This window comes from Nakamurella deserti, from assembly GCF_003260015.1.
Taxonomy (GTDB): domain Bacteria; phylum Actinomycetota; class Actinomycetes; order Mycobacteriales; family Nakamurellaceae; genus Nakamurella; species Nakamurella deserti.
On record NZ_QCXS01000002.1, the window covers coordinates 1,439,470 to 1,497,140 of the forward strand.

Annotated in this window: 47 protein-coding genes and 2 tRNA genes (2 of these 49 only partly in view); 27 read left to right on the forward strand and 22 right to left on the reverse strand. The window is 70.2% G+C overall.

The window, feature by feature from the left end; genetic code table 11:
• The 3 genes in view from DB033_RS06555 to DB033_RS06565 are tightly spaced (at most 10 nt apart) and all read left to right on the forward strand, a layout consistent with a single transcriptional unit that may run on beyond the window.
• Window positions 1-907: the 3' portion of a glycosyltransferase family 2 protein gene (locus tag DB033_RS06555; RefSeq protein WP_111765976.1), read on the forward strand. Its footprint begins 695 nt before the window's first position; only the last 907 of its 1,602 coding nucleotides appear in the window; the start codon falls outside the window, past its left edge; it ends in the stop codon at window positions 905-907.
• On the forward strand, window positions 904-2,466 hold the full coding sequence (locus tag DB033_RS06560) for an ArnT family glycosyltransferase (protein ID WP_111765977.1): 1,563 nt from the start codon (window positions 904-906) through the stop codon (window positions 2,464-2,466). Before DB033_RS06555 ends, DB033_RS06560 begins: the two co-directional genes overlap by 4 nt.
• 10 nt (window positions 2,467-2,476) lie before the next feature.
• Window positions 2,477-3,475 carry a glycoside hydrolase family 26 protein gene (locus DB033_RS06565; protein WP_157970549.1) on the forward strand — a complete coding sequence of 333 codons (999 nt, stop codon included), beginning with the start codon at window positions 2,477-2,479 and terminating at the stop codon, window positions 3,473-3,475.
• Between the two features lie 89 nt (window positions 3,476-3,564).
• Here DB033_RS06565 and DB033_RS20600 read toward each other — a convergent pair whose 3' ends face one another.
• A complete protein-coding gene (locus tag DB033_RS20600; protein WP_170315483.1) occupies window positions 3,565-5,343 on the reverse strand; it encodes a carbohydrate-binding domain-containing protein in 1,779 nt (592 codons plus the stop codon).
• Window positions 5,344-5,974: 631 nt separating this feature from the next.
• On the opposite strand from DB033_RS20600, the gene DB033_RS06585 reads away from it, so the two are divergent.
• Window positions 5,975-8,977: a helix-turn-helix transcriptional regulator gene (locus tag DB033_RS06585; RefSeq protein ID WP_170315484.1), complete on the forward strand. Its 3,003-nt coding sequence runs from the start codon at window positions 5,975-5,977 to the stop codon at window positions 8,975-8,977.
• A gap of 149 nt (window positions 8,978-9,126) precedes the next feature.
• Window positions 9,127-11,595 carry a PEP/pyruvate-binding domain-containing protein gene (locus DB033_RS06590; protein WP_111765980.1) on the forward strand — a complete coding sequence of 823 codons (2,469 nt, stop codon included), beginning with the start codon at window positions 9,127-9,129 and terminating at the stop codon, window positions 11,593-11,595.
• Window positions 11,596-11,929: 334 nt separating this feature from the next.
• Here DB033_RS06590 and DB033_RS06595 read toward each other — a convergent pair whose 3' ends face one another.
• The 6 genes from DB033_RS06595 to DB033_RS06620 form a co-directional block, all read right to left on the reverse strand.
• Window positions 11,930-13,225 carry a DUF2254 domain-containing protein gene (locus DB033_RS06595; RefSeq protein ID WP_157970551.1) on the reverse strand — a complete coding sequence of 432 codons (1,296 nt, stop codon included), beginning with the start codon at window positions 13,223-13,225 and terminating at the stop codon, window positions 11,930-11,932.
• 142 nt (window positions 13,226-13,367) lie between these two features.
• A complete protein-coding gene (locus DB033_RS06600) occupies window positions 13,368-14,561 on the reverse strand; it encodes a zinc-dependent alcohol dehydrogenase (protein ID WP_111765982.1) in 1,194 nt (397 codons plus the stop codon).
• Window positions 14,558-15,049 (reverse strand): hypothetical protein, encoded by a 492-nt coding sequence (locus DB033_RS06605; RefSeq protein WP_111765983.1) that lies wholly within the window; start codon window positions 15,047-15,049, stop codon window positions 14,558-14,560. Before DB033_RS06605 ends, DB033_RS06600 begins: the two co-directional genes overlap by 4 nt.
• Complete coding sequence (locus tag DB033_RS06610; RefSeq protein ID WP_111765984.1) at window positions 15,046-15,615, reverse strand: type 1 glutamine amidotransferase domain-containing protein; 570 nt, start codon at window positions 15,613-15,615, stop codon at window positions 15,046-15,048. The genes DB033_RS06605 and DB033_RS06610 overlap by 4 nt, the downstream gene beginning before the upstream one ends.
• Before the next feature lie 151 nt (window positions 15,616-15,766).
• Window positions 15,767-16,921 (reverse strand): glutathione-independent formaldehyde dehydrogenase, encoded by a 1,155-nt coding sequence (locus tag DB033_RS06615; RefSeq protein WP_111765985.1) that lies wholly within the window; start codon window positions 16,919-16,921, stop codon window positions 15,767-15,769.
• 551 nt (window positions 16,922-17,472) lie between these two features.
• Window positions 17,473-17,937, reverse strand: coding sequence for a tRNA (cytidine(34)-2'-O)-methyltransferase (locus DB033_RS06620; protein WP_111765986.1), 465 nt, complete (start codon window positions 17,935-17,937; stop codon window positions 17,473-17,475).
• A 114-nt stretch (window positions 17,938-18,051) separates the two neighbouring features.
• On the opposite strand from DB033_RS06620, the gene DB033_RS21085 reads away from it, so the two are divergent.
• The 3 genes from DB033_RS21085 (at window position 18,052) to DB033_RS06635 (ending at window position 21,409) form a co-directional block, all read left to right on the forward strand.
• Complete coding sequence (locus DB033_RS21085; RefSeq protein WP_205843685.1) at window positions 18,052-18,954, forward strand: mechanosensitive ion channel domain-containing protein; 903 nt, start codon at window positions 18,052-18,054, stop codon at window positions 18,952-18,954.
• Between the two features lie 139 nt (window positions 18,955-19,093).
• Entirely contained in the window at window positions 19,094-19,915 is an 822-nt protein-coding gene (locus DB033_RS06630) for a transglutaminase-like domain-containing protein (protein WP_240615772.1), read from the forward strand.
• A gap of 39 nt (window positions 19,916-19,954) precedes the next feature.
• Window positions 19,955-21,409: a flavin-containing monooxygenase gene (locus DB033_RS06635; protein ID WP_111765987.1), complete on the forward strand. Its 1,455-nt coding sequence runs from the start codon at window positions 19,955-19,957 to the stop codon at window positions 21,407-21,409.
• Between the two features lie 5 nt (window positions 21,410-21,414).
• Here DB033_RS06635 and DB033_RS06640 read toward each other — a convergent pair whose 3' ends face one another.
• Window positions 21,415-21,879: a hypothetical protein gene (locus DB033_RS06640; RefSeq protein ID WP_111765988.1), complete on the reverse strand. Its 465-nt coding sequence runs from the start codon at window positions 21,877-21,879 to the stop codon at window positions 21,415-21,417.
• A 68-nt stretch (window positions 21,880-21,947) separates the two neighbouring features.
• Between DB033_RS06640 and DB033_RS06645 the strand changes: the two genes are divergently transcribed.
• Window positions 21,948-22,994 (forward strand): adenosine deaminase, encoded by a 1,047-nt coding sequence (locus tag DB033_RS06645; RefSeq protein WP_111765989.1) that lies wholly within the window; start codon window positions 21,948-21,950, stop codon window positions 22,992-22,994.
• A 7-nt stretch (window positions 22,995-23,001) separates the two neighbouring features.
• Here the strand turns inward: DB033_RS06645 and DB033_RS06650 are convergent, their stop codons facing one another.
• Complete coding sequence (locus DB033_RS06650; protein WP_111765990.1) at window positions 23,002-24,249, reverse strand: FAD-dependent oxidoreductase; 1,248 nt, start codon at window positions 24,247-24,249, stop codon at window positions 23,002-23,004.
• A gap of 133 nt (window positions 24,250-24,382) precedes the next feature.
• Between DB033_RS06650 and DB033_RS06655 the strand changes: the two genes are divergently transcribed.
• Complete coding sequence (locus DB033_RS06655) at window positions 24,383-25,060, forward strand: EcsC family protein (RefSeq protein ID WP_157970552.1); 678 nt, start codon at window positions 24,383-24,385, stop codon at window positions 25,058-25,060.
• A 463-nt stretch (window positions 25,061-25,523) separates the two neighbouring features.
• On the opposite strand, the gene DB033_RS06665 is transcribed toward DB033_RS06655, so the two are convergent.
• Window positions 25,524-25,599: transfer RNA gene (locus DB033_RS06665), tRNA-Lys, on the reverse strand.
• Window positions 25,600-25,690: 91 nt separating this feature from the next.
• The gene (locus tag DB033_RS06670; protein ID WP_111765993.1) at window positions 25,691-26,785 is read right to left on the reverse strand and encodes a carboxylate-amine ligase; all 1,095 of its coding nucleotides are present in this window, start codon (window positions 26,783-26,785) and stop codon (window positions 25,691-25,693) included.
• Between the two features lie 140 nt (window positions 26,786-26,925).
• Here DB033_RS06670 and DB033_RS06675 point away from each other — a divergent pair, with 140 nt between their 5' ends.
• Together DB033_RS06675 and DB033_RS06680 are read left to right on the forward strand one after the other, a co-directional pair.
• Window positions 26,926-27,585, forward strand: coding sequence for a hypothetical protein (locus DB033_RS06675; RefSeq protein WP_111765994.1), 660 nt, complete (start codon window positions 26,926-26,928; stop codon window positions 27,583-27,585).
• The gene (locus DB033_RS06680) at window positions 27,582-28,019 is read left to right on the forward strand and encodes a cupin domain-containing protein (RefSeq protein WP_111765995.1); all 438 of its coding nucleotides are present in this window, start codon (window positions 27,582-27,584) and stop codon (window positions 28,017-28,019) included. Before DB033_RS06675 ends, DB033_RS06680 begins: the two co-directional genes overlap by 4 nt.
• 28 nt (window positions 28,020-28,047) lie before the next feature.
• Here the strand turns inward: DB033_RS06680 and DB033_RS06685 are convergent, their stop codons facing one another.
• From DB033_RS06685 to DB033_RS06695, 3 genes are all read right to left on the reverse strand, one after another.
• The gene (locus DB033_RS06685; protein ID WP_111765996.1) at window positions 28,048-29,349 is read right to left on the reverse strand and encodes an amidohydrolase; all 1,302 of its coding nucleotides are present in this window, start codon (window positions 29,347-29,349) and stop codon (window positions 28,048-28,050) included.
• Between the two features lie 7 nt (window positions 29,350-29,356).
• Entirely contained in the window at window positions 29,357-30,652 is a 1,296-nt protein-coding gene (locus tag DB033_RS06690; protein ID WP_111765997.1) for a L,D-transpeptidase, read from the reverse strand.
• A gap of 219 nt (window positions 30,653-30,871) precedes the next feature.
• Window positions 30,872-31,093, reverse strand: a complete 222-nt coding sequence (locus tag DB033_RS06695) for a DUF3618 domain-containing protein (protein WP_111765998.1) — start codon at window positions 31,091-31,093, stop codon at window positions 30,872-30,874.
• Between the two features lie 87 nt (window positions 31,094-31,180).
• On the opposite strand from DB033_RS06695, the gene bcp reads away from it, so the two are divergent.
• Both bcp and DB033_RS06705 read left to right on the forward strand, forming a co-directional pair.
• The gene (gene bcp / locus DB033_RS06700) at window positions 31,181-31,657 is read left to right on the forward strand and encodes a thioredoxin-dependent thiol peroxidase (RefSeq protein ID WP_111765999.1); all 477 of its coding nucleotides are present in this window, start codon (window positions 31,181-31,183) and stop codon (window positions 31,655-31,657) included.
• A 70-nt stretch (window positions 31,658-31,727) separates the two neighbouring features.
• Window positions 31,728-31,801: transfer RNA gene (locus DB033_RS06705), tRNA-Leu, on the forward strand.
• 914 nt (window positions 31,802-32,715) lie between these two features.
• Here the strand turns inward: DB033_RS06705 and DB033_RS06710 are convergent.
• Complete coding sequence (locus tag DB033_RS06710; RefSeq protein ID WP_157970553.1) at window positions 32,716-33,459, reverse strand: 4'-phosphopantetheinyl transferase family protein; 744 nt, start codon at window positions 33,457-33,459, stop codon at window positions 32,716-32,718.
• Between the two features lie 143 nt (window positions 33,460-33,602).
• Between DB033_RS06710 and DB033_RS06715 the strand changes: the two genes are divergently transcribed.
• Window positions 33,603-35,297, forward strand: a complete 1,695-nt coding sequence (locus tag DB033_RS06715; protein ID WP_111766001.1) for a fatty acyl-AMP ligase — start codon at window positions 33,603-33,605, stop codon at window positions 35,295-35,297.
• The gene (locus DB033_RS06720) at window positions 35,294-37,057 is read left to right on the forward strand and encodes a thioester reductase domain-containing protein (protein ID WP_111766002.1); all 1,764 of its coding nucleotides are present in this window, start codon (window positions 35,294-35,296) and stop codon (window positions 37,055-37,057) included. The genes DB033_RS06715 and DB033_RS06720 overlap by 4 nt, the downstream gene beginning before the upstream one ends.
• 277 nt (window positions 37,058-37,334) lie before the next feature.
• Here DB033_RS06720 and DB033_RS06725 read toward each other — a convergent pair whose 3' ends face one another.
• The 6 genes from DB033_RS06725 to DB033_RS06750 form a co-directional block, all read right to left on the reverse strand.
• Entirely contained in the window at window positions 37,335-38,783 is a 1,449-nt protein-coding gene (locus tag DB033_RS06725; RefSeq protein ID WP_205843686.1) for an NAD-dependent succinate-semialdehyde dehydrogenase, read from the reverse strand.
• A 91-nt stretch (window positions 38,784-38,874) separates the two neighbouring features.
• Window positions 38,875-39,375, reverse strand: a complete 501-nt coding sequence (locus tag DB033_RS06730) for a cupin domain-containing protein (RefSeq protein ID WP_111766003.1) — start codon at window positions 39,373-39,375, stop codon at window positions 38,875-38,877.
• A complete protein-coding gene (locus DB033_RS06735; RefSeq protein ID WP_205843687.1) occupies window positions 39,372-39,713 on the reverse strand; it encodes a putative quinol monooxygenase in 342 nt (113 codons plus the stop codon). The genes DB033_RS06730 and DB033_RS06735 overlap by 4 nt, the downstream gene beginning before the upstream one ends.
• Window positions 39,714-39,740: 27 nt before the next feature.
• Window positions 39,741-40,214: a ribonuclease E activity regulator RraA gene (gene rraA / locus DB033_RS06740; protein ID WP_111766004.1), complete on the reverse strand. Its 474-nt coding sequence runs from the start codon at window positions 40,212-40,214 to the stop codon at window positions 39,741-39,743.
• The gene (locus DB033_RS06745; RefSeq protein WP_205843688.1) at window positions 40,211-41,395 is read right to left on the reverse strand and encodes an MFS transporter; all 1,185 of its coding nucleotides are present in this window, start codon (window positions 41,393-41,395) and stop codon (window positions 40,211-40,213) included. Before DB033_RS06745 ends, rraA begins: the two co-directional genes overlap by 4 nt.
• 44 nt (window positions 41,396-41,439) lie before the next feature.
• Window positions 41,440-42,129, reverse strand: coding sequence for a GntR family transcriptional regulator (locus DB033_RS06750; RefSeq protein ID WP_111766006.1), 690 nt, complete (start codon window positions 42,127-42,129; stop codon window positions 41,440-41,442).
• Between the two features lie 301 nt (window positions 42,130-42,430).
• On the opposite strand from DB033_RS06750, the gene DB033_RS06755 reads away from it, so the two are divergent.
• From DB033_RS06755 to DB033_RS06805, 11 genes are all read left to right on the forward strand, one after another.
• Entirely contained in the window at window positions 42,431-43,615 is a 1,185-nt protein-coding gene (locus DB033_RS06755; RefSeq protein WP_205843689.1) for an ABC transporter substrate-binding protein, read from the forward strand.
• Between the two features lie 28 nt (window positions 43,616-43,643).
• Window positions 43,644-45,404 carry an ABC transporter permease gene (locus DB033_RS06760; RefSeq protein ID WP_111766007.1) on the forward strand — a complete coding sequence of 587 codons (1,761 nt, stop codon included), beginning with the start codon at window positions 43,644-43,646 and terminating at the stop codon, window positions 45,402-45,404.
• A complete protein-coding gene (locus DB033_RS06765) occupies window positions 45,397-46,521 on the forward strand; it encodes an ABC transporter ATP-binding protein (protein ID WP_111766008.1) in 1,125 nt (374 codons plus the stop codon). The genes DB033_RS06760 and DB033_RS06765 overlap by 8 nt, the downstream gene beginning before the upstream one ends.
• Before the next feature lie 93 nt (window positions 46,522-46,614).
• On the forward strand, window positions 46,615-47,706 hold the full coding sequence (locus tag DB033_RS06770; protein ID WP_111766009.1) for an isocitrate/isopropylmalate dehydrogenase family protein: 1,092 nt from the start codon (window positions 46,615-46,617) through the stop codon (window positions 47,704-47,706).
• Between the two features lie 75 nt (window positions 47,707-47,781).
• Entirely contained in the window at window positions 47,782-48,504 is a 723-nt protein-coding gene (locus DB033_RS06775; RefSeq protein ID WP_111766010.1) for an aspartate/glutamate racemase family protein, read from the forward strand.
• Window positions 48,501-49,775 (forward strand): 3-oxo-tetronate kinase, encoded by a 1,275-nt coding sequence (gene otnK / locus DB033_RS06780; RefSeq protein ID WP_205843691.1) that lies wholly within the window; start codon window positions 48,501-48,503, stop codon window positions 49,773-49,775. Before DB033_RS06775 ends, otnK begins: the two co-directional genes overlap by 4 nt.
• Window positions 49,772-50,401 carry a 3-oxo-tetronate 4-phosphate decarboxylase gene (gene otnC / locus DB033_RS06785; protein ID WP_111766011.1) on the forward strand — a complete coding sequence of 210 codons (630 nt, stop codon included), beginning with the start codon at window positions 49,772-49,774 and terminating at the stop codon, window positions 50,399-50,401. Before otnK ends, otnC begins: the two co-directional genes overlap by 4 nt.
• Complete coding sequence (locus DB033_RS06790; RefSeq protein ID WP_111766012.1) at window positions 50,398-51,477, forward strand: Ldh family oxidoreductase; 1,080 nt, start codon at window positions 50,398-50,400, stop codon at window positions 51,475-51,477. Before otnC ends, DB033_RS06790 begins: the two co-directional genes overlap by 4 nt.
• The gene (locus DB033_RS06795) at window positions 51,477-51,803 is read left to right on the forward strand and encodes a putative quinol monooxygenase (RefSeq protein ID WP_111766013.1); all 327 of its coding nucleotides are present in this window, start codon (window positions 51,477-51,479) and stop codon (window positions 51,801-51,803) included. The genes DB033_RS06790 and DB033_RS06795 overlap by 1 nt, the downstream gene beginning before the upstream one ends.
• Window positions 51,800-54,622 carry an aconitate hydratase gene (gene acnA / locus DB033_RS06800; protein ID WP_111766014.1) on the forward strand — a complete coding sequence of 941 codons (2,823 nt, stop codon included), beginning with the start codon at window positions 51,800-51,802 and terminating at the stop codon, window positions 54,620-54,622. The genes DB033_RS06795 and acnA overlap by 4 nt, the downstream gene beginning before the upstream one ends.
• Before the next feature lie 473 nt (window positions 54,623-55,095).
• Complete coding sequence (locus tag DB033_RS06805) at window positions 55,096-55,947, forward strand: hypothetical protein (RefSeq protein WP_157970554.1); 852 nt, start codon at window positions 55,096-55,098, stop codon at window positions 55,945-55,947.
• Window positions 55,948-55,969: 22 nt separating this feature from the next.
• Here the strand turns inward: DB033_RS06805 and DB033_RS06810 are convergent, their stop codons facing one another.
• On the reverse strand, window positions 55,970-57,671 hold the 3' portion of the coding sequence (locus tag DB033_RS06810) for a glycoside hydrolase family 13 protein (RefSeq protein WP_205843692.1). It continues 143 nt past the right edge of the window; 1,702 of the gene's 1,845 nt are visible here — the last part of the coding sequence; its start codon lies off the right edge, out of view — the gene reads right to left on this strand; it ends in the stop codon at window positions 55,970-55,972.

Sequence of the window (57,671 nt, forward strand, 5' to 3'; positions counted from 1 at the left end):
GACCCGCGGGGCGGGAGCGACGCAGGAGATGTTCTACCGCTTCATCCAGCCGAGCCGGGACGCGGTGCGTGCCGCCATCTGTTGTGGCACCAGCGCGGTCTACCGCCGGCGGGCGCTGGACGCCATCGGAGGGTTCCCGCGGATCGCTCATTCCGAGGACGTGTTCACCGGGATGGCGATGGAGGAGAAGGGCTTTCGGCTGCAGTACGTGCCGCTCAACCTCTCGCAGGGACTGAGCCCGGACAGTGTGAACAGTTTCATCACCCAGCAGTACCGCTGGTGCGAGGGTTCCATGGCGATGGCCGCCGGGAGTGATTTTCACGTGTCCGCACTGTCGCGCCCGCAACGGCTGTCGTACTGGTCGGGATTCAGCTACTACCTGACGACGGCGATGAACGTGTTCCTGGCACCGATCCCCACGCTGCTGATGGTGTGGCTGTTCCCGGAGTACGTCAAGGCAGGCAACTTCCTGCCGCTGGTCGGATTGTTGGTGCTCTGGCTCGGGGTGTACCCGGTGGTGATGAAAGGACGGTGGCGGCTCGAGACCCTGCGGGTGCAGGTCATCTACGGATTCGCCCACGCCGCCTCGATCTGGGACGTCTTCTTCGGGCAGACCCAGGAGTGGGTTCCGACCGGGGGCGGCTCCGCGCCGACGCCGGTAGCGACCCGGGTGAAGCGGATGATCGTCTGGTACCTGTCCATCACCATGGCCGCCGCGAGTATCGGGCTGGTGTACCGGCTCTGGAGCGGGTACCCCCTGTCGGACTGGTGGGCCGCGTTGGTCTTCTTCGGTGTCAACCTGTACATCTTCGTGCCCGTCGTGGCGGCCTGTACGGCACAGGAGTCCGCTCCCCGCCGTCGTCGGCTGTTCACCCGGCGGCCGTCCGTGATCGAGGTGTCCGCTTGACGACCACGCTGTCCGCGCCCGACGCCACCACCCCGCCGACGCCGACCTGGCAGCTCGCGGTCGGCAGTTTCCTGCCCCCGGAGAAGCGGTCCGCAGCCCAGCGCTGGATCCGGCGGGTGCCGCTGACGGTGGTCCTGCTGATCCAGCTGGGGATGTCGCTGCGCCTGAGCAACAGTGCCTACCGGGACGAGGCCCTGTACATCTGGACCGGGCACCGGATGTTCCAGCACTGGTTCGACGGCGCCGTGTTGTACGACAACCCGAGCCAGTACTTCTCGGGATCGCCGTCTGTCTACCCGGCCCTGGCGGCACTGTTGGACAGCGCCGGCGGACTGGAGACGGTGCGGGCGCTCAGCGTTGTGTGCATGCTGTCGGCCACCTTCTCGATCTACTGCTTCACCCATCGCTTCTGGGGCCACCGGGCAGGTCTGGCCGCTGCGCTGGCGTTCGCGCTCGCCGGTCCCACCCACCACCTCGGCCGGTTCGCCACCTTCGATGCGATGGCACTCGCGCTGTTGGCCGGCGCGTGTGCGCTGGGCGTCCGGTCAGCCCAGAACCGTTCTCTGCGGTGGGCGCCGCTGGTCGGCGCGATGCTGGCCCTGGCGGTGATGACCAAATACGCCGCGTTGATGTTCGTACCCGTTGTTCTCGCTGTCACTTTTCTGTCCGTCACCTGGCGCGGGACCGCGCGGCGGCTGCACGCCAAGAACGTCGCCCTCGTCGCCCTGGCCACCACGGCGGGCCTGCTGGCCCTGTTCGTCGCCACCGTCGGGGCCGAGGACTACGCCGGCTTCCGCAGCACCACCTCCGGCCGTAGCGGCACCTCGATCGTGCTCCCGGACTCTCCCTGGGGGATCGTGGTCCGAGCGGCGGGGTTCGCCGGTCCGTGGTTCGTGTTGGCGTTCGTCGGTGCGGTGGTGGCGATCGTCCGGTTCCGCCGTTACGGTCTGGCCGTCGTGCTGCTGGCCGCGGCCGTCGCGCCGGTCGCCTATCAGGCTCTGATCGGCGAGGCGGTGTCGATCGAGAAACACATCGACTTCGGGCTGGTCTTCGCGGCACCTCTCATCGGGGTGCTGGCCATGCGCACGGCTCAGCCCTGGCGGAAGTTCGTGATGCTGGGTGCCGTGGTCACGCTGCTCATCTCCGGTGCGGCCACCAGTGCCCGAATCTACGACGGCTGGTCCAACACGAGAGCTCTGACCGACACTCTCGAGTACAAGTTCCGGGCGGCTCCGTACATCCGGACGCTCGGAGAACCGTTCGAACCGGTGCGATACGCCTTCAACGCTTCGACGGAGTATTGGCAGTGGGCCACCACCGACCCGGTTCAGGCGCTGTACTACGAGCCCGCGGAAGGCCCGGCCCTCCGTGGGCTGGACGCCGCACGAGCCGGCCTCTCCGACGGCTACTGGCAGGTCGTCTACTTCAACGGGTCCACCGGTGCCAGCCAGGAGCTCGAGCCACTGCTCGCCGGTTTCGGCTACACCCTGACCGACACGGTGCCTCTGATCAGCAAGGACAAGGTCGACGTCTACCGGATCTGGCAGAGATTCCAGTAACCTGCCCACGGTGAGCCTGGACGTCCGCGCGGACAACATCGGACGTCACGCCGCGCCCGGTGGCAGCACGCCGCTGGGGCCGGAGACGACGCTGTCGCGACGACAGGTGCTCGTCGGCGGGGCCGCAGTCGCGGTCGGTCAGATCCTCTCCCGTGAACGGACGCCGGTGCCGCTGCCAGATCTGGTCACCCGCTGTCGGTTCGGCGCGTACGCGGACAACGAACCCTTCCCCGTGGATGCGCACTTCGCATTGGAGGACGCGCTCGGCGGTACCCGGTTGTCGGTGTGCTCATGGTTCATCGCGTTCGGATCCCCGTGGCCGGCGGCGGAGGCGGCGAAGGTCGCCGCGCGTGGGGGCTACGACATCCTCGTGGCCTGGGAGGCGCACGGCGTCTCCTTCGCAGACCTCGTCGACGGCAGGCACGACCAGTACATCTGGGACTTCGTGAACGCCGCGGCCTCGTTCCCCGGCGATGTGGTGCTCCGGCCGTTCCATGAGTCCAACGGGGATTGGTACGACTGGGCGCCGGCGTCCGGGCGGGGTTTCGTCGACGGGCCCGACCAGTGGATCGCCGGATGGCGACACCTGGTGGAGGTGGCGCGCCGAGCAGGCGCGTCCAACATCCGTTTCCTGTGGTGCGTCAACAACACCGATGCGTCCTCCACCACGCTCGAGGCCCTGTGGCCGGGGGCCGACCATGTGGACCACATCGGTGCCGACGCCTACAACTGGTCGGCCGGGCCGACCTTCGACAGCATCGTGGGCGACGTCTACGACCGCGTGGTGGCCCTCGGCCCTGGTCGGTCGTTCTGGGTGGGCGAGACCGGACTCGACGGGCAGGACGTCGGGGCCGCCGACTTCTACGCATCGGTCTACGGATCCCGGCGGTTCCCGCAGATGGCGGTGGTCTGCTGGTTCAGCACCGACGCGTTCCTCCTGACCGGCGACGCCGCCGCGGTCGCGGTGCACCGGGCCCAGCTCCCGCGGGCACCGCAGCGGATGCGCTGACGGCGGCCGGCCGCGCACCGGCCCGCCGCAGCCGACCCGCGAGGATGGGGTCGGTTGCCGCGGGGCACGGAGCACCGGACGCGGGTCGTTCACCAGCCGGTCAGTGCCCTCCGGGCGGCGTCGACGACGCCGGTCGAGCTGGTGATCCGCCAGTCGGGGTACCCGCCGATGTCGAACCAGTCGACGCCGGTGACCTGGGTCGTCCGCAGGTAGTCGAACAGCTGCGCGGTCCAGGCGGCCTTGTCCCCGCCGCCCACCGCACTGGCGGTCTCGGCGATGTAGACCGGCTTGCCGGGGGCGACGACGGCGAGCTGCGCGAGGGTCTCGCCGAACACCGAGGACGGCGACTTCCAGCCGCCCATCCCCGGGTTGTCGGTCCCGCCGTTGTAGCCGTCGACGCCGATGGAGTCGACGTAGGCCGCACCCGGGTAGACGCTCTGCAGGGCGACGGGCATGCCCTGCACGATGTTGACGCTCCAGGACCACTGCACGTTGGTCGCGCCGGCGGCGACGAAACGGTCGTGCACGTGGCGGTACGCGGCAACGTAGGCGGCCCCGGAGTTGCCGTTCGCGGCCGCTCCCCAGGGGTACCAGCCGGCGTTCATCTCGTGCGCGAACCGCATCTTCAACGGACCGCCGAAGGCCGCAGCCCCCCGGGCCCAGCTGTCGATGTAGCTGTCGAAGCGCCCGTCGATGATGTTCTGCAACCGGTAGGTGGGCTGGGTGGCGCCGGCGGCCGGGTCCCACGGCTCCCAGGTGATCGACGGCAGTGCGCCCGCTCTGGCCGTTGCCGTGACGATGTCGAGCGGGAAGCCATCCCGGTAGTGCCAGGCCATGAAGATGTTGAACTCGTCGAGTTTCTGACCGAGGGTCCGGGCGGTGGCGAGGGCGTTGTCCAGGCCACGGTTGGGACCGTCGTCGTGGGACAGGCCGAAGCTGCGATCGAAGGGAGGACTGGGAGTGCTCGAGGTCCGGAACGCGACCTGGTCCACGCGCAGGTTGCGGTCGCACGTGATGGGGGCCGTCGTCGCCGAGCCGAGGACCTGTACGTGGAAGTCGTTGGTGAACCTGACCGCGACGCTGTGCCTTCCCGCAGTGAAGGTCCCCGGCAGCGTGTAGTCCGTCCAGACGGTGGCGGTGACCGGAACCTTCGCCACCGATCGGCCGTCGACGAGGAGTTCCATGACCGGAGCCCCCTGACACTGGTCTCCGCGGGCCCGGACCGTCACTCCGGTCGAGGTGGCGTCCGCTGAGAGTGACCCGTTCAGTGAGGCGCCGGACCACAGCAGAACAGATCGGCCCCCCACTGCCGCCCCGTCGGGGTAGACCATGCCGGTGCCCGCCGGGTATGACATCGACTCGGCCTGGGTGGCGGTCGCCGCCGGTGCGGCGGCGAGGACGAACGACGCTGTGTCGAGCAGCAGGTTTCGGTCGCAACCTGCCGCCGTCAGGTCGTTGTCGAAGGTCACGGCGACCGCATGCCGGCCCGCCGGCCATCTGCCGCTGAACGTGTGGTCGGACCATTCGGCTGCACCCACAGGGCGGGTGCCGATGGTGATGCCGTCGACCGCAACGGTCATCGTCGGTGCGCCCTGACACTGGTCACCGCGAACCCGCAGGACGAGACGCTCGGCGGTACCGGTCGTGGAGATCGCACCGGTGGCGGTGGCGTTGGCCCACATCAGCAACGCCCGGCCCGCCGAGGCGCCCGGCTCCGGGGACACGGCGCCTGATCCCGCAGGCAACGCGAAGGACTCCGCTTCCACTGTCACGGCGTCCGCGGAAGCCGACGGGGGCGCGGCGAAGACGCCGAGGACCGGAAGGACGGCAGCGGCCGCGACGGCTGCGACGACTCGACGTACGTTCATACACCGAACGTAACGATTAGTAACGTTGCGTGATATGCCCCGTGCGGTTGTTTCTACCGGTACGCAGAGTGACCTCGTCCTGACAAGGTGGCCGACACTCTGCGCTGGCGTGCACGGAGCCGACATGCTCGACGCCGAGTCGTCGGCCTCGGTTTTCGACACGGTCAGCTCGGCGTCCTCGCTGTGCCAAGGTCCGGCTGGGTGCGTCGGAGGACGACGCGAGATCACCGCAGCAGAGATCACCTCCCGGTCGGGACGGACCTGGGGACAGCTGGACCCCGAGCGGTCCGGTCCTCCCCCCGGATGGGTCTCGACCGCCACCGGAGGAACTGCCGCGGACACGCGAATGCCGATACCCGGTGCCGCCGGTGCGCTGTCCGGCCGGGACGGCGCTCCTCGGCTGCCACATCCAGCAACCGGGTCCCGCGACCCCGAGGTGGTCGCCTCGGCGCTGGACCGTCCGCCGGGTATCGGGTGACGTGACCACGAGGTCCGGTCCCTCGGTCGGGAACAGCACGGGCGGATGTCACACCCTCCGGCGACGTGGGTGATCATGGGGCGGGCCGCCCCCGGTACCAGGTGCGGTACACCGACCCGGCGTGGCCGACGGTGCGAGAGCGGGAGGGATCGAATGGCAGCCGCGCGTGTGCGCCGAGCCGATGGCGGCCGCGGTCCCGGCACCCGCCGGGTGCAGCGGATCCGTCTGGGGGCGGCGATCGACCAGGCGTCCACCTCCCGCGGCACCACCGTCGTCATCGCCGGCGATGTCGGCGCCGGCAAGTCCAGACTGGCGACCGAGACGTCGGAAGCGGCGCAGGCGCGGGGCTTCCGGGTGTTGACGGGCACCGCGGCGCAGATGCACGAGGACGTGACGTTCGCCGTGTTCCTGCACCTGCTCGGACCCGCGCTGGCGGCGGCGGACGCCGCTGAACGCCGGAGACTCACCGGCGGCCTGCCGGACCTCGCGCGGTTGTTCGTCGAGCTGCCCGGGGACCGGTTGCCGCCGATCGCCGACCCGGGCCTGGAGAGGCTGCGCCTGCTGGAGTCGGTGCTCGTGCTGGTGCGGCGGCTGTCGGTGGCGCAGCCGTTGGTGATGGTCCTCGACGATGTCCAGTGGGCCGACCGCGCCTCCGTCGACCTCCTGATGCACCTGACCCGGGGCATATCGGCGGAGCCGGTGCTGCTGATCGTCTGCGTCCGCACCGACGACGGCCGGCACCCGGAACACCTGTCGGAGATGCTCGACCACGCCCGGCGGTCGGGCACCGTCGACGAGATCGTGCTGCCCGCGTTGGAACCCGACGAGGTGAGTCGGATCTGCACCGCGGTGCTGGACGGGCCGGCGCCGGCGGAACTGCTCGATGCGCTCACCGCCGCCGGCGTCGACACACCGCTGTTCGTCCGTGAAGTGCTGACCACGTCGATCGGGAACGGCGCACTGGCCCAGCGGGGCGGGCACTGGGTCGTCGTCGGCGAGATCCCTACCGGGTCCAGCCGGACGATCGACGAGCTGATGGCGGGCCGTCTGAGGACGCTGTCGGAGAGCGCGCGGACGGCGTTGAACTGGGTCGTCGTCGCCGGCGAATCGGCCGTCGCCGTGGCCGGACACCTGGCCGAGCAGCACCTGCAAGCCGACTGGGCCGAGCTGACCGACCTCGGCTGGTTGACCGCCGGCGACCGCACGGGACCACTGCGGGTGTCGCACCCGTTGCTGGCCGAGGTCTGCTACCGCTCCATTCCGCCCGGCGTCCGTCGGCGGATGCATCGCGAGGTGGCACGGGCCCTGCTGGATGGCGCGGTCACCGGTCCCGACACCGACCGCGCCGTCCCCGGCGACCGGCTGGGACTGATCGCGCACCACGTCCGGCTCGCCGGCCACGAATGGCCCGCCGGCTCGGCGCTGGACTGGATGACGGCGGCGGCGACGCTCGCGGACCGGGTCTCGGCCCAGCAGAGCTCCCTGGAGATGTGGTCCGGCGCCGAGCAGCTGGCTCGGCGGCTCCGGCCGTCGAAACTCCCGGAGATCCTGGAGCACCTGGGCCGGGCCCGGTCGCGGGTGGGACAGATCCCGGCAGCCCTGACGTCCTGGCACGAGGCCGTCCGCCTGCGGGCCGTCGCGGGCGACGGGGTCGCAGAAGCCCGCCTCCGGGGCGAGATGAGCATGGTCGTCTGCGATCAGGGCGACCCGGCGCAGGCCCGCTCGATGCTGGACGCGGCGAGCGAGGCCCTCCAGCGGTCACGCCGACGAGCCGACGGCGTCGTCACCGCTGCGGCGGTGGACGCGGAGGCGACGCTGCGGGCCGAGGCCACGCTGTGGGGGTTGCGCGTCTGGATCGCCGGACGCCACGACTCCCTGCCGCAACTGGTCACCCTGTCGACCGCACTGGAGGGTTTCTGCGCCCGTCACCCCGGCTCCGGGGCCGAACCGTCGCTGTACCTGCTGCGGTACGACATCGCCTGCCGCGAGGGCGATCTGCTCGCGGCGGAAGACCACGCCCGGCAGGCCTTGTCGTCGGCGACCGAGGCCGGCGACACCGTGGCCGCCGGGCACGCCCGCCGGCAGCTCTTCGTGAGCGCGCTGGGCCGGGGCGACCTCGCCACCGCGGACCGGGTCGCGCTGCCCCGGAGTGCCGGCCGCCCGGACGACCGTCGGGAGTTCGTGGCGAGCCCGCTCACCTCCGGAGCCCTGCGGGCCTTCGTCACCGACGACTGGGTGAGCGCCGATCGATCGGCCCGCTCGACCATCGAGTTCGGGCTGCGTATCGGTTCGCCGCGGGTCGTGGTCCCGATCATGGGTTATCTCGCCGTCATCGCCGTCCAGCAGGGCCGGGTACCGGACGCCGAGTCACTCCTGGCCGAAGCGACGGAGACGCTCGGGTCCGGGGCCGGACGGGACCAGCACGTCGTCGGGGTGATGTACCAGGCCCGGGCCCTGGTGGATCTCGCCCAGGGCCGGGCGGCGGCGGCGGTTGCCGCCGCGCAGCAGGCAGCCGCCATCCGCGGGCTCCTGCCGGCGATGACGTTCGTTGCCTGGGTGCAGGGTCTTCTCGACCTGGGCGACGTCGACCGCGCACGGGAGGTGGCGAGGGATCTCGCGTCGATCGGGCCGGGCCCGTGGCCGACGGCGGTGTCGTCGTGGCTGTCGGGCCGCGTCGCACTGGTGGACGGCGAACCGCAGCGGGCGGTCGCGCTGCTCACCGCGTCACGACAGGAGCTCGAAGGCCTGCACATGCCCTACCAGGCCGCGCGGTCCGGCCTGGACGAGGCCCGCGCGCTGGCGGCGGTCGGACGTCCCGAGGACGCGGCCACCCGGGCCCTCGCGTCGGCATCGGTCTTCGCCACGTACCAGGCGCGACCGTTGGCCGACGAGACCCGGCAGTTCCTGTCGACCCTCGGTCACCGGATCGGCAACGGGCGGACCAGGGGACCGGCCTCGTCGCTGTCCGAGCGGGAGTGGGACGTGGTCGGACTGGTCGCCCAGGGCCTGTCCAACGCCGAGGTCGGGCGGCGTCTGTTCATCAGCCCCCGCACGGTGACCACCCATCTGCAGCACGTCTACAGCAAGACCGGGGTGACGTCGCGGACCGCCCTCGTGCGATGGGCGGTGGACGCAGCGCAACCCTCCACTCCGTGATGTCGGTGAGGTGGACCGCATACGTAGGGCGGCGGATGGTGGAGTGCCGGCCGACTGTGCAGCATCACTGTCGGACCCCGCCGGAACGGGCCGGCTGACGTGCCCGGCCGACGCGGGACCCGCTGCGCCACCGGAGGAGAGGCCCACCCGTGAATGATCGAGCCGATGCGGCGATCGGTGCCCCGCTGCACCTGACCGACATCTCCACGGAGGACACGGACCGGGTCGGAGCGAAGGCGGCCCGGCTCGGGCACCTCACGCGGGCCGGCTACCCGGTGCCGGCCGGATGCGTGTTCCCCGTCGGATTCCCGGCCGACCGACTCCCCGATCTCGACTGGCCGGCCCTGCTGTCCCGGGTCGGGCCCGGTCCCTACGCGGTGCGCTCGTCCGGCGTCAGCGAGGACGGCGCCGAGCGCTCGTTCGCCGGCATGTTCACCACCGGTCTCGATGTCGCGGCCGCGGACCTCCCCGCCGCGGTCGTCGCCTGCCTGCAGTCCGCCGACTCACCGCGGGTGCTGGCCTACGACACGGCGTCATCAGCCGCCGGCGCCACCGTCGCGGTCATCGTCCAGCAGATGGTCGACGCGACGGCCGCGGGTGTCGCCTTCACCGCGCATCCGGTCTCCGGAGACCGGGACATCGTGCTCGTCAGCGCCGTCCGTGGTCTCGGCGACCGGTTGGCCGACGGTCAGGTGACACCCCAGGAGTGGGCGGTCGACGACGACAGGGCGACCCTGCTGACCGACGACGGTTCGGCGGCGCTGACCGGGATCGACGCGGTCCGTGTCGCCGGCCTCGCGAAGCGGGTCGAAGCCGACCAGGGGATGCCGCAGGACATCGAGTGGGCGCTCGCCGACGGGGTGGTGCACCTGCTGCAGGCACGACCCATCACCGCCCTGGCGGCACCCCGGTGGGAGGCGGTCCCGGTCCCCGTCGACGTCCCACCGGGGTACTGGGAGCGCGACGCCACCCATTCACCGACCCCGTGGTCGCCGATGACCGGGTCCGTCTTCTTCGACGCCCGCAACGAGGGCATGCGGTCGATGTGCCAGCGGTTCGGGCTGCTCACCGAGACGATGGAGTTCCGGCAGATCGGCGGCTGGGACTACCTGCGCGTGGTCCCGCTGGGTGGCCGCGACCGGGCCGCGCCACCGACGATGCTGTTGCCGCTGCTGATCCGGCTCGTCCCCGCGATGCGGGCCCGCCACCGGGTCGCCACGGCCGCCCGGGACACCGACCTCGCCGGACAGCTGATCGAGAAGTGGTACATGACAGACCGTCCCGCGCTCGAGGCCGCGGCGGCGGCATTACTGGCGGTCGACCTGCCGACGCTGGGCGACCGGCGACTCGCGGCCCATCTGCGGGCCGCCGCGCAGCTGTTCGGGGACGGCACCCGGTTGCACTTCCTCCTGACCGGGCCGATCAACCTGGCCATGGCCGATCTGGCGTTCACCTGCCGGGAGCTGCTCGGCTGGTCGGACCTGCAGGTGTTCGCGTTGGTCAGCGGCCTGTCGGTGCGTTCCACCGGTCCGGCACACGCGCTGGCCGAGGTCGCCGCACTGGCGGGCACGCGACCCGACGTGGGTGTGGCGATCCGGAGCGGCGCGAGCATGGCGGAGCTGGCCGACCTCGACCCGGAGTTCGGGGACGCCCTGGGCCGGTACCAGTCGACGTACGGCGCGCGGGCCCTGCGCTACGAGCTGGAGCACCCGACCATGGCAGAGGTCCCCGAGATCACCCTGCGGGCGCTGGCCGCGCAGCTCGACCTCGGATACGACCCCCGTACCGAGGTCGACGCGCTGTCCCGGACGCGGCAGGAAACCGCCACCGACGCCCGCCGGCGACTCACCGGCGCGGCCCGGGAGCGGTTCGAGACGGCACTGGCCCGGGCATCCCGGGCCTACCCGGTGCGCGAGGACAACGAGACCCACACCACCAGCGTGCCGCTGGCCGTCCTGCGGTACGGGCTGCTGGAGCTCGCCCGCCGGTTGCTGCTGCGCTCGGCGATCGGTGAACCGTCGGACATCTTCTTCCTCACGCTGACCGAGGCGCTCGACGCGTTGCACGGGACGGACGACGGTGGTACCCGGGCCGCCACGATCAGCCGACGGCGGGCCGAGAGGCGTTGGATCCTCGACCATCCCGGGCCGGCCAGCTACGGCGTGAAGCCTCCGCCGCCACCGGATTTCACCGGACTTCCCGGGGCGTCCCGGTTCCACAACACGGCGATGGTCTGGGCGGTCGACCAGATCTTCGCGGCGAGCGCCGCGGCCGAGAACAGCGCCCGCCCGTCCGGGGACGTCCTGACCGGCACCGCCGCCTCCGCGGGCCGCGCCACCGGGCCGGTCCGGATCATCCACGACGAGAGCCAGTTCGCCCTGATCCGTCCCGGGGACGTGCTGGTCTGCCCGGTGACCTCGCCGGTGTGGTCGGTCCTCTTCCCGTCCATCTGCGCCCTGGTCACCGACACCGGCGGCATCCTGTCGCACCCGGCGATCATCGCCCGGGAGTACCGGTTGCCCGCTGTCGTCGCCACCGGCAACGCCACCTCGGTGTTGGCCCAGGGGCAGTTGGTCACGGTGGACGGAACCACCGGTCTTGTCCATCCGCACCCCTGACCGGCAGCTCCCGCCGGGCGGTTCCACGACACGGCGTCCATGTCGCGATACGTAGTGCGACGGATGGTGCCGCCTGATCCGGCACGGCAGCATCTCCCTGCGAGGTCACCCCGACGGCCTCGCTGCGTTCGGGCTGGTGCTGGTCGCCGGGGGGGCGATCAGCGCCGGCGCCGGGCAGTGGTCCGGCAGGTCGGGCGGACACGCGACCGACCGCGCGGTGCGGTGTCGCGTTTGTCTCGGTGGGGGCCGGGCGTCCCCCGCCGCCCGTCGTCGGTGGACGTGCACGGGCCGTGAGGCACACACCCGGTTGAGAGGCCCGGCCTCCTGACATCCGTCAGCGTCGGACGCCGCGGACGTCGTGCACCAGGTCCGAGCCGGAGCCGAGACCCTGCTGATCGGGGACGAGAGCAGCGGCGGCGTCGCGGTCGTCCTCGAAGCCCCGCTGCACGCCGGCGGTCAGCTGCTCGAGCTGACGGTCCAGTTCGGGTCGGCGCGACGCCGGGGCCACGGACCTCAGGTCCTCCAGGGCCGCCCGCAGTCGCCGCGCGACCTGCGGGGACCTGGCGCCGACGATGTGGAGCTCGTCGAAGGCGAGGCGGACATAGCCCGTCCAGTCCAGAGCGGGGACGACCAGCCGCAGCACCCCGGACCGGTCGTGGTGCGCACCGGTGGGGATGGTGCGGTTCGCCAGCTGGCGGAGCGCATCGTGCAGCCGGTCGACGGCCTGCACCGTCGTGGTGGGGTCGCCGAAGGGGTCGGACACCCCGCGTTCGGCGATGTCGACGAGCTGGCGGAACCCGTACGCCGGGTCCTCCGGGTAGGAGCGCTCGTTCCCCAGCGCCACCAGGTCGGCGACGTGGGGCCGGTCCAGTCGGGAGCCGTCGCCGGCGTCGACCAGCAGCAGCGGCGCCCCGGCGCAGACGAAGTCGCCCATCGCCGGGACCATCCGCAGGGTGCAGTCGGCGGCCGTGGCCGCTGCGACCAGCCCCGGGATGTCGATGCGGACGACGACACCCGGTTCCGGGGCCGGGATCACCCGCGGGTCGGGGTCGGGTCGGGCGGCGGGACCGGCGGGGTACGCGCGGTTCAACTCCTCGTGCAGGTGATCCCCGACGAGGTCGATGAGCCCGGCCACCCGCAGCGTCTGACCGGCATGGTGGACGTAGAGCACGAGGGCGATCACGCTGCCCAGCATGAGCAGATAGGCGAGCAGCATGGTCAGCCCGGGAACGTAGCCTTCGCCTCCGTCGGCCGAATCGTCCACCCGCGGGAGGGCGAGCAAGGCGTAGACCAGGGTGGCCGCGAACAGGCCGTGGGTGTACTGGCTCGTGCGGTCGTGCAGCAGCGCTCCCACGATCCGGGGCGAGAACTGTCCCATCGCGAGTTGCACCGCCACCGTGATGACGGTCAGCACCAGCGTGATCAGCGTGACCAGCGAGGTGACGATGGTGCTGAGCACCGTCTGCGCCGCGCTGGGTGAGCCGGTCACCCAGCGGGGCACCAGGTCGTTCCCGGTGGCCCGGTCGATCGCGGCGGCGGCGACGCAGGAACCGACCCCGGCGGCCAGGCACAGCAGCGGAACCAGCCACAGGCTGTTGCGCACCGCGAGCAGCAGCTTCTGGCTGGTCACCGCGGTCGGGCCGGGCCGCCGGCACCGCGGGCCGCCTGCACACCCTTCCGTGGTGTGCACCCGGAGGTGGCATCCCTCCGGAGGAACGGCAGGTCGGGGCGCCCGACCCGCCGGTGCACCGGCGCGCCGAGGCCCTGGCCGGTCATGCCGGAGAGCCCGTCACGCCGTGGGGCTGGAAGACCGCACGGACGCAACCATCCTGCTTGTCCTTGAACATCCGGTAGCCCTGGGGCCCCTGGTCCAGCGGCATCACGTGGGTGGCGAGGTGCTCGGTGTTCAGCTCGCCGTCGGCGATGTGCTGCAGGATCCGGGGGATGTAGCGGTGCCCGTGCTGCTGGGCGCCCCGCACCGTCATGCCTTTGTTCATGATGGCGCCGAAGGGGAACTTGTCGACCACTCCGCCGAACACACCGAGCGCGAACAGGCTGCCCCCCTTACGGCAGGCGTAGATCGCCTCGCGCAGCGCGGTGGGCCGGTCGGACTGCAGCCGCAACTGTTGCTTGAGCTGGTCGTACAGGTACTGGGGACCCGTACCGTGCGCCTCCATCCCGACGGCCTCGATGCACACGTCGGGGCCGCGGCCGCCGGTGCGTTCCTTCAGCTCCGCGAGGACGTCGTCCTTGGCGTAGTCGAGGGTTTCGGCGCCGATGTACCGACTCACCTGCTGCAGGCGTTCGGGTAGCCGGTCGATGACGATGACCTGTTCGGCACCCATGAGCATCGCGCCGCGGGCCGCCATCTGCCCGACCCCACCGGCACCCCAGACCGCGACGGTGTCCCCGGGTGTGATGCCGGCGAGGTTCGCTCCGGTCCAGCCGGTGGGGGCCGCGTCGGAGGCGAACAGTGCCGCCAGGTCCGACACCCCGTCCGGGACGGCGAACGCGCCCTGGTCGGCGTAGGGCACGCGCACGTACTCGGCGTGGCTGCCGGCGAACCCGCCGAGGGCGTGGCTGTAGGCGAAGCAGCCACCGATCGAGCTGCCCCACATCCCCTCGGTCAGGCCCGGGTTGGGGTTGCCGTTGTCGCACAGCGAGAACAGCTCCCGTGAGCAGTACCAGCACTGCCCGCAGGCGATGAACGAGCAGACGGTGACCCGGTCGCCCACCTTGTGGTTGCGAACGGCCTTGCCGACCTCGGCGACCTCGCCCATGAACTCGTGGCCGAGGACGTCCCCGGCCCGCATCGTCGGGATGTAGCCGCCGAGCAGATGCAGGTCGGACCCGCAGGTCGTGGTCAACCGCACCTTGAGGATGATGTCGCGGTCGTTGAGGATCGTGGGGTCGTCGACCGTCTCGACGGCGGTCTCGTTGACCCCGGTCCAGCACAGCGCCTTCACAGCACTCCCTCCCCACCGGCGCGCCTGGTCGCCGCGTCCACGACGGCTCCGGTCGGGGTGAGCTTCCGCCGGCCGTGCGGCGCAGGATCCACACGCAACACCTCCCCGACCTCGATCAGTTGCTTGGCTTCGCGGAGTGCGGCGCGGACCTGCTGACGAGGGTCGTCGCCCGACAGCCGGGCGGCCGCGGATGCCGCTCCACGGGGTTCCGGGCCGCGGAGCCGGGCACGCAGCTCGCTGCCCTTGTCGCCCGGTGCGGGGCGCACCTGGACCTCGACGAGGTCGCCGAGCGCGGCCAGCGGGGCGGGTACGCGGTTGTCGGGCATGACGTCCTGCGGGCTCCGGTTGACCGTGACGGCCCGCCACCGCGAGCGGGATTCACCGGCCGCACCGGCAGGTCCGGCCACCCGCCGCTGGATCCGCCGGACCAGGGCCGCGGCGCCCGCTCCGACGGCCAGGACCGCGGTGCCGATCGCCCGGCGCGTCATCGGGCGTCACCCGCGGCGGCACCGACGCCGGCGAGCGTCTGCACAATCGTCCGACAGAATGCGGGCAGGTCGTCCGGGGACCTGCTGGTGATGAGATTGCCGTCGATGACGACCTCCTCGTCGACCACGGTCGCACCGGCGTTGCGCAGATCGGTGCGGATGCTGGGGAACGACGTCAGGGTCCGCCCGGACACCACACCGGCCTCCAACAGGGTCCACGGTCCGTGACAGATCGACGCGACCGGCTTGTCCGCCGCCATGAACGCGCGGACGAAGGTGACCGCCGCCTCGTCGACCCGCAGTTTGTCGGGGTTGACCGTCCCGCCCGGCAGCAGTAACGCGTCGTAGTCGTCCACCGACGCCGAACGCACCAGCGCATCGACGTCGAACGTGCCGGCCGCGTCGAGGTCGTTGTCGCGCGCCTGGATCTGCCCGTCGTGCAGCGAGAGCAGCTCCGTTCTCGCACCGGCCCGGTCCAACGCCTGCCGGGGCTGCTCCAGCTCCACCCGTTCCACACCGTCCGCGGCCAGGATCGCCACCCGCCTGCCGTTGAGTTCGCCTGTCATGATCTCTCCTTCGCCGTGCTGGGTTCCCGCCGTGGTGGTCGAGGGTCGCGGTCGCGGTCGGGGGCGCGGCCAACCTGTGCGGTTCACCGGGGCGGACGGCGGTCGAGGGTCCGACCGCCGTCCGCGCACCGGCTCAGGTGTCGACGGGCGGTCAGGCCTTGGACAGCGCCGGCTTGAGCACGACCTTGGTCCAGCCGTCGTCACGGGCGTCGAAGTGGGCGTAGGCGTCGGGCCCCTCGTCCAGCGAAAGCTCGTGACTGACGATGAAGGAGGGGGTCGCTCTGCCGCCGGCGATCAGGTCCCGCAGCCGCCGGTTGTACTTCTTGACCGGGCACTGGCCCGAGCCCATCGTCTGCCCCTTGAACCAGTGCAGGCCGTAGTCGAACGCCACCTGACCCTGCTTGGCCAAGTCGTCGACGCCGCCCGGGTCCTGCGGGACGTAGACACCGACGGAGCCGATGCCACCGGTGAACCGCACGGACTTGACCAGGTTGTTCAGCGTCATGCTCGGGTCCTCCGAGCCCTGCGGGTCGTGGGCCTGGTATCCCACGCACTCGCAGCCCCGGTCCGCACCCAGTCCCATCGTCTGGTCCAGGACGGCCTGGACGGGGTCGGTCGAACTGTCGTCGATCGCGATCGCGCCGATGCTCTCGGCCAGGCGCAGCCGGTCGGGGTGCCGGTCGACCACCATCACCTTCCCGGCCCCCTTGAGCATCGCCGAGTAGGCGGCCATCAACCCCACCGGGCCCGCCCCGTAGATCACGACCGAGTCGCCGGGGACGACGCCGGCCAGCTCCGTGGCGTGGTAGCCGGTCGGGAAGATGTCGGCCACCATGACGTAGTCGTTCTCCTTCTCGACCGCGTCCTCGCCCAGACGCAGGCAGTTGTGATCGCCGTAGGGCACCCGCAGCAGCTCGGCCTGCCCGCCCTGCCAGGGACCCATGTCGGCGAAGCCGTACGCAGCCCCGGCCAGCTGCGGGTCCGGCTGGGTGGTCAGGCAGTAGTTGGTGAAACCACGCTCGCAGTTCTTGCAGAACCCGCACGAGACGTTGAACGGCAGCACCACCCGCTCGCCGACCTTGACCTTGTCCACTCCGTTCCCGACCTCGATCACCTCGCCGAGGTTCTCGTGGCCGAACCACCGGCCGGTCTCGAAATCGGTACGGCCCTCGTACATGTGCAGGTCCGACCCGCAGATGTTCGTGGTCGTGATCCGCACCAGGACATCCGTGGGACGCTCGATCGTGGCGTCCGGGACCTCCTTCACGCTGACCTGCCGCGGCCCTTCGTAGACCAGTGCCTTCATGTCTGCTCCTTCTCCGATGTCGTGCTCGGCTTCCGGATACCGGGGTACCGTCGACGGGTACCCCGGGCCTCACCTGCGCCAGCCAACCCCCATCCGCGCCGCGGCACATCGGTAGAACGACCGACACAGCCGCCTGTGGCGGCGGAAGCGGCGGATCCATGTACCGATCGAAGAACGCCGGACTCATCGCGGCCGACGTGTCCCGGATCGCCGCCAACCCCGACAGCCCGCGGTCTGTACATCCCCTCCGCTCTGCTGTGAGACGGTGACCGATCCGGTCGCCCTCCGGTGACCTCGTCCTCACGTCCCCCGGTCGCGGGCAGCTCCAGCCGACAGGGACCCGTGGCGTGCTCGCGACCTCGTCGGAGCCACGCTGCCGACCGGCACGAAGGTTCCGAACCCCGGCTGGGACCGCGCCCCTCCCCGTCGGTCGTCACGGTGCCGGGGGCGGCAGGGGCCGTGATCGCTCCGTCGGCGAGGCTCCGGGCCGACACACCGGTTCCGGCTCGTGTCCACGACACGAGGGTCCCCGGGGAGTGCGCGCCCGCGGCTCAGACGGCTCCGGTGAAGTCGTGCTGCCGCCAGGCCTCGTAGATGACGATCGACGCGCTGTTGGCCAGGTTCAACGACCGCCGGCCGGCCAGCATCGGGATCCGCACCCGGTCGGTGACCTGCGGCATGGACAGCACCGACTCCGGCAATCCGACCGACTCCGGACCGAACAGCAGCACATCGCCGGCGCGGTAGGCGATGTCGGTGTGCCGGGTGGTGGCGCGGCCGGTGTAGGCGAAGACCCGCTCCGGACGCAACGCCGCCCAGGCGGTCGTGAGATCGGGGTGCACGGTGACATCGGCGAGGTCGTGGTAGTCCAGGCCGGCGCGCTTGAGCTTGCTGTCGCTCAGATCGAAACCCAGCGGTTCGATCAGGTGCAGCTCGCACCCGGTGACGGCGGAGAGCCGGATCGCGTTGCCGGTGTTGGGCGGGATCTCGGGCTGGAAGAAGACGACTCGGAACACCGGCCCACCCTACGGTCCGTGCCGTAGGTTGCCCGCCGACCCTGAGGTACATCGCACACCGGTGGCGGCACGCCCGGGTTGAGATGGGGCGGTGGCCCCGACCAGCATGGGGGGATGAGCGACACACCGAACGGCCCTACCCGTCCCGCGCCGTCGTCCCCCGCCGGCGCCCGCAGCGATCTGCCCCCGGTGCAGGAGACCGAAGGCGTCAGCCTGATGGGCGCGCTGCGCAACCTCGACCTCAAGGCCCGCCCCGACCTCAAGCGCGCCGTGCCCGCGCTGCTCGTCGCCATCCTGGCGTTCGTCTGCGGGTCCAACCTGGGCGGGTTGAACCGGCAGGTCGACGCCGACGTCTCGCTCTTCGGCTGGGTGCTCAACATCCCCGCCGGCTGGGTGATCGTGCTCGTCCTCGGACTGGCCGTGGTCTTCGTGGTGTTCGGCGTGATGGCGGGCCGGGCCGTGGCACGTGAGCTGTCGCGGGTCAGCACCGGCCGCGCCGGAGTGGCCGCCGGGTCGGCGATCCGGCTGATCTGCCTGATCCTGACCTACCTCACCGTGGGACTCGGGCTGCTCGCCCTGCTGCAGGTCGATCTGGGCAACCTGCTGGTCGGTGGTGCCGTCACCGGTGTGGTGATCGGTATCGCCGCCCAGCAGACCCTCGGCAACTTCTTCGCCGGTCTCGTGTTGTTCTTCGCCCGGCCCTACGTTCCGGGTCAGCGCGTCAAGGTGCACAGCGGCGGCCTCGGTGGCCCGTTCATCGGCGTCATCGTCGGTGCGGGCCTGCTCTACACCTTCATCGAGACCAGGGCCGGCGTGGTCAGCCTGCCGAACGCCGGTCTGCTGGCCTCCGCCATCGGTCCCCCCGACGACGACGCCGACGACGACGCGGTCGAGCCCGCCGAGACGGACACGGACACGGACACCACCCGCACGGACACCACCCGCACGGACACCGACGCCGGTCCCGCTCCGGACGACCAGGGCGCCGCGACCGGCCGTCCGCCGCTCCCGCGCTGACCGGCCGGGACCGCCGTTGCCGGCGTCCGGTGCCCGACGAGCGGACCCCGTCCACAGTGCCCCGCATCACCGGGTGACGTCGCTAACGTCGTACCGTGCCGGACGTCTGCCGGCAACACGGGTGCCGCAGGCTTGACCGATGACCGACTCCCCCATGACCCGCCACGTCACCGCCGACATCGATCTCGACGTCACCGCACCCGGAAAGATCGTCTACCAGATCGCGGTCGCCCGGGCCCCCGGCCTGACCGTCGACGAGAACCTCACGCTCACCCTCGACGGGTCGCCGTTGACGCCCCACGAGGTGGTCGGCGTCGCGGGCTCCCGGTTCCACGTCGTCGAGCCGGCGACGACCGGAAAGCTGCTGCTGTCCTATCAGGCCACCGTCACCGGCCGGGCGGACGCTCCCGAGGCCGACGAGGCGCAGCTGATCGAATACCTGCGGCCCAGCCGCTACGCCGAGTCCGACAAGCTCGCCGCCATCGCCTTCCGGGAGTTCGGCCACCTCTCGAGCACCGAGGAGCTGCTCGGTGGTATCGCGGCCTGGGTGGGCGGGCACCTGAGCTACGTCTCCGGAAGCAGCGACCCCATCGACGGCTCCGTGGACACCTACCTGCTCGGTCAGGGCGTGTGCCGCGACTACGCGCACCTCGTCGTCGCCTTCCTCCGCGGACGCGACATCCCCGCCCGCCTCGTCGCGGTCTACGCCCCGGGGCTGGACCCGATGGACTTCCACGCGGTCGCCGAGGCCTACGTCGACGGGCGGTGGCGGGTCGTCGACGGCACCCTGCTCGCCCCCCGGTCGACGTTGCTGCGCATCGCCACCGGCCGCGATGCCGCCGACACCGCCTTCCTGGACAACTTCGGCGGCGGCATCCGGTTCAACGGCGCCACCGTCACCGCTACGGTGGACGGCGCCCTGCCGTCCGACGACCCGCGGACGCTGGTCACCCTGGGCTGAGCCGTCGCCGGCCCGCCCCTGCGAGGACGGAGCACCGACGTGTCCGACCATGTCGACGTGCTCATCGTCGGGGCGGGCCTGTCCGGCATCGGGACCGCCTGCCGGCTGGTCCGCGAGTGCCCGGACGCCACCTTCGCGGTGCTGGAGTGCCGCGACGCCACCGGCGGCACCTGGGACGTGTTCCGCTACCCCGGGGTGCGGTCGGACTCCGACATGCTCACCCTGTCGTACGACTTCCGGCTGTGGCCGCACGACGGGACCCTCGCCGACGGCGCCGCCATCCTCCACTACCTGCGGGAGACCGCCGCGGCCTACGGGATCGACCGGCGCGTGCGGTTCCGGCACCGCGCGGTCGCCGCGTCGTGGTCGAGCGCCGACGCCCGCTGGACCGTCACCGTGCGGGACGAGAACCGTGGCTCCGAAACCATTGTCACCTGCAGCATGCTCTCCGTGTGCACCGGTTACTACCGGCTCGACCGCGGCTGGACGCCGGACTTCCCGGGCCTGTCGGACTTCGCCGGCCCGGTCGTGCATCCGCAGCACTGGCCGGACGGTCTCCCGGTCGAGGGCCGCCGGGTCGCCGTGATCGGCAGCGGCGCGACCGCGATGTCGATGGTGCCGGCGCTCGCCGCGGCGGGCGCCCGGGTGACGATGGTGCAGCGCACCCCGAGCTGGGTCGCCGCACTGCCGTCCCGGGACCGCGGGGCCGACGCGGCGCGTCGGCTCCCCCGGCGCCTCGCGCGACAGGCGTTGCGGTGGCGCAACATCGTCGTGTCCGTCGCGACCTACCAGCTCAGCCGACGGCGCCCGGCGGTCCTGGAGCGGATCCTGCGGCGCGGTGCGCTGCACCACCTGCCGCCCGCGGTCGTCGACGCCCACTTCACCCCCGCCTACCGCCCGTGGGACCAGCGGCTGTGTCTGGTGCCCGACGGTGACCTGCTGGACCTGGTCGCCGACGGCACGGTGGAGCTGGTCACCGACACCGTCGAGCGGTTCGGGCCCGGCGGGCCGGAGCTCGGCTCGGGGCGGCACGTCGACGCCGACATCGTCGTCACCGCCACCGGTCTGGAGATCCTGCTGGCGGGCGGCATGCACCTGACCGTCGACGGCCGCGACGTCGATCCGGCGTCGACGGTCGGCTGGAAGGCGATGATGCTGTCGGGGGTGCCGAACCTGGTGATCACCGTCGGCTACACCAACGCGTCCTGGACGCTCAAGTCCGACCTCGTCGCGGGTCACCTGTGCCGACTGTGGAAGCACCGGCAGCGGCACGGTTGGACGACGGTGGTGCCGGACACCCCGGCGCTGCGGCCCGACGAGCTGCGGCCGATGTTCGACCTGCGGTCGGGCTACGTCCTGCGCAGCCGACATCTGTTGCCGCGACAGGGCCCTCGGGGGCCGTGGAGGTCACGGCAGAACTACCTGCGCGACCGGCCGTCGGTCCGCCGCGGCCGCCTGACCGACGGGTTGACCTTCTCCCGCGCGGCGCCCTGAGCGCGTCAGCGCCGCCGCGGCACCTCGAGGGCCACGACGAACTGCCCGCCACCGGGCTCCACCGACGCCGTCAACGGCATCCCCGGAGTCAGCCGGGAGAAGCGGTCGACGAGCCAGGCCGCGGTCTCGTCGGCGTCGGACCGGCTCGGGCAGCGGGCGACGACCTCCCGCCCGCCTTTGCGTGCCAGCCGTTCGGCCACACCGGTCAACGACGCCGGATCCGACACGAACAGCCGTTCCGGCCACGGGACGACCGCGGCGACCGCGCCCTTGCGGGTGTTGCACGCCCGGTGCGCGAGGCGGTCGGCCGGGTCGACGCCGCTGTTCTTCTTCGCCTTGGCCGCGGCGGCTCCGCGGGTGTCCACGCTCGGTCCACGGCCGTCGTTGACCGACATGTCGCGGTCGACCGGCTCGTCGCACAGCCAGCAGCGCCAGCCGTCGCGGTCACCGACCTCGTCTAGGGTGCTCACGGGCGGATGCGGGAGCAGGAGGACGACATCGGCCGAGCCTAACCGCCGCCGTCTGCGAGGATGACCCGATGTCTGCGCTCCCGGTGCCGCCGCCGTCCGCCCGCGAGCACTTCATCGCCGGTCTGCCCAAGGCCGAGCTGCACGTGCACCACATCGGCTCGGCGTCGCCGCAGACCGTGGCCCGGCTCGCCGCCGCGCACCCGGGCTCGCCGGTGCCCGCCGATCCGGAGGCGTTGGCCGCGTACTTCACCTTCACCGACTTCGCGCACTTCATCGAGGTGTACCTGTCCGTCGCCGATCTCGTCACCGATGCCGGCGACGTGTGGACGCTGACACACGGAGTCGCCGCCGACATGGCCGCGCTGAACATCCGGTACGCCGAGCTCACCGTCTCCCCCTACTCGCAGATCAGCCGGGGCATCCCGGCCGAGGCGTTCGTGGAGGCCATCGAGGACGCCCGCACGACCGCCGAACGCGACCTGGGGATCGTGCTGCGTTGGTGCTTCGACATCCCGGGCGAGTCCGGGCTACCGGCCGCCGAGGTCACCGCCGACGTCGCCACCCGGCTGCGGCCGGACGGTCTGGTCAGCTTCGGGCTGGGCGGCCCCGAGATCGGGGTGCCGCGGCCCCAGTTCGGGCCGTACTTCGACCGGGCCCGGGCAGCCGGGTTGCACAGCGTCCCCCACGCGGGCGAGACGACCGGCCCGCAGACCGTCTGGGACGCCATCACCGTGCTCGGTGCCGAGCGCATCGGCCACGGCACCACGGCGATCCAGGACCCGCGGCTGGTCGAGTACCTGGTGGAGCACGACATCCCGCTGGAGGTGTGTCCGACCTCCAACCTGGCCACGCGCGCGGTGTCCTCGCTCGCCGAGCACCCGCTGCCCGCGCTGGTCGCCGCCGGAGTGCCGGTCAGCATCTCCTCCGACGACCCACCGATGTTCTCCACCGACCTCAACCGCGAGTACGCCGTCGCCGCCGACCTTCTCGGCCTGGACGACGCCGGCATCGCCGAGCTGGCCCTGGCGGCGGTCCGTCAGTCGTTCGCCCCGGACGACGTGAAGGTCAGCCTCGCGGCGGAGATCACCGCCTACCGGGACGGTTCCGCCGGCTGACCGACGGTCACCCGGGCCGGCGGGCGAAGGCCGGTGCGTGCTCCGGGAGCGCCCCCACCCCGACCAGCCGGGCCGGGATCGCCTGCAGGAACGGCAGTCGCGCCACGACGCGCAGACCCCACGGCATCCGGGTACCGCTCCCGCGGCCCGACAACGCCGCCCGGATCACCGTGCGGTGCGCGATCCGCTGACCGCCCTGGGTGATCGCGACCGGCCACCACCGGCGGCGGTGCACGCGGACGGCCGCCCGGTCGACCGCCGCCGGATCGGGAGCCGCGACGCGCAGCACCGGAGCGAGGAAGCGGGCCGCGGCGACCGCGTCCTGGACGGCCAGGTTGATGCCGACGCCGCCCACCGGCGACATCGCGTGCGCCGCATCGCCTATGCACAGCAGTCCCGGTGCGGACCAGCGGTGCAACCGGTTCAACGCCACCCGGAGCAGCTTCACGTCGTCCCACGCACGCACGCCCCGCACCCGGTCACCGAGCCAGGGGTGCAACTCGCGCAGCGCCTCCTGCAGCTCGGTCACGGGCACCGACCGGCGCTGGGCGTCGTCGCCGGCGGGCAGCAGGTAGGCCACCTGGTAGTGGTCACCGCGGTCGAGCAGGATGACCATCCGGCCGCCGGACACCCGGGCCAGCGCGCCCGCCGGGTCCTGCTGGTCCCCGCGGGGCAGCCGGAACCACCACACGTCCATCGGCACCCGGAAGTCACGCAGCGGCAGCCCCGATCCGGTGCGCAGCACCGAGTCCCGTCCGTCGCAAGCGACGACGAGGTCCGCGGTCAGCTCGTGGGTGCCGCCGTCGGCGTCCGTCCACCGCACGCCGGTCACCCGCCCGCGGCTGCTGATCGTGCCGTCGACGCGGGCGCGCCGCAGCAGGGTGAAGCCCGGTTCGGCGGCGGCCGCGCGGGCCAGCAGGTCCAGCAGGTGCCACTGCGGCACCATCGCGATGAACGGGTGCGGTTGCCGCAGCCGCGACAGGTCCGCCACCGGGGCCTCGCCCGCGTCCAGGATCACCGACGCCCGCTCGATCGGCTTCCAGGGCAGCTGTGAGAACTCCGGCCACAACCCGAGCTCGTCCAGCAGGGTCATCGTGGACGGATGCACGGTGTCGCCCCGGAAGTCGCGGAGGAAGTCGGCGTGCTTCTCCAGGACGGTGACGTCCACGCCCGCCCGCGCCAGCAGCAGCCCCAGGAACAGCCCCGCCGGCCCGCCGCCCACGACCGCGCAGGTCGTCCGGGTGGGTGTGCCCATGCCTCCTCCTCCGGCGGCCGGGGACGGCGCCGGCCGGTTCCATCTCACCCCACCGGCCCAGGGGCGTCCACCGGCCGATTGGGTAATTGCTGCTCAGAAGCCGTCGCGGACGGCCGGTGAGCAGGAGGTCGATGTGGGAGTGTTCGGTGCGATCAGCGGTCAGGTCGCCAAGCGGGTGGCACCGACGGCGGGTGGCGGGTTGGTCCGTTCGATGCTCGAGAAGGCCATCGACGGCGGCGGACCGATCCCCGGGGCCGCGAAATCCGGTGACGCCGCCCTGCGCAAGGCCGGCGGTGACGTCGACGCGGCGATCGACGCACTGATCGCCCAGCACGTGAAGCTCTCGGGGGCGCAGGGCTTCCTCACCAACGTCGGTGGTGTGCTCACGATGGCCGCCACCATCCCGCTCAACATCGCCGGCCTGATCCTGCTGCAGTGCCACCTCGCCGCGTCGATCCTGCACGTCCGCGGCTACGACCTCACCCGGCCGGCGGTCCGGGACGCCGTGCTGGTCTGCCTGCTCGAGAACGACGCCCGCAAGGCGCTGTCGAAGTCGCAGGGGCTCACCATCAGCCCGGCGGCGTTGGCCACCGCCGACCCGCGACCGGAGACGCAGGACGCCATCGCCCAGGCCGTCACGACCCAGCTGATCGCCCTGACCGGCGGCAAGCAGATCGCCAAGTTCGTCGCCCGACGCATCCCCGTGCTCGGTGGCGCCATCGGTGGCGCCGGGGACGCGTGGGCGACGCGCAGCATCGGGCGGGAGGCCTCCAGGGTGCCGCCCGCGTCGGCGCTGAGCATCAGCGTCTGACCCGGACCCGCCGGATCCGCCGGCGGCCGTCACCTCAGGAAGGGATCGTCGTGGACGAACCGGACGGTGCCGACGCCGCGCGGCGGGCCGGGTGGGGCCTGTCACCGGAGTCCCCGGAACCGACGGGTGACCGGGCCCGCCCGGCCGGCGCGTCCGAGTCCCTCGTCCGGTTCCCCGGCGACCAGCCGCCGACCGGACCCTCCGACGGGCACGGTGTCGATCACTGGGTCGACCACCCGCGTCCGCTGGTGATACCGCGCCAGCGCGACCGCCCGGTCGATCCCTGACCACCGGTCCGCCAGACGGTACGCGCGCGTACGGCGTCGCCGGCCTCGGCCAGGTGCGGAGCACGGACAGGGGGCGCCGTCGGTACCACGGGGGGTGTGTGGGCCGGTTGCCCGATCCGTCGTGGAGCACCCCCGCACACAGGACGACCCCCGTCGGAGACGGGGGTCGGCAGTGGTGGTGCGCCATCAGGGACTTGAACCCCGAACCCGCTGATTAAGAGTCAGCTGCTCTGCCAATTGAGCTAATGGCGCCGGTGATCGTGACTGCTGCGTTGCTGTACGACCGAGAGATGACTCTACAGGGCGACCCCCGCGAACTTCAAAACGGCTGGTCAGCGCGGTGTCAGGCGTCCGACGAGCCGCCGACCGTCCGAGCGGCGGCGTCGCGGACGACGTCGGCCAGGTCGGACCGCTGCGCGTACGACCGCAGCTGGAAGGTCGCGCCGGTGCCGGTCCGCCGCAGCCGCCGGACGGCGGTCTCCACCCGCGCGGTGTCGCCGTTGGCGGCCAGCGCCGGGGCGATGTGGTCGACCAGGGCCGCCAGCTGCCGGTGGGCCGGCACCGCCGTAGTGGCGACCACGTCCACCAGGTCGTCGGCCATCCCCCACCGGGCGGCCCGCCAGGCGGCCGCCCGCAGCAGGCCCACGCTGACCGGCGCCGGATCGCGCCCGTCGCGCCATTCGGCGGCCGCGGTGTCCACCAGCCCGCGGGCCAGCGCGGCGATCAACAGGGCGTCGGCGATGTCGGTGCAGACGTCCGGCACCCGGATCTCCACCGTCGGGTAGTGCGACGACAGCCGGGCGTCGAAGTACATCATCCCCACGTCCATCGCCGCGCCCGACGCGAGCCGCTCGTCCATCGCCCGCCGGTAACCGTCGAGATCACCGAACGTCTCCGTGGGCCCGGCCGTCGGCCACAGGCCCCACATGATGCTGCGGTAACTCGCATAGCCGGTCAGCTCCCCGTGCCAGAACGGCGAGTTGCCCGAGATGGCGGTGAGCACCGCGAGCCACGGCCGGATCCGGTCCAGTACCGCCACCCCCTCCTCGGGGGACGCGACCGAGACGTGGACGTGCTGGCCGCAGGTCAGCTGCTGGCGGGCGAGAAGACCGAACTTCTGGGTCATCTCGGCGTAGCGCGCGCCGTCACTGATGGTGGGACGCACCTTGAACGGACTGGACGCGATGGCCACCACGTCCGCGCCGTGTCGCCGCGCCGCGGCGCTCATCTCGGTCCGCAGCCGGTGCACCTCGTCGCCGATGGCCGCGATCGAGGTGCTCGGTGCGGAGCCGAGTTCCACCTGTTCCTTCTTGAACTCGGGCTCGAACTGGTCCGGCCACGCCCGGGCGTCGGCCACCACCCGGTCTCCGACCGGCAGCGGGCGCATGGTGTCGGAGCTGACGACGAGCAGCTCCTCCTCGATACCGACGGTGCGCAAGCGACCCCCTCGTCCGTGCCCGGCGCTGACCCGGGGCGGGGTGAGCCTACAAACGGCCTGTTGCCCGGGGGTTTCGTCGTCGACCGGGGGGCTCCGACGCCCCGTGGGTGCTGGGCGGTCGCGCGTGGCACGCTGGGTCGATGGTGCGGGGACTCGGGATCGCGGCGCTGTGCGCGCTGCTGGCGTTCCTGGTGGCCGGGGTGGCGCCCGCCGACACCTCGGCCCGCGTCGACGCCGCCGCCCAGCAGGCGCTGGACGCGGTCACCACCGGAACCTTCGACCCGGGTCGCCCGGCCGGGTCCTTCCCCGCGGACTTCGGCGCGGTGATGGGATACGAACCCGTCGTGGTCACCAGCCGCGAGGGGAACCCCATCCTCATCAAGCCCACCGGCGACTGCTCGGCGTTCGCCGGTGAGACCCGGTACCTGTTCGCCCACGTCTGCATGGAGCACGACCTGGCCTACGACGTGCTGCGCTACTCCGCGGCGGTCGGTCGCCCGCTGCCCGCCGACAGCCGGCGTCAGGCCGACGCGATGTTCCGCCGCGAGCTGCATGCGAACTGCACCTGGTCCCCGTGGACGGGTGTGGACCTCGGCGTCTGTCACGCCTGGGCCGAGGGGTTTGCCGAGGCCGTCGAGTTCAACTCGTGGCGGCAGGGTTTCCGGCCCCCGCCACTCCACGAGTCGCCCCTGCGCTGGTCGCTGTGCTGCCTGCTGTTCGTCGTCCTGCTCGGCAGCCGGGTGATGATGGACCGGTTCGACCCGCACCGCACCCCGCTGACCGTCGGAGGGACCCGATGAGCACCGCCACCCGGCTGGCCGCCGACCTGGACCTGGCGCCGCTGCCGTCCGAAGGCGGTTGGTTCCGCCGCACCTCCGGGGAGCCCGACCGCTCGGTCATCCTGTTCCTCGTCGGGGACGGCGAGTTCTCCGCCCTGCACCGCCTCACCGCGGCCGAGGACTACCGGTATCTCGCCGGCGCACCTCTGCGCCTGCTGCTGCTCGACGACACCGGCTCCCGGGAGGTCGTCCTGGACGCCCGGCGCCCGGCGCACCGGGTCGAGCCCGGTGTCTGGCAGGGCTCGTCGTCCGACGGTGACTGGACCCTGGTGACCACCGCGGTGTCCCCCGCGTTCGACTGGGAGATGTTCGAGCTCGGCGAGCGGGTGGCGCTGCAGCACCGCTGGCCGGCGGTCGCTGGCCGGATCGCCGAACTCAGCCGGCCACCCGCCTGACCCGCGGGTCGGCCGGTGGCCGGCCGGTTCAGCCGAGCTCGCCGCGGATCCGGGACACCCGCTCCCGGACGTCGGCACGGACCGCGTCCTCGTCCAGCACGGTGACCCGCCGGTCGGCGACCAGGCGGCGCCCGGCCACGAACACGTCGGTGACGAGGGCGCCTGTCGCGGCGTAGGCGACGAACGAGGTGACGTCGGGAAGCGGGGTGCCGGTCGCGCCCGACACGTCCAGCACCACCAGGTCGGCCGGCTCCCCGACCCGGATGCGCCCGGTCCCGCCCGCCCGGGCCGCCAACGCGCCGCCGCGCGTCGCCCAGCCGAGGACCTCCGCGCCGGAGAGCACCGACGGGTCCTCGGCGACCCCGCGATGCAGGATCGCGCCCATCTTGAGCTCCTCGAACAGGTCGAGGGTGTTGTTGGACGCGACGGAGTCGGTCCCCAGCGCGAGCCGGACCCCGGCGTCGCGGTAGTGCGGCGCCGGCGCGATCCCGGCACCGAGCTTGAGGTTGGACACCGGGTTGTGCGAGACGGTGACGTTCGGCCGGGCGAGCAGCCCGATGTCCCCGTCCACCGGGTGCACGGCGTGCGCGACGTGGACCTGCGCGTCGAGCAGCCCGAGGTCGGCAACCAGCCGGATCGGCGAGACCCCGTGCGCGGCCAGCGCGTCGTCGACCTCACGACGCGTCTCGGACAGGTGGATGTGCACCCCGAGGCCGTCGTCGCGGGTCCGGCGGGCGACGTCCCGGATCAGCTCCGGCGGGCAGGTGTACGGCGCGTGCAGGCCGTAGCCGACGGTGATCAGTGGATGACCGGCGTACGCGGCGGCGAGCCGCGGGGTGTCGTCCAGGACGACCCGCCCCGGCCGGTCGTCGGCGTTCGGGAAGGCGACCGCGTCGTAGGCGAACACGGCGGGCGCCACGTTGGCGCGCATCCCGGACCCGGCCACGATGTCCAGCAACGCGTCATCCCACTGGAACATGTCGACGAAGCCGGTGGTGCCGGACCGCAGCATCTCCACCAGGGCCAGCCGCAGCCCGGCAGCGATGTCGTCGGCGGTCATCCGCAGCTCGAAGGCGCGGACGTGGGTCAGCCAGGTGTGCAGCGGGACGTCGTCGGAGTGCCCGCGCAGCAACGTCATGGCCGAATGCGTGTGGCCGTTGGTCATCCCCGGTATCACGACCCGGCCGCCGAGGTCGAGGTCGCCGTCCCGCGGAACGCCGTCGTAGGGCGCGAGACCGCCGACGTGGCCGTCGGGGTCGATGCTCAGCGCGGCGTTGCGGTGGACGACGCCGGGTTCGGCCAGGACGGTCGCGTCGACCAGGCGGGTCACGGTCGCGTCAGGCGTTCTTGCCCGACATGGTGACCCACTCGTCCCACGGCACGGCCCAGTCGTAGATGTCGCCGTCCTCGGCCGAGAGCGTCACGTCGGTGCCGGTGACCTCGACGGGGTCGCCCCACATCGCCGACTTGTAGTACTCCTCGGCGTGCGCGAGCGACAGGTTCACGCAGCCGTGGCTGACGTTGGTGTTGCCCTGCGCGTCGACGCTGTTGGGGTTGGCGTGGATGAACTCACCGTTGTCGGAGATCCGGACCGCCCACTTCTCCAGCTGGTCGACGTAGCCGTACTTCGGGTTGCTCATCAGCTTCTCCTCGAAGAACTCGTTCACGACGTGGATGCCGGAACGGGTCGTGAGGTCGGCGTTGGTGCCGCGGCCGTAGGAGGCCGGATAGGTCGCCACGGTGACACCGTCACGCTGCACCACGAGTTCGTGCGAGTTGACGTCGGCCTTGACGACCTGGTTACGCCCGATGGTGAAGTCGCTGGTGACGTCCTCCCGGCCCCAGTAGCCGTCGCCGAAACTGACGCCGTAGACGTCGGCCTGGACGTGGACGGTCGTGCCGGCCGGCCAGTACTCCTTCGGCCGGTAGTCCAGCGCCCAGAGGCCGTCGTCGTGCTGGATCCACGCCCACGCACCCTCGACGGCCGGGGTGGTGGTGATCGAGATGGCCTTCTCGACGGCGGCCCGGTCCGCCGGCTCGACGCCGAAGCGGACCTCGACGGGTGCCGCGACGCCGACGGTCTCACCGTCGCCGGGGCTGATGATCGTGCGCGCGGTGTCGGCGGGATCGACGGTCGTCCACGTCCCGCTGATCGGGGTGGCGGCACCGGCGGCGTTCGTCGCGGACCCGGCGAGCGTGTAGGTCTTGCCGTAGCCCAGCTCCTCGCCCAGCGTCCAGGACGTCCGGTCGGCGTTCAGCTCACCGGCGACGACCTTGCCGTCGGGGTTGGTGAGGGTCAGCTCGGAGAGGGTGCCGCCGGTGACCGCGACGCTCATGGCGTCGGTCGGCGACAACTCGTCGGTGCCCAGCGCCGGCGTCGCCGTGACCTGGGCGGCCGGGACGGTCGGCGTCGTGGACGTGGACGTCGTGGACGTGGACGACGTGGGTGTGGACGACGTGCCGGTCGGGCCGGTGGCGGTGTCCGGGGTGGTGCCCGCAGCCGAGGTGGTCAGCGAGGAACCCACGGCCGGCGACGGCGTGGACACCTCCGACGGCCCTGACGTGCAGGAGACCAGCAGCGTCAGCGAGGTGGCCGCCGCGATCACGGACAGGAGAGGACGTGCGAACTTCATGGAACCGCCTTGCTCGTCATTCGCCGGTGCTGGTCGACCTGCAGGTTCGTTCACGATCGACACAGCTTCGGCATCGACGGGGCGGCACAACCGTCCAAGGTCTCAAGATAGCCGCCGGGGCGTCCCGAGCGGCGTGAAGTCGGCCACCGGGGTGTCGGGCAACCTCGACGGCCGGTGCCGCCATCAGCGGAAACAGGCGGCGCCGCAGCGCCGCCTGGATCAGCGCAGGAGCTTGCGGAGGATCAGCGCACCGACGACGATGCCCACGGCGATCAACGGGAACTTGATCTGCGGCTGCTGGACCTTGGTGAGGGCCTTGTCCTTGCTCTCGTTGGCGAGACGCTTGGGGTTGGCACGGACGGTCAGCTCGTCGACGGTGACCGCCAGGGCATCACGGGCGCGTTCGATCTCGGCCTGGATGGTGTCTGCGTCACGGGCCACAGTGGTGTTCCTTGTCCTCGGGTGTGTCCGGGAGTGATCACTCTCCCCCGGGCGCACGACTGCGCTCGAAGTCAATACCCTAACGCCATGACCACGACACCCCCCGCAAAGGGCGACACCGCCCCGGGCTTCACGCTCACCGACGCCGACACCAACGACGTCTCGCTGTCCGACTTCGCCGGCAGGAAGGTCATCCTGTACTTCTACCCGGCGGCGATGACCCCGGGGTGCACCACCGAGGCGTGCGAGTTCACCGCCGCCCGCGAGACCCTCGACACCGGCGGTTATGTCGTGCTCGGGGTGTCCCCGGACGCGCCCGACAGGCTGGTGCAGTTCCGGGCCAAGGAGAACCTCGACATCACCCTGCTGTCCGATCCGGACCACACCGTCCACGAGCAGTGGGGCGCCTGGGGCGAGAAGTCGCTGTACGGCAAGAAGATGGAAGGCGTGATCCGGTCCACGTTCGTCATCGACGAGAACGGCACCGTCGTGGAGGCGTGGCGCAACGTCAAGGCCACCGGCCACGTCGACCGGGTGCTGGCCAAGCTGGGCCTGTCGTCCTGATCCGTCGGCTCCCGCCCGGCGGCACGACCCGGTCTACAGTGGTGGCGCCGGACGGGTGAGTGTCCGGCGTGGGGCCGTAGCCCAATTGGCAGAGGCACACGGTTTAGGTCCGTGCCAGTGAGGGTTCGACTCCCTCCGGCCCCACGTTCGCACCTGCGCGAAGCCCCCACTCCTGTCCGGTATGCCCGGTTCGCGGGCATGTGCTGTCTGCGGTCGCCGAACGACGCCAGGTGCATACCGGCCCGACGTCGTGCGACCGGCCGGGCACCGCCTGCCTGTCAGGGGTGGCGAACGCCGGTTCGAGCTCTTGGAGTCGGTGGCGGAGCGCGTGGCGGCCGGTCGAGGGTGCGTTCGTCGCCGCGGTCGATCAGCAACTGGTGGCGACCTCCTGGGCGGTCGGCAGGGACATCCTGGATCGGCACTCCGAGCAGGGTTGGTACGTGCCCGGGCCATCTCCACCTGAGGCCCCTGCCGCTGTCCCGGTCTCTCAGCGCCCACTGCTCGAGTTCCGCTACGCGCCGCCCTCGCGACGATACGTAGCGCGACGGATGGTGCTCCCGGACCCGAAGGCGCAGCATTCCTCGAGCCGGGTCCCTCGCTCAAGGGTGTCCTGTGTGGAGGCACTGGTGCTTCTACACAAAGCTGCCCGCACCGGCTGCGAGCAAGAATTTCGCCATCGTCTTGAGGAGAACATGACGGACTGCGGTCAACCGCCCACCACCAGGTCGGATAAGCGGCGGGCGACTCTTCCCATGATGGTGGCGACGACCAACTTGCGCCCGGTAGGGGTTGACGCCGGAGCACCGCCCCCCGGTCCAACAGGAGGTGCTCCGGCTGCGGTCCAGGCGCCGCGGGACGCACTGTTCGTCGGGGCGGCATCGCTGACTGACCGTTCGGCGGTCGAGCCGGTGGGACGGTTCACGGATCCTGCTGGGGGTCTGGCGTCCGGCGCGACTGGCGCGGCTGAGTACCGCCCCATCGCACCTGAGTGCGAGGCGCCGTCGATGGATGGCCTTCGTGGATTCCCGACCGCGCGACGTGAGCGCATCGGATCCCGGTCATCGAAGGGTCGGTGGGGGCGTGGGTACCGGATTGGTCGCCCCATCGGTCATCACCGCTGTCCGCGTCGCGAGAAGCTCGCTGGCGCGGCGGATGTCGAACGACACCGGTGCGTCGGTCAGAACGGCAACAGATCCTACGTACCCTTCCGGCAGTCTCAGATCCGCCAGCGTGGCGGGAAGGCGACGCCCGCGGTATGTCAGCAGGGCGGGAGGCCGGTGAGCCCGGGTGACCCGCACCTCGGTCAGCGGGGCGGCTACGCCGTGGCCGGTTGCTTTGGCGACGGCTTCTCTGCGGCACCATTCGGTGGCGATCTCCGCCGCCGGACCGGTCACCTCGGTGAGACCGAGTGCGGCGCTGACGCTCTCGTCGAACCGGGCGGTTGTTTCCACGTCGACACCGACTGGTGCATGGCGGGAGACCGCCACGATGACGAGATCACCGCTGTGAGCGACAGAGAACTCGGCTCCAGCTGTGCGGGGTTTCCCATGGTCTCCGCCGCATTGGGAGCAGAGCCGCTCGATGACGACGGAGTTCGCGGCGATACCCAGCTCGTTGGCCACCGTCACCTTGGCCAGCACGATGCCGAGCGTGGTCCTGGCTCGATCCTCGTCGCGTCGAAGAGCAGCTATCCGCCTGACTTCGGCCGCGGTCAGCAGCGATTCGGCAAGCGAGGGCCGCGCTGACAGCGTCGCGTACCGCACGCGCGCGACTGTCGTGGCGTCGTGGGTGGTCTCCGGCACCACGCCAGGATCACTCTCGGACGCCGACGATGTCCACCTTCGGTGGTGACGCGCATGCGTGCCACACCTGCCCGTTCTCGGACACGCGTGTGTTCTGTCAACCGCTGCAATGTCGTACCGCCCACTGACGATGAGGAGTCCAGGTGGTTGTCCCCACCACAGCGCCGCACACCGATCCCATCGCGCGCACAGAGCCGGTTTTCGACACACTTCCTGTCGACCTTCTCGTGCACAGGGCGGGCGAGGCTCCCGACCGTCCCGCGTACACCCACCTGGTCGACGGCGAGCGGGAGGGAATCACCCTCACCTACGGTGACCTCGACCGACGTGCGCGGTCCATCGCTGCCGTATTGCGGGACGCTGGGGCGGCCGGCGAGCGCGTCGTGGTGATGGTGGCCGACGAGATCGGCTTCATCGAGTCGTTCTTCGGGATTCTGTATGCCGGTGCGGTCGCTGTGCCCACCTATCCCCCGTTGCGGTCGAATCACGTTCAACGCAGTCGGGGTGTCATCGTCGATTCCGGGGCACGGTTCCTGCTCGCCCCGGCCAAGACCATCGACATGTTCGCCGCCACCACCGACGCGCACTTCGCCGACCATCTGCGCGTCATCGCCTGGGAGGACCTTTCCGGACCAGGGGGCGATGAGCCGCCCACTTCGGTGCCGCCTGGGGCGCCGTGTTTCCTGCAGTACACGTCCGGGTCAACCGGGACACCGAAAGGGGTCATCGTCACCCACGGCAACATCGCTGCCAACGTGTCCATGATCGCTGCAGCATTGAACCTCGGCGCCGACGACCCCGTTGCGAGCTGGAACCCGCTGTTTCACGACATGGGCCTGATGACCGGAGTCTTCTTTCCGCTCTACACCGGCGGCCGGGCCTATCTGATGTCTCCGACCGCCTTCGTTCAGCGGCCCCAGAGGCTACTCCGGGCGGTGGCTCGGTACCGGGCCGCGCTGATCACGGGTCCGAATTTCTCGTATCAGATGCTCGTCGACTCCGTCAGCCAGGACGGACGCGATGAGCTGGATCTGAGTTCGCTACGAGTGGCGCTGAACGGGGCAGAACCGGTCAGGCGGGCGACGTTGGAGGCGTTCGAGGAGACCTTCACACCGTGCGGGCTGAGGCCGGGGACGATCATGCCTGCTTACGGGCTGGCGGAGGCGACGGTGTACGTATCGGGTGGCCCCGCTGGTCGCTCGTGGCGCTCTCACGTCGAACGGGACCTGGTCGGTCACGGGACCGGGGCTGCCGGTCAGGTCCTCCGCGTGGTGTCACTCGAGACCGGTGAACACTGCCCTGCCGGCGTCTCCGGCGAGATCTGGATCGCTGGGCCGCATGTGACGCCCGGCTACTGGAACCCTCCGGACCCGGACGACACGTTCGGAACGCTGCTTGAGGACGGCGTACCTGTGCGGTTCCTGCGCACCGGGGATGCGGGTCACCTCGACGAGAACGGCGAGCTGTACATCACGGGGCGGATCAAGGATCTGATCATCGTGCGCGGACGCAATTACTCGCCCGCCGACCTCGAACGGGTCGCCGAAGATGCGGCGCACCCGATCCGGGTCTCTGGCGCGGCGGCCTTCGCCGTGGAAGAGCCAGGCGACGACCGCGTCGTGATCGTTCTGGAGGTGAGGTCAGCCGGCGTCTCGAACGCTACGGGCGTTACACAGAGGGTCGTCCGGGCGGTCGGACGCGAGACAGGGGTGGTCGTCTCTGAGGTGGTCTTGTCTTCTACCCGGCTCCCCCGAACCACCAGCGGCAAGATCCAGCGGCACCGGGCCCGGGCCGACTATGTGCACAGCACTCGGAGTCAGGATGGTGGCCAGCAGTGAACCGCACCGACATAGAGCAGTTCGTGGTCTCGGCAGTCGCCGCCGCGTTGGGCGTGCCGGACGGCGAGGTGCCGGTCGAGGTGCCCCTGGATGAGCAGGGCATGGACTCGCTCGCCATGATCAAGCTCGCCTCCAGCTTGTCAGAGGTGCTCGGAGTGCCCGTCGACCCGACGCTGTGTTACGAGTACCCGGACGTTCCGTCGCTCTGCGCCCAACTGGCCCGCATGGCCGGCGGTGGCGCCGGGTCGCCAGTGCCCGTCGATCTCGGTCCACGGCGTGAGCGGTGGCTTCCGGGACCGTTCATCACCGCGCGGACACCATGGCAACGGCGATTGGCCACGGTGTGTGCGGAAGTGATCCACGTCGACCGGGTGGGGCTGTACGACGCGTTCCATGAATTGTTTCTCGGCGACGCGGCGGTGGTGGCCGCGTGGCGCCAGGCGTTGGAGGCGCTCGGGGTCGAGTGGACGGCAACGGTTGCTCGAGCCCCGCATGTGGCCGCGCTCGCAGACACCGTGGAGGCCGATCTCAAAGGCCACGCGGTGGCTCCTGAGCTGGCGGCCCCCAGCACGTTGGAAGACGAAGCCATGTTGCCCGACGACATCCGCCCGTCGCCGGCAGGAGCGGTTCCGTCGGGCATCGACACTGTGTTGCTGACCGGGGCCACCGGCTACGTCGGCGCCTACCTGTTGCACGAGCTCCTCCGGCGCCCAGATCTACGGGTGATCTGTCTTGTCCGGGCGCAGTCGGTGGCGGCCGGCCGGGACCGCATCGAGAAAAACATGCAGCGTTACGACCTGCCCTTCTCAGCCGCCGGATCCGAACGTGTGGAGGTCGTCCTCGGCGACCTGGCCGCACCGAGACTGGGTTTGACCGATGCAGTGTGGGCCGACCTCGCCTGTCGGTCTGACGTGATCGTCCACAACGGTGCCTGGGTCAATTTCGTCCTGCCCTACCAGCCCCTCAAACCCGTCAACGTGGGCGGGACCCTGGAGATGCTGCGCTTGGCTACAGGACAACGAACGATCCCGATGCACTTCATTTCGACGCTGTGGATCTTGGCGACCGATGACGACGGGCTCTCCCGCACTGTTCTGGAAGACGACACGACCGGGGACAGCGAGAACCTGCCGAACGGCTACGAACAGAGCAAATGGGTGTCTGACCGGCTCGTCCAGACAGCGATGCAACGCGGCCACCCCGCGTCCATCCACCGCCTTGGGCTCATGTCCGGCGAGTCCGCCGGCGGCCGTTACCACCAGGCCGGCGACTTCCTCTCCTGCTTCATCAAGGGCTGCCTGCAGATGGGGGCCATGCCGTCCCTGGACCAGGAGCTCGAGATGGTGCCCGTGGACTTCGCTGCCCGGGTGGTCGTCGACCGGGTTCTCGACCCGACTGTGTCCGGACGCTGTTACCACCTGACCCATCCGGACGCGGCCAACGCGACGGACGCACTGCCCGTCCTCCGAGACTTGGGATACCCCCTACGGGCTCTGGGGTGGGACGAATGGAAATCGGAGTTCCTTGGCCTGGGACCACGACTGGAGTCGAATGCGCTAGCTCCGTTCGTCGAGTTCCTCCGCCCTATTGCGCCTCACCAAACCGGATTACCACCTCTGGACCTCGCAAACTTCCAAGCCGCGGTGGCCTCCTCGGGAGCCCGGTGTCTGCCTTCGATGCAGCTGCTGAGAAGGTACGTGAACGACTTCCAGAGATCCGGATTCATCGAACGTCCCACACGAATGGACCGCTTGATGTAACCGATCATCATCGGCGCCCGCCCGCCCGCACGGCTTGCTGGCTTCGTGGACGCTCGTGAAGGCTGGAGCAGGGTTGAGGAGTCTCGAGGACAGAATCTGCTCTCATCCCACCAGGGCGGCTTCCCATCCCGCCGGGGCGGCATCATCGCGACGGCCGCATAATCGGCGCGTGCAGCAATGAGGTTGCGCGATCGGATGGGCAACCCCGCCGGCTCGGATGCCTTCGAGGGTCAGCACGTCAGCCCATCCCGTATCCCCTCGGAGTCTCAGGCCGATGTCATTCCGAGGCAGGCGCTTGGGTCGGTGGGCGGTTGTTGAGGACCCAGGTGCGGGTGTTGACGAATTCACGGATGCCGGCCTGGGCGAGTTCGCGGCCGTACCCGCTGCGGCGGGTCCCGCCGAAGGGCATCCGCACGTCGGAGGCGACCACGGCGTTGACGAAGCAGGCGCCGGAGGTGATGCGCTTCCCGACGGCCACCCCGGCGGCGGAGTCGGACGTCCACACGCTCGCAGCGAGCCCGAAGGGGGTGTCGTTGGCGATGCGGACGGCGTCGTCGATGTCGTCGGCGACGATGACCGCAGCGACGGGGCCGAAGGTCTCCTCGTCGTACACCGGCATCCCGGGGGTGACGCTGCCGAGAACGGTGGGAGCATAGTAGTTCCCGGCCAGCGCCGACTCCCCCACGAGCTTGTGCCCGCCGGTGAGGACGGTGGCGCCGGCGGCGACGGAAGCCTGCACCTGCCGGTCGATGCCGTCCACGAGGTCCGCCCGAGCCATCGGTCCGATGTCGGTGCCGGGCTGTTCCGGATCCCCGATGGTGAGGGCTTCGACCGCGGCGACGAACAGCCGGGTGAACTGGTCAGCGACCGGGGCTTCGACGATGAACCGCTTCGCCGAGATGCAGCTCTGGCCACCGTTGAGGAACCGGGACTTCGCCGCCAGTATGGCGGTGGCCGCGAGGTCGGCGTCGGCCAGCACCACGAAGGGGTCCGAGCCACCCAGCTCCAGCACCGACTTCTTGATGGCCCGCCCGGCGGCGACGGCCACCGCGACGCCGGCGCGCTCGCTGCCGGTGACGGTGACTGCCCCGACCCTGGGGTCGGCGATGATCCGGGTTGTCGTCGCCGGCACCTGCGGCTCCGGAACGACCAGGGCGGCGAACAGCCCGACCGGGGCACCCGCCTCGGCGAGGATGTCGGCGACGGCCAGCGCGCACCCGGTGGTGTTCGGGGAGTGCTTCAACAACGCCCCGTTTCCCGCCATCAGAGCGGGTGCAGCGAACCGGAACACCTGCCACAGCGGGAAGTTCCACGGCATCACCGCCAGCACCAGCCCGACCGGTTCGTAGCTGACCCAGCTATCGTCGGCGCCGGTGGTGACGAGTTCGTCGGCGAGGAAGTCCCCGGCGTGCTCGGCGTAGTAGTCACACGCCCACGCGCACTTCTCCACCTCCGCACGGGATTCCGCGAGCGGCTTGCCCATCTCCCGGGTGATCAGCAGCGCGAGTTCCGCGACCCGGCGACGCAGCACCCCGGCGGCGGCGCCGATCACCGCCCCCCGGTCGGCCGGCGACAGCCGGGACCACTGCTGCTGGGCGGCGGCGCTGCGGTCCAGGGCCGCGTCGATGCCGGCGTCACCGGTGGCCGGGTAGGTCGTCAGGTCTGCGCCGGTGGCCGGGTTGGTCGTGGTGATGCTGTCGACCGACAGCGCTGTCGCGGTGGACACAGAGGACTCCTCGGAGGCTGGAAGATGGGTGCTGCCCGCGAGCAGACAAGAGCGGGAGAACCGCTGCAGCGCAGCGTTCGTGGCGCAGCGGTCAGGACGCGGGGGTGGCGCCGCGGTCGCTGGCCGACAGGTGCTCGAACGTCTCGCCGGTGGCGGTGACGGTGCGGGTGATGTCGCGGCCCCCGTACACCCAGTAGATGGTCATGTCGCCGTCGCCACGGTTGATGAAGCAGTGCGAGATCCCGGCCGGCACCCAGGTGGCCTGCCCGGCGACCAGGTCGAACCGCTCGTCACCGATCACGGCAGTGGCTTCACCGGCGAACACCAGCACCGATTCCTCGACGTTGTGCGAGTGCGGCGGGATCCCGGTCCCCGGCTTGAACACCGTCATGCCGGTGGTGACCCGGTTGCTTTCGTTGGCCGGGGTGTTCCACTTCCCGACGAACGGAACGGTTCTCACCCCACTGCCCCGGTCGAACACCTCGATCTCCGACGGGCGCAGCACCAGGCAACACGGCGTCGACGGCTGCGCCCCCACCTCACCGGTGACCGGTGCCGGCGCTGCTTGCTGTGGGCTGCATCCGCTGATCATCGGGATTCGCCGAATTGCACACGATCGGACTTGCGGGCGGTGACCAGTAGGGCACCGCTGGCAGTGACTTGCGAGCCGGGCACCAGGACGCGGTCTGCGACCTGCCGCCACGCCCTGAAATGTGGTGACCGGCGGTGCCCGGCCTCGACGGCTTCGGCGTCGGTGTACAGCTCGTAGAAGGCGAACGTGTTGCTGCTGGGGTCGATCTCGGTGACGTCGAACAGGTGGCAGCCGGGTTCGTCGCGCACAGCGATTCGGGCCGCGGTGTCGATGGCGCTGAGGAATTCCTCGCGGCACTCCGGTCTCACCTGCACTGTGACATGGACAGCGAACATCATCGTTCCTTCGGTTCGTGAGGCGGTCGGTCAGACAGGAAGGGCGACGACTCCGTCGGCATCGCACCAGACGTGGTCGCCGGTGGTGAAGGTGGCGCCCCCGAAGGTGATGACGGCGTCGCGTTCACCGGCGCCTGTCTTGGCGCTCTTACGGGGGATCGAGCCGAGGGCCTTGACGCCGAGGTCCATGTCGGCGAGCAGTGCGGTGTCGCGGACGGCGCCGTTGATGACGATGCCGGCCCATCCGTTGTCGACGCCGAGCTGGCCGATGAGGTCGCCCATCAGCGCGGTGTGCAGGCTGCCGCCGCCGTCGACGACCAGGACGCCGCCGTTGCCGGCGGTGGACAGAATGGACTTGAGCAGCGCATTGTCCTGGAAGCAACGGACGGTGGTTGCGGGCCCGTGGAAGGCGGGCCTCCCGCCGTAGTTTCGGAACTGCGTCTCGCAGCACTGCAACGATTCCAGGTGCTGGTCGTAGAGGTCCGCGGTCGCGTCGACGGTCATGACTTTCCTTCGGTAGAGGTTGGAGTGGTCGATGTCGGGGTGGGTGACACAGTGACGAGTTTCCGCGCCGCCAGGCCGGCGCAGCCGAGAGCGGCGGCGGTGGCCCAGAAGACGCCGGCGGCGCCGACCCCGACGGCGACCGCCCCCACTGCGCTCGGAATGACCACCTGACCGAGCCGGTTACCGGTGAGACGCAACGACATCGCACGCCCACGCAGTCCGGGCGGTGCAGCCTCGGCCAACCAGGACATGGTCAACGGCTGGCCCACGCCGAGGCCGAGCCCGAGCAGCACGACCAGCATCACGATGAACACGGTGGGCATCGGCAGAGCGACGGTGGTCATCGATGCGGCCGCCAGCGCGATGGAGACGAGCATGAGCCGGGTGCGTCCGAGCCAGGACACCAGCTGCCCGAGGAACAACCGGGACGCCATCGACGCCGCTGCCCGCAGGACGAGGAGGACACCGACGAACCCGGCGCTCATACCGCGGTCGGCGCCGAGCGCAGGCAGGTACACCAGGCTGATGTCCACTGCTGCCAGGACGATGCAGCTGATGAGAAGGGCACGGGTCAGACCAGGCGCCTTCAGGAGAACAGCTATGCCGCCGCGGTCGGCGTCGGGCCGATCGCGACTGGGTCGAGTCGGCTTGATGGCCAGGGTGCAGAGCACCAGCAGCACACCGACAGCCACGGCGACGGTGAACACTGCGGCCGTGTCGGGGATGGTGCTGCGGCCGCCGGCCACCGCGAGGAGGGCCGGTCCCAGAGCTTGACCGAGGGAAGCGGCGAAGGTGTAGTGGCCGAAGGCGGCGTCGAACGTGCCTTCGGCGGCCGTGTTGGCCACCGCTGCTTGCTGCCCGATGACGGTGAGTAGGTGGCCGGTACCCAGGACGACGCTGCCCAGGACGAGACCGGCGACGTCTCGGCTGAAGGCCAGGAACGTGACTCCCGATGCGGCCATCAGCAGGGACCCGGCCATCATGACCGCGCGTTCACCGAAGCGGTCCGCTGCATGGCCCGACGGCAGTGCCAGCAGCAACGGAACCACGGCGAAGCTCGCGCCGAGCGCTCCGAGCCATGGCGTCGGAACGCCGAGCTCCAGTGCCCGGTAGGTGGCAGCGGGGCGCACAGTGAACGTCAGAACCTGCGTGAGCGTCGACTGCGCCAGCAGCGCGGTCACGAACAACCGGGACGGCCCTCCGGCAGTACTCGATCTCGGCTCTGTCACGGGGGCGGCGCGTCGTCGGCCGGCTTCATCAAACGCCACGCCGACTTCGCGCCGAGGCTGGTGTCGATGTGTTCCCGCATCACCTGAGCGGCGGACTCGCCGTCACCGGACACGATGAACTCGACCAGGAGCGCGTGTTCGTGCGCCTTCTGGGCCCGCTCGTCGTCGCCGCGCTCGACCTGCAAGCCATACATGCGGTAGCGGTCGGCCTTGTCCCAACAGCCGTCGAGCGTCTCGATCAGCAGGTCGTTGTGCGAAGCGCGGTAGATGGCGGTGTGGAAACGCCGGTGGTTGACGAGCATGTCGAAGGTGGGGTTGCCCGGAAGCGGTGTCAGCCCGCCCAGAGAGGCTCGCAGCAGGGCGATGTCGCTCTTCGTACGTCGTTCGGCGGCCAGCGACGCCGCCAGCGGATCGAGGGACCTCCTGACCTCGAGCAGGTCGCGCGCTTCTTCGGCACTCAAGGTGGTCACGGTGGCGTCGCGGTGCGCTCCGAGATCCACCATGCCGCGCTGCTGAAGACGCTTCAGCGCCTCCCGCAGAGGGGTCGTGCTGATGCCGATCCGCTTGGCCAGCGCCTCCTGATTGATGACCGCCCCAGGGGGCAGTTCAGCCGACAAGATCAACTCGCGTACGCGGGCGTAGGCGTAGTCGCTCTTGGTGGAGAACAGCTCAGCTGGCTGCGACATGTTCGAACTCCTTCGTCGTTGCCTATAGCCTATCCCACTCTGCGCGTCCCGACAAAGATCCCTCAGGCCCGCGGGGCGGCGCCGTAGGACCTGTCGTCGGGCAGCGGCCGAAGCGAGCGTCTGTCGTGCCTGTTGACGACACTCCCGCTTCCCGCGTGGCTACACAGACGCAGATTGCCGGTGACCTTATGGGACCGTTGAAGACTTCCGATAGCCTATAAGCAGTCCTTGACAGTCATAGCCTATAGGCTCATAGTGGCTCAGGAGCGACGCTGATGTCGCCAGAACTCAGGAGCGTGACGTGAACACCTCACCACTGCACTTCTCGGCTGGACGGGCCATCGGCCGCCGCCGCTTCATCTCCTCGATGGCCGCCGTGACGGCCCTGACGACGTTGGCCGCCTGTGGCGGCGGCGATGCGCCGGCTGCGGCGACCGCGGCCCCCAATTCCGTGTCCGAGGGGGTGTACCCCGACTACTACCCGGCCGATTACAGCTCGATCGTCGACGGCTCCAAGGCCGAGGGTGGGGAGTTGACGATCTACTCCAACACCGACCAGGAGAACTGGGCGCCGATCTTCCGCGACTTTCAGAAGAAGTACCCGTGGGTCAAGACCATCAACGCCAACAACCTCGACAGCGACGAGGTCTTCCAGCGGGCCCTGTCCGAGCAGGCCACCGGCAGCTCGCCGGCGGACGTCCTCGTGTCCAACGCCGCACAGGCCTGGGCGGAGTACGCCGAGGGCGGCACCGACCGGCTGGCCGCATACGAGTCGCCGGAGCTGTCCGAGCTTCCGGACTTCGCCACACTGCTGCCCAACGTATACACGATGTCGACCGATCCGATGACGATCGCCTACAACACCGCCCTGTTGCCCGAGGGGGTCACCGGCGTCTCGAGTCTCGCGCAGCTGGTCGCGGCCGACCCGGCGAAGTTCGCCGACAAGATCACCACCCGCGACGTCGGTGGTGCGTTCGGGTTCACCGTCTCCAACGCTTTCACGACCGCCAACCCCGACGCCTGGACGAGTCTGGAGACGATCCTGCCCCAAGCCCGCCCGGAGACGTCCTCGGGCACCCAGACGGAGAAGATCCTGTCCGGTGAGTACATGGTCGGCTTCTTCATCAGCGGCGCTCCGGCCTACCCGATCGTGGCCAACAGCGGCGGCCTGCTGCAGGTTGCTTTCCCCGACGACGGCACCGTGGTGCTGCCCCGCGGTATCGGCATCGCGCCGAAGGCACCGCACATGAACACCGCGAAACTGTTCACCGACTTCGTGCTGTCCACCGAGGGCCAGCGCAGCCTGGCCGAGGGTGGCCTGACCTCCTACCGCGAGGACGTCAAGCAGGCCGACGGCCTGCACACCTACCAGGAAGTCGTCGACAAGGTCGGCCAGGACAAGGTCATCCTCGTCAAGTATGAACTGGTCTCCGAGGCCGACGTCACGACGTTCACCGACAAGTGGGACGGGCTGCTCGGCCAGTAGCCGACCGCCCCCCGATCGGAGCCCGCACATGTCAACTCTGACTCCCCCGAAGCCGCCGGCCGTCGCGCCGCGGCCTGCCCCGAAATACCGCCGCCCGATGGGTATGGGCCGCGAGACGTGGCTGTTCTACGGCGTTCTCGCGGTGCTGGCGATCCTGGTGCTGGCTCCGGTCGTGCCGACGCTGTACCAGTCGGTGGTGGACCGCCCGCTGTACGAAGCGGGCGGCGTGTTCACCGGCAGCAACTACGGCCGGTTGTTCACCGACGCCGGGTTCGGCACCGTGGTCCTCAACACCGCTCTGTTCGCGGTGCTGACCACGGCGCTGACCCTGGTCATCGCCGTTCCGATGGCCGTCATCGTGGTGCGCACCAAGCTGCCCGGTGGTCGGGTCTTCGCCGTCGCGATGCAATGGCCGTTCTTCATCTCCTCGCTCATCCTGGGCTTCGGCTGGATCACCCTGTACGGGCCGGCCGGGTTCATCAGCACCTGGGTCCGGGACGCGCTCGGGTTCATCCCGTGGAATCTGTACTCGATCCCCGGGATGGCCGTCACCGAAGCGGTCGCTCTCGCCCCCATCGCTTACACGTTCTGCGCCAACGCTCTGCGCCAGTCCGACGCGTCGTTGGAGAGCGCCGCGCAGGTGTGCGGGGCCGGTCCGCTGCGGATCCTGTTCTCGGTGGTCATCCCGATGCTGCGGCCGCCGATGGTCTACAGCTCGATCCTGGTGTTCTCGATGTCGGTGGAGACCCTGTCGATCCCGCTGCTCTACGGGCAGCCCGTCGGTATCGACGTGTTCTCCACGTTCCTCTACAAGAACGGCCTGCAGTCCATCAATCCCGACTACGGGATCCTGGGTGCGGCGTCGGTGATCATCCTGCTGGTCACCATCAGCCTGGTCGCCGTGCAGGCCAAGCTGCTCAAAGAGGCCCGCCGGTTCGTCTCCGTCCGCGGCAAGGCGACCCGCCCCCGTCGGCTGGACCTCGGCTGGTTCAAGTGGGTGGCCGCGGTGTTCATCGCGATCTACGTCATCTTCGGGGCGTTCCTGCCCATCGGTGGTCTGATCTTCCGCTCATTCACGCTGATCTTCACCCCGCTGCAGTCCCCGTTCAAGACGCTCACCAGCGCCAACTACGAACGCATCTTCGGCTTCGACGTGTACATCCAGTCCATCTGGAACAGCCTCATCGTCGCCGGTGCCGGCGCGATCCTGGTGAGTGCGCTGGCCTTGCTCGCCGTGGTCGTGGCCCGCCGCTCGTCGTTCCGGTTCCGCCGGCTCATCGAGTACCTGGCGTTGGCGCCGCAGGCGATGCCCGGACTGATCATCGGTATCGGCTTGTTCTGGGCGTTCGCCTACGCACCGTTCGGCATCGGCGGGTTCCTGCAGGGCACCCTGTTCGCTCTGATCATCGGCTTCGGTCTGCGCGCGCTGCCCACCGCTTTCGGGTCGATCTCCCCGGCGGTCATGCAGATCGCCGCCGAGCTCGACAACGCCGCGCGGGTGTCCGGTGCGGACTGGATCAAGACGTTCAGCCGGATCCTGGGCAAGCTCCTCACCCCGGCGTTCGTGGCCGCGGTGATCCTGACCTTCGTCACGATGCTGAAGGAGTACTCGCCGGCCATCTTCCTCGGCTCGGCCAAGACCAACATCATCGGCACCACCATGCTCGAACTGTGGGTCCAGGGAAACACCGGCTCCGTCGCCGCGCTGGCCACCATCCAAATCGCCATCACCGCCGCGTTCGTCGCCGTGGCCGGGCTGCTCGTGAGAGGACGTAACAAAGATGCCTGAGGTCAAGGTCAGCAAGCTGTTCAAGCAGTTCGGCGACAACGTCGTACTCAAGGAGAACAGCTTCACCATCAAGGACGGTGAGTTCTTCACCCTCCTGGGGCCGTCCGGCTGCGGGAAGTCGACCACCCTGAACTGCATCGCCGGTCTGGAGGACCCCACCGGCGGCACCATCGAAGTCGACGGCGTCACCTTCGTCGACAAGTCGAGGAAGGTGTTTCTCAACCCCGAGGAGCGCAACCTCGGCATGGTCTTCCAGTCCTACGCGCTGTGGCCGCACATGACCATCGAGGCGAACCTGGCGATGCCGCTGAAGATCCGCAAGATCAGCAAGGCCGATCAGGCCACGATGATCCACGACGCCCTGCAGAAGGTCGGCCTGGATCACCTGAAAGACCGCTATCCCCACCAGATGTCGGGTGGTCAGCAGCAGCGCGTCGCGCTGGCCCGCGCTCTGGTCTACTCCCCCCGGGTGCTGCTGCTCGACGAGCCGTTGTCCAACCTCGACGCCAAGCTGCGCGAGCAGGCCCGCGCGTGGCTCAAGCGGCTGCAGGCCGATCTGGGCATCACCACCGTCTACGTCACCCACGACCAGGACGAGGCGCTGGCCCTGTCGGACCGCATCGCGGTGATGTCGGGCGGCAACATGCTGCAGATCGGCAGCCCCACCGAGATCTACGAAACCCCCGCCGCCGCCGAGGTCGCCGCGTTCGTCGGACGCTGCAACTTCCTCACCGGCGAGGTCCAGCACCGCGCCGGCGACCACATCCTGATCAAGCTCGACTGCAGCGGCGACGTCGTGGAGGTCCAGAGCACCAAGACCGCCGGCGTCGGCGACAAGGTGACGGTCGCGATCCGCCCCGAGCGCCTCGAGGTGCTCCCGCGGGGGGCGGCCGCCGACGGCAATGTGCTCATCACCGAGGTCCTCACCAGCGCCTACGTCGGCGCCCGTTACGAATATGACCTCAAGCTCGGAAACCACGCCGTGCAGGCCCTTTCGGCTCGCGGCGGTCTCAACGGCGCGGTGCATCTGACCTTCCAACCCGCCGACGCCCTGCTGTTCACCGAGACGGTGGTGCTGTCCGCCGAAGCCGAAGAGCTGATGACCGTCGGGGTCTGACCCGGCGTCCAGGTTCTTCACGGGCGGCCCGCCGCCCGCTGCCGGTCTGCCCCCGGCCCCGCACCCGACTTCACCTCCTCGAAAGGCCCCTCTATGAGCACCAGTCAGCGAACCGATCAGTACAACCTCGGCGTCCTCTACGGCGACGGCATCGGACCGGAGATCGTGCCGTCCTCGGTGGCGATCGTGGACGCAGCGTTCGACGCCGCTGGCCTGCAGCCGGTGAAGTGGGTCGAGCTGCCGCTCGGCGCCGCCGCCATCGAATCACACAGCGCCCACACACCCACCGAAACCCTCGACGCCCTCGCTGATCTCGACGGCTGGCTGCTCGGACCGCACGACAGCGCCTCCTACCCGGAGCCCTACAAGTCGCAGCTCAACCCGTCGGGCACCATCCGCAAACACTTCGGGCTCTACGCCAACATCCGGCCCGCGAAGGCCCTCGAGGGCGGCAACTCGGTCGTCCCCGGTACCGATCTGGTCATCGTCCGGGAGAACACCGAGGGCTTCTACGCCGACCGCAACACCTTCGCCGGCACCGGCGAGTTCATGCCCACCCCGGATGTGGCGATCGCCATGGGCATCATCACCCGCCAGGCCACCGAGAAGATCGCCACCTCGGCGTTCGAGCTGGCGATGCGCCGGGACAAGCACGTCACCATCGTGCACAAGGCCAACGTCCTCAAGCTCACCACGGGGCTGTTCCGCGACGTCTGCCGGGAGGTCGCCGCGAACTACCCCGAGGTCCGCGTGGACGACTTCCACATCGACGCGATGACCGTGCACCTGGTACGCAAGGCCGACAAGTTCGACGTGCTGGTCACCGAGAACATGTTCGGCGACATCCTCTCCGACCTGGCCGGTGAGATCGCCGGCTCGCTGGGGATCGCCCCGTCGCTGAACTCCTCCGAAACCCACGCCATGGCCCAGGCCGCCCATGGATCCGCCCCCGACATCGCCGGCCGCAACATCGCCAACCCGATCGCGATGATCCTGTCCAGCGCCATGCTGCTGGACTGGCTGGGCGCCAAGTACGACGACAACCGAGTCCGCGACGCGGCCGCCCGCGTCGAAAAGGGCGTGTTCGACGCGGTCCGCTCCGGCGCCAGCACCGGCGACCTCGGAGGATCCGCCTCCACCACCGAGTTCACCGACGCCGTGGTGACCGCGATCAAGGCCGGCTGACCGGGCCACCCCACGTCCGCGGGTCGGCCTCACCCCCGACCCGCGGGCCCTCACCACCTGAGAGAAGGCACGACCGTGAGCACTGGCGCACACACCACCGGCACCGCCCCCACCCCTGATCGGCAGTTCACGGTCGCGCTCATCCACGCCACCCCCGCGGCGATGGCACCCGGGCAGGCCGCGTTCGCCGACCGGTTCCCGGAAGCCACGGTGTGGAACCTCCTCGACGACCTGCTGATCACCCAGGCCAACGACGCCGGAGGGGTCACTGAACCCCTCGCCGGCCGGATGCGCACCCTGATCAACCACGCGATCGCCGGCGGCGCCGACGGGGTGCTGCTGTCCTGCTCGATGTACGGGCCAGTCACCGGCACTGTCACACCCGTACCGGCCATCCCGGTCCTCGGCTCCGACGAAGCACTTTTCGCCGCCGTCACCGACCTCCGCCCCGCCCATGTCACGGTTCTCGGACCGATGCAGACACCCGTGAACGACACCGTCGAGCGACTTCGCTCCTACTTGCGCAGCCGCGGGCTGACCCCGGAGATCAGCGGCGCGGTGGTGGCCGGGGCGGTGCAAGCCACCACCGCCGGTGACCGGGAGGGGCTGGAGGCCGCCGTGGTCGCCGCCGCACGCGCTGCCGAAGACGGCACCGATGTCATTGTGCTCGGTCAGTTCTCACTCGCCCCCGCTGCGGCCGCAACCGCGGCCGCCGTCCGGATTCCTGTGTTGAGCCCGCCCCAGCTCGCAGCCGACGTGCTGAGATCGCAGCTGCTGAAGTCCGGAGTGACCCAGTGAACGGCCCGCTGATCGGATGCATCGCCGACGATTACACGGGCGGCACCGACGTTGCCGCCGCGTTGCGCCGCGTCGGGCTCACGACGGTGTTGTTGTTCGGACCGCCCGACGACGACCAACCCCTCCTCGACTGCAATGCGGTGGTGGTGGCATTGAAGACCCGCACCGTCGCCGCCGCCGACGCGGTCGAGCAGACGCTGGAGGTATACCGGTGGCTGCAGCGCCACGGTGCCCAGCGCACATACTTCAAGTACTGCTCGACGTTCGACTCCACCGACGACGGCAACATCGGCCCAGTGACCGACGCGCTGCTGGACGCCGCCGACGCCGCGGTGACCCTGATCTGCCCGGCGTCACCCGAACACGGCCGCACCACCTACCTGGGTCACCACTTCGTCGGCGCCGCGCTGCTGTCGGAATCCTCGATGCGCCACCACCCCCTGACCCCGATGACCGACCCGAACCTGGTGCGGGTGCTCTCCCGTCAGACCCCCCACCGGGTGGGGCTGCTATCCGCGGCCACCACGCGGCAGGGCCCAGCCACCGCCGAGGCCGCCGTCGCCGCTCTCGTCGCCGACGGCGTGCGACACATCGTCGTCGACATCATCGACGACGAGGATCTTCTGGTCGCCGCTCAAGCCGGTCGGGACATGTCCGTACTCACCGGCGGCGCCGGTCTGGCCCGGGCTCTCGGCACGGTCCTGCGTGAGGTCGCGGTCGCCGGAGCCACCAGCGACGATACGCACGCCACGCTGCCGGGCGGGCCCGGGCTGATCCTGGCCGGCAGCTGCTCGGTCACCACCCTCGGGCAGGTCGCCGCGGCCAAGGCCGTGTTTCCCGCCTACCGGCTGGATCCGGCCGCCACCCCCGACCCGCAGCAGCTGCTGGAATCAGCTACCCGGTGGCTTCACGACAACCTCGGCAAAGGACCGGTCCTCATCTACTCCTCCGCCGACGCCGAGCAGCGCGTCGCCGCGGTCGCCGCGATGGGACCCGAGACCGCAGAGATTCTCGAGCGCACCCTCGGGCGGCTCGCCGCCACCGCCGTAGACCTTGGGATCCGCCGCGTCGTCGTCGCCGGCGGCGAGACCTCCGGGGCGGTCACCAACGCCCTGAACGTGCGCACCGTTCTCGTCGCCGGGGAAGCCGACACCGGAGTGCCGTGGTGCATCACCACCGACCCCGGCAGACCGCTGGTCCTGCTGTTGAAGTCCGGCAATTTCGGCCGCCCCGACCTTCTCGTGCGGGCCATGGAAGGAACCACCTCGTGAGCATCCCCAACACCGCCCAGGGCATCGCGACCCTCGGCAAGTCCTTCTTCGATCGTGGTCTGACCTTCGGTCGCACCGGCAACATCAGCGTCCGCGACGGCGACCGAGTCGTACTCACCCCCACCGGCGGCAGTCTCGGCTCGCTGTCCGCCGCCGACATGTCGGTCATCGACCTCGCCGGACACCACGTCGACGGGGCCAAGCCGTCGAAGGAGGCGTTCCTGCACGCCGCGGTGTACCGCTCCCGACCGGACACCAACGCCGTGGTGCACCTGCACTCCACCTACTCGGTCGCGGTGTCCGTGCTGGCCGACCTGGACCCGCATGACCTGCTGCCCCCGCTCACCGCCTACTACGTGATGCGTGTCGGCACGCTGCCGCTGATCCCCTACCACGCACCCGGCGACGACTCGTTGGAGCCATTGGCGGAGCAGGTGGCCGCCGGGCACCACGCGTTCCTGCTGGCCAACCACGGCCCGGTCGTTGCCGGGGCGGACCTCGCATCGGCCGCCGACGCGGTCGAGGAACTGGAGGAGACCGCCAAGCTGTACCTGCTGCTGCACGGGCACCGCACCCGCCCCCTCACCCAAGCGCAGTTCACCGCCCTGCAGGCGCGTAACCGGTGACCACCACCGTGGACACACGACAGCTGACCGCCTTCGGCTCGCGGGTGCTGCAGGCACTCGACGTGCCCCGCGCCGACGCCGACCTGGTCAGCGACAGCCTCGTCACCGCCGACATCTGGGGACATCCCTCCCACGGAATGCTGCGACTGGACTGGTACGTCAACCGCCTCCGAACCGGGGTGATGACACCAGTCACAGACCCCCACCTCGTCGTGGACAGTGGCGCGATCGCAGTCATGGACGGCCGGGCCGGCATCGGTCAGGTCATCGCCGACCGCGCCTGCACCGACGCCGTGACACGCGCCGCCGCCCACGGCGTCGGCGTCGTCGCGGTCCGCAACAGCAACCACTTCGGCACCGCCGCGTACTGGACCCGCCGGATCGCCGACGCCGGCTGCATCGGCATTCTCACCACCAACGGCAGCCCCGCCATGGCGCCGTGGGGCGGGAAGACCAAGACCGTCGGAGCGAACCCGTGGTCGATCGCCGCTCCCGGCGGCAGCCACGGACCGGTGGTGCTCGACATCGCCAACACCGGCGTCGCCCGCGGCAAGATCTACGCCGCTGAGCAGCGCGGCGAAGCCATACCATCGGGCTGGGCCATCGACGCCGCCGGCGCCCCCACCACCGACCCGCGGGCCGCGATCCACGGCATCCTGTTGCCGATGGCCGGGCACAAGGGGTACGGCATCTCGTTCATGATGGACGTCCTGTCCGGGGTCCTCACCGGGAGCTCCTACGCCACCGACGTCGTCGGGCCCTACGTCCCCGACAAGCCCAGCGGCTGTGGGCATCTGGTCATCGCGCTGCGCATCGACGGGCTCATCGACCGCGCCGAGTTCGACCGGCGCATCGACGACCTCATCGCCACCACCAAAGCCGTTCCGCTGGCCGCCGGGGTCGAGGAGATCTTCTACCCGGGGGAGATCGAGAACCGTGCCGACCAGCGCAACCGGAGCTCCGGGGTGCAGCTGCCCGACAAGACGATCGACGACCTCCGGGCTCTCGGAGACACCTACGGAATCGCATTTCCCCACGACGCCACCGCCGACGCGGTCACGGCGCAGGTCTGCTGATGTTCACCGTCTTGGTCACGATGCAGATCCACCCCGAACGGCTGGCCGACTTCCGCGCCGGCATCGCCGCCAACGCCCACGCCACCCGCACCACCGAACCCGGATGCCTGCGCTTCGACGTGCACCAGCTCGTCGACGACCCGCACCGGTTCGTGCTGTACGAGATCTACACCGATCCCGACGCGTTCTACGTGGCTCACCGCAATGCCCCCCACTACCCCGCGTGGCGGCTCATCCTGGACACCTGCGTGGTCCCCGGCAGCCACCACAACACCTTCGCCGCGCCGACGTTCCCCGACGACATCCTGGAAAGCCGCCTGCCGTGACCACCTTCACCCATCAGGGAACCGTCCGGGAACACAACACCTTCGGCACCGCAACCACTCTCACCGTCGGGCCGGACTCCTACACCGTCCACCGGATCGCCGACCTCGCGCCGGTGGACCTGCCGATCAGCCTGAAGATCGTGCTGGAGAACCTGCTCCGCCACCAGGACGAGGACCGGGTGACCGCTACCCAGATCGAGCACCTGCTCGAGTGGGGTACGGCCGGGTCGTTCAGCAACGCCGTGGACCTCAGCCCGTCACGGGTGTTCCTACACGACACCAACGGGGTGCCTGCGGTGGTGGACCTCGCCGCGATGCGCCACGCTGCCGTCGAGCTCGGCGGCGACCCGACGGTGGTGAACCCGTCCATCCCCGCCGAGCTCGTGATCGACCACTCCGTCATCGCCGACGTCTTCGGCCGGCCGGACGCGTTCGCCCGCAATGTGGAGATCGAGTACGAGCGCAACTCCGAGCGGTACCGCTTCCTGCGGTGGGGGCAGCAGGCCCTGCACCGCTTCGCGGTCGTCCCGCCGGGCACCGGGATCATGCACCAGGTCAACACCGAGTACCTGTCCCGGGTGGTGATGACCGAGGACGGCTGGGCGTTCCCCGACGTGTGCCTGGGTACCGATTCGCACACCACCATGGTCAACGGACTCGGCGTCCTCGCCTGGGGCATCGGCGGTATCGAAGCCGAAGCGGTGATGCTCGGCCAGTCCCTGTCGATGCTGCTCCCGCCGGTGGTCGGGTTCCGCCTGCACGGCCGGCTCCCCGAAGGAGCCACCGCCACCGACCTGGTCCTCACTGTCACCGAGAAGCTCCGCGCGCACGGGGTTGTCGGGAAGTTCGTCGAGTTCTACGGTCCGGGCGTCGACGAGACCACCCTCGCCGACCGCGTGACCATCTCCAACATGAGCCCAGAATTCGGCTCCACGTGTGCCTATTTCCCGATCGACGACGAGACGCTGCGTTACCTGCGGTTCACCGGCCGCCCCGAATGGCGGGTCAACCTCGTCGAGGCCTACGCCAAGGAACAGGGCCTGTGGCACGACCCCCACCAGGCCACCCGCTACACCGAACACGTCGACCTCGACCTGACCACGGTCGTGCCGTCCCTGGCCGGCCCCCGCCGACCCCAGGACAGGGTGCCGCTCACCGCCGCCCAAGCCGGGTTCCGGCACGTCCTCGGTGACGTACTGCCCGACGCGCCCGCGGAACCGACAACATCTGGGCAGCAACCACCATCATGGGTCGACGAGGCGTCGGAGGAATCCTTCCCGGCCAGCGACGCCCCCGCCATCGACCGCGCCGATGGAGCCGCCGGCGCGCCGGCCGCCGTCGACACCACCCCCGCGCGGCACCCGCGCAGCCGCCCCACCGACATCGTCCTCGACGGCATCGCCCACCGCATCGACCACGGCAGCGTCGCGATCGCGTCCATCACGTCGTGCACCAACACCTCCAACCCGACAGTGATGGTCGCCGCCGCGCTGCTGGCCCGCAACGCCGTCAACGCCGGCCTGACCAGCAAGCCGTGGGTCAAGACCAGCCTGTCACCAGGCTCCCGAGTCGTCACCGACTACTTCGACAAAGCCGGTCTGACCCCGTATCTGGAGAAGCTGGGTTTCCATCTCGCCGGATACGGGTGCATGACCTGCATCGGCGCCTCGGGCCCGCTCATCGACGAAGTCTCGGCGGCTGTGAACGAGCACGACCTGGCCGTGGTGTCGGTCCTGTCGGGCAACCGCAACTTCGAGGGCCGCATCAACCCCGAGGTCCGGATGAACTACCTCGCCTCTCCGCCGCTGGTCATCGCCTACGCCCTCGCCGGCACCATGGACATCGACCTCACCACCGACCCCCTCGGCCACGGTCCCGACGGTGAGCCGGTGTACCTGCGCGACCTCTGGCCCGGCGGCCGCGAGGTCCAGGACGTCATCGACGCCACCCTGGACGCTGACATGTTCACCGCCGCCTACGCCGACGTGTTCACCGGCGACGACCGCTGGCGCGCCCTGGCCGCACCCACCGGCGCCACCTTCGCCTGGGACCTTGACTCCACCTACGTCCGACGCCCCCCGTACCTCGACGGTCTCACCCCACAGCCCGCACCGGTCACCGACATCACCGGCGCGCGCGTGCTGGTGAAGCTGGGCGATTCGGTCACCACCGACCACGTCTCCCCCGCCGGCGCCATCCCGCCCGCTACCACCGCGGGCCGCTACCTCACCGCGCTGGGCGTTCCCCGGTTCCAGCTCAACACCTACGCCTCCCGCCGCGGCAACCACGAGGTCATGATGCGCGGCTGCTTCGCCAACGTACGGCTGCGCAACCAACTCGTCCCCGGCGTCGAGGGCGGCTTCACCCGCAACTTCCTCGACGACACCACCGGCAGCATCTACGACACCGCCCTGGCCTACCGCGACGCCGACGTACCCCTGCTCGTCGTCGCCGGCAAGGACTACGGCACCGGCTCGTCGCGGGACTGGGCCGCCAAAGGCCCAGCGCTGCTGGGCGTCCGGGCCGTCCTGGCCGAATCGTTCGAACGCATCCACCGTTCCAACCTCATCGGCATGGGCGTCCTACCGCTTCAGTTCCTGCCCGGCCAATCCGCCGACACTCTCGGCATCACCGGCAACGAGACGTTCGAAATTACGGGCCTCACCGCCTTGGATGAGCAACGCACACCTGAGACCGTTACCGTCCACACCGACACCATCAGCTTCCTGGTCCGGGTCCGGCTCGACACCACCCGCGAGCGTGACTACTACCGGCACGGAGGGATCATGAGGTACGTGCTGCGCCGCACCTTGAGCTAACTCAGGTTGACAGTTCCGGTCGTTATCGGCATTTCGGCGGCAGCGTCAGCACCAGCCGCGTGCACCTACTGGTGACCGGTCGCGTCGCACAGGAGGGGACCCCAGTGAGGTCGTAGGGCTGTGGATCCTCCGCAACCCGAGCACACCGTCGGTGACCGTCAACACCCTGCGGCTTGGCTCACGCTCGAGAATCGGAGCAGGTGACTTGAACAGGCGACCGACTGCCGGCGGCCACCAGCGTCCGACACGAATTGACAGCACCCCGGCGGGGACGACGATGAACCGATGTGCAGGGTTGGCCCAGTTGGGCCGCTTACCGCGCTCACGGATCGTCCTTGACTCGTCCACGGCTCCAAGACGTCGCGACACCTCTCCTGTCGCGCTTTCGGCACAGCGGTAGGGTTCTCGTGTCGCGACCTCGGCAGACTGGCTGCGCGGGCTGACACGTCGACTCCTACAGGAGGCGACGTCCCGTGCGCATTGAAGCCCAGACCACGAACACACATCTCTTGCAGCCCACAAACCTTCGGGCTGACGATGAGCCCGTCTCGGCTGTCCACCCTCGGCTGATCCGCCTCGAGGCTCTTGCCGTATCACTGGCGCAGGGGGGTGACGTAACAGCGGTGCTGGGCCTTGGGTCGGCCGGGGTCGAGCATGCTCGCTTTGACGATCACTCTGACATTGATTTTTTCGTTGTCGTCGTCGATCTCGCCGCCAAGGCGCGCTTCCTGTCCAGTTTCGCCTGGCTCGCGTCGATGGGCACAGTCGTCTACAGCTTCGTCAACGACTCCAACGGCCGCAAAGCCCTGTACAGCGACGGCTTGTTCGTCGAGTTCGCCGTCTTCACCGCCGAGGAGCTGGCCGACATCCCGTTCGCGGGAGCTCGGGTGGTGTGGCGGCGACCCGGGGTCGATGTCGACCTGTCGGGGGCCGGCGTGCCATCGGCCGGCGTCCTGGACACCGTGGAATTCCATCTCAACGAGGCTCTGACGAACCTCTTCGTCGGGTTGCACCGTGACCTTCGGGGCGAGACTTTGACCGCTTTCCGCTTCATCCAGGTGTTCGCCGTTGATCGGGTCCTTGCCCTCGCCCGGCTGACCAGACCCGCCCACTTGAGTCTGGATCGGTTCGACGCGACCCGCCGAGTGGAGGCAGCCCACCCTGACCTGATTCCGCCGCTGCGTCGGATGCTGGCCGGCTACGACGACAACCGCGCCGCCGCTCGGGCGGTCCTTGATTGGCTCACACACAATTTTCCGGCTGACCCGGCGATCACAGAGCCAGTCGAGGCGCTCATCGCCCGCGCCGCTGCCGCGGCGCGGTGACCCGCCGCTTCCTTGCCGGGGCTCAGGGCAGCTGCCACCAGCTGAACCGGGGACCGGCGCCGGGAAGTAGCAGTGCAGCACCGTCAGCCACCAGATCGGCTGTGCCGGTAAGGCCGGTGAGGTGGCTGCCGAAGTAGGCGGCCGGCAGCATCAGCGGGTCGGTTGCAGCTCGTGTCGCGTGAACCAGAACCGATCCGTCCTGGGTTTCGCGGAGGAACGTCAGGGCGTCGTCGGTGATGCTGACCCAGCGCAATCCCCCGGTGCGCAGCGCCTGATGCGATTGCCGTTGCGTGATCTTGGTCGTCACTGACTCGAGAACATCTCTGTTCCAGAGGTTGTCGTGATTCCACGGGAACGGTCGGCGGCCGTCTTCGCCGTTGGTGCCGTGTTGGCCGATCTCGTCGCCGGCGTAGATCATCGGGATGCCGGGCATGGCAGCGAGCAGACCAAAGGCGACGTGGAGGGTGTCCTCGTCGTCGTCGAGTGTGTCTGCGATGCGGGCGGTGTCGTGTGATCCGACGAGGTTGAGGGCGGTGGCGGTGGCCCGCCACGGCACCGCGGCGGCGAAGTCGCGCATGGTGGCCGCGACGGCAGTGCCCGGGAGGCGCGGGATGACGGTGAACGGGCCGGGGGTGAACTCTACCGGCGCCTCAGGGGTGAGCCATTGCCAGAGCGGCCGGGTGAACGCGGCGTAGTTCATCACGCCGTGCCAGCCGTCGCCGAGGAGGTCAGCGGACGCGTCGTGGCTGTGTTCGGCGATCAACAGGGCGTCGGGGTGCGCGGTGGCCATGGTGTGGCGCACGGTGGTGGCGACCTTGTGGTTGAGATCGACGGTGCCGTGCCGGCCGGTCATGTTGGCGACGTCGATGCGCCACCCGTCCAGGCCGGTGGGTGCGGTGAGCCAGCGGGCGACGACTGAGTCGGGTCCTTCGTAGAGGCGGCGGCGGAGTTCGGGGTTGCGGTGGTCGAATTTCGGCAGCGACGGGTAGTCGAACCATGCCACGTAATCGGTGGGGTGGGTGTGAAACAGGAAGAAGCCGGCCTCTTCGGAGGTTTCGTCGGTGATGGCGGTGCGGAACCATTCGTGGGCGTCGCCGCAGTGGTTGGTGGTGATGTCGCCCATGACGCGCATTCCGCGGGCATGGGCAGCGGCGGTGAGGCGGGCGAGTGCTTCGTCGCCACCCAGGACCGGATCGACCTGGTCGAAGCTGGACGCGTCGTAGCGGTGGTTGGACTGTGCCGGAAAGACCGGCGTGAGGTAGACGGTATTCGCACCGAGCGCCTGGATGTGGTCCAGGTGTTCGGTGATGCCGTCAAGGTCGCCGCCGTACAACTGGTACGGCGTCTCCGGGCCTCGCCCGACCACCGGGTCGTCCCAGTGTTGCGGGATAGCCCAGCGCGGGGTGTCCCGGGTGTCGGCACGGGCGGATCGGGCGAACCGGTCGGGGAACACCTGGTAGAGGATGGCGTCCTCGGCCCAGGCAGGCGGCCGCGGGTGGGTGGTGAGCCGGAAGTCGGCGGCATCGGTGACGTCGCGGTCGTGGACGCCGGTGCCGTTGAGCCACCGGTAGCCGGCGGGGCCACTCTGCAGCAGCCACCGGTAGTTGACCACCGGGTTGTACATAGTGACCACACCGCGATACCAGCGGTCGCAGGTGTCCTCCCGGTCCAGCTCCCCCGCGTTCAGCGACTGCTCGCCGTCGATGTAGGTGCGCAGCAGCACC

What these genes read in the sequence shown, in the direction of transcription:
- bcp (WP_111765999.1), top strand. Translation starts at nt 31,181, where the DNA reads ATGACCACGACACCCCCCGCAAAGGGCGACACCGCCCCGGGCTTCACG.
- DB033_RS06615 (WP_111765985.1), bottom strand. Translation starts at nt 16,921, where the DNA reads ATGAAGGCACTGGTCTACGAAGGGCCGCGGCAGGTCAGCGTGAAGGAG.
- rraA (WP_111766004.1), bottom strand. Translation starts at nt 40,214, where the DNA reads ATGACCGTCGACGCGACCGCGGACCTCTACGACCAGCACCTGGAATCG.
- DB033_RS06795 (WP_111766013.1), top strand. Translation starts at nt 51,477, where the DNA reads ATGTTCACCGTCTTGGTCACGATGCAGATCCACCCCGAACGGCTGGCC.
- DB033_RS06750 (WP_111766006.1), bottom strand. Translation starts at nt 42,129, where the DNA reads ATGTCGCAGCCAGCTGAGCTGTTCTCCACCAAGAGCGACTACGCCTAC.
- DB033_RS06730 (WP_111766003.1), bottom strand. Translation starts at nt 39,375, where the DNA reads ATGATCAGCGGATGCAGCCCACAGCAAGCAGCGCCGGCACCGGTCACC.
- DB033_RS06760 (WP_111766007.1), top strand. Translation starts at nt 43,644, where the DNA reads ATGTCAACTCTGACTCCCCCGAAGCCGCCGGCCGTCGCGCCGCGGCCT.
- DB033_RS06735 (WP_205843687.1), bottom strand. Translation starts at nt 39,713, where the DNA reads ATGATGTTCGCTGTCCATGTCACAGTGCAGGTGAGACCGGAGTGCCGC.
- DB033_RS06630 (WP_240615772.1), top strand. Translation starts at nt 19,094, where the DNA reads ATGACCGACTCCCCCATGACCCGCCACGTCACCGCCGACATCGATCTC.
- DB033_RS06605 (WP_111765983.1), bottom strand. Translation starts at nt 15,049, where the DNA reads ATGACGCGCCGGGCGATCGGCACCGCGGTCCTGGCCGTCGGAGCGGGC.
- DB033_RS21085 (WP_205843685.1), top strand. Translation starts at nt 18,052, where the DNA reads ATGAGCGACACACCGAACGGCCCTACCCGTCCCGCGCCGTCGTCCCCC.
- DB033_RS06690 (WP_111765997.1), bottom strand. Translation starts at nt 30,652, where the DNA reads ATGAAGTTCGCACGTCCTCTCCTGTCCGTGATCGCGGCGGCCACCTCG.
- DB033_RS06585 (WP_170315484.1), top strand. Translation starts at nt 5,975, where the DNA reads ATGGCAGCCGCGCGTGTGCGCCGAGCCGATGGCGGCCGCGGTCCCGGC.
- DB033_RS20600 (WP_170315483.1), bottom strand. Translation starts at nt 5,343, where the DNA reads ATGAACGTACGTCGAGTCGTCGCAGCCGTCGCGGCCGCTGCCGTCCTT.
- DB033_RS06770 (WP_111766009.1), top strand. Translation starts at nt 46,615, where the DNA reads ATGAGCACCAGTCAGCGAACCGATCAGTACAACCTCGGCGTCCTCTAC.
- DB033_RS06645 (WP_111765989.1), top strand. Translation starts at nt 21,948, where the DNA reads ATGTCTGCGCTCCCGGTGCCGCCGCCGTCCGCCCGCGAGCACTTCATC.
- DB033_RS06610 (WP_111765984.1), bottom strand. Translation starts at nt 15,615, where the DNA reads ATGACAGGCGAACTCAACGGCAGGCGGGTGGCGATCCTGGCCGCGGAC.
- DB033_RS06675 (WP_111765994.1), top strand. Translation starts at nt 26,926, where the DNA reads ATGGTGCGGGGACTCGGGATCGCGGCGCTGTGCGCGCTGCTGGCGTTC.
- DB033_RS06680 (WP_111765995.1), top strand. Translation starts at nt 27,582, where the DNA reads ATGAGCACCGCCACCCGGCTGGCCGCCGACCTGGACCTGGCGCCGCTG.
- DB033_RS06765 (WP_111766008.1), top strand. Translation starts at nt 45,397, where the DNA reads ATGCCTGAGGTCAAGGTCAGCAAGCTGTTCAAGCAGTTCGGCGACAAC.
- DB033_RS06650 (WP_111765990.1), bottom strand. Translation starts at nt 24,249, where the DNA reads ATGGGCACACCCACCCGGACGACCTGCGCGGTCGTGGGCGGCGGGCCG.